We start from the raw sequence: 57,671 nt of genomic DNA, 5'->3' as shown, positions 1-57,671 counted from the left end.
TTAGGATTGAATTAGAACCTCCCACAGGATCCACTATCCCCCTTGTTAAATAGTTGATAAATCTTCTCAGTTCTTTTAGGTTCTTTACATTTTCCTCATATATTTCCACAGTGTCATGGTACATTTCAGGAAAATGCCTTTCATAATTGTCAGGGTATTTCATGGATGCTGCTCTTCTCCAAACAGAGCCCATTTCCTGATCAATTACATCCAAGCTTTCCAAAATCCTTACCAATGGGTGTATATATCCCAATGAGTTAAAAAACACTTTGGCATTTTGTTGCATTACTTTTTTAAGATTATCTATGTTCAATGCCTCAAGATAAATTTCACCGAGTGCCTCCTTTATACTTTGCGCATTTTCCAAAACTACACTAAACTCTACTTGATACATTTCATTAGCCAATGTTTTCCAATGAGATTCTTCTTTTTCATAGAAAGTCTTCATAATTCTACGGACTTTTCCGCCATTGATCAGATCTTCTGTTTCTTCAAGCTTGTGGAATTCACCATTGTATCTTCCATTCAACCACTCCAGCAATTGGAAATCTTCAAGATCATCACATTCAATTGCTACAGCCTGAATTAGATGAAGCTTTTCAATTTCCATATTATCAAAGCTCTGAATTACACATCCCTTTTGCATTTTTACATCTGATTCTAAATCCATTATGCAATACTTTATATCTTCCAAAAAATCCCCAGGAAGATAAAATCCATGAGATAGTTGTGCAAAAGGATACGTTATATAAACTTTTCTACCTTTGACCTGAACATCAATTTTGGAATGCTCAGGAATTTCCTTGTCTGGCTTAGATATTCTATCCAGGCCAATCTTCTCAATGTCTTCTATAGGAAAGGAGAAAGTAATTTTCTCTATTCCGATGTTCACTCCATCAGGTCTTGAGATCCAGAAACCTTCTGCGATCTTTTCCTTATCCATTTCTTCAATAAGTTCCATACCAGGAACCTCCTTGACTTTTAGTACCCAGTTCGAACAATGAATTTACAGGACTTACTCCTTTCAATTTCCAGTGCTCGAACGTGGGCCCGAATAGTTAGTAGAAAATTTTCCAGATTGATTCCGGGTTCCGACCAAGGTTCAAGATTGATTTTCACATTATGTCTTTCTAATTTAATTTTCACTTTTTAAAGCCCTGCTCAGAAGTCCGGTTTCCTTCCGTTTTAATTTTCCTTTAGTTAGTAGTTGTTTGGAAATTTTTTCAGAAGTTGCTTTGGATAAGTGTCCAAATCAAAACTCGCCTTTTTGAACCATTAGCTTTTTATAAGATTATGTTCCAGTCGCGTCCGAGATTTGCCTTATTATATAAAGCAATGGGTGTCTGTTTGTTCAGGGAGGGTTTCGAAAGCGAGGACCAAGCGTAAGTGACTGACCCTATATAATAAGAAAAAATTAGGACGCCAGTGCTCTGTTTAACTAATAGTTAAAAACCTATTATTCTTTCGAAGAATTTAGGTTCGACTACTCAAGCAGTCCGAAATTATCCCTTAAGTATCAAAAATAAAGTAAAAACAAAAAGCACTAATTCATTTTACGGTGCTCAAATTCCGGCTTCATAGGTTGGAAGGGTTTTGTGACATAACTAGGATACTCGATCTATACGAGCGATCCTATGAGTTAATAAGACATAAGAGCACTGAATTTAATGAAAAGGATGCTCTTGATGACTTTCACGACAACGCAAGATCCCTACTCTTTCTTGGGGATTGATACGGTGCATATGTTCACCTCTAACCTTAACACAACTCTGGACCCGGATAAAGTAAAATTCCGGAAATACAAAGATAAAAATGGGGATGAGATAATAGAATACCGGACAAAGTATATCAATGTCAGATTTAAAGAACGGACTGAGAGAAAGAAGGAGTATTGGTTCTACTTCTCTCTAGCTAAACTCTATAATGGGTGTAATTTATACCCTGATTCTCCACTTGGTCAGGAAGATCTTCAAGAATTCCTTACTCTGAAACTAGGAGACATAGGGATAACTATCAAAAACTGGAAGAAAATAAAAGTCTCTCGTCTAGACATATTCCAGAACGTAAAGCTTTCCAGTAAATATAGTGAATATGTTCACCTATTGGAATTATTGGAAGTTCCAAGAACTGAATTCAGAAAAGAGAGTAATACAATTTACTTTGAAAACAAATCCTGGGCCCTTTGTGCATACGACAAACGGGAAGAATTACAATTGCCGGAGGGGTCAGATGAGATACTTAGAATTGAATTAAGGCTTTTGAGATCTCATAAAATAAAGCACGTCCTCAAGACCAATGTCCTTCTATCAGTATTTGATAATATTGACTATGTGTTTAATACATTCACAGCTAAAGCATTTGGATTCCTTCGCCAAATCGAAAGCATGGCAGATATTATCCCTTTAGATTGTTCGAACATTCAAGAGGCACTTACCTTGTATTATTCTAATACTAAGAAGAACAGGATCATGGGTTTCACAGAAGAAACACTAAAAATCCTACACATTCCTTTTACCCCAACCACGAAAGTATCAACGAAAAAGAAACCCTTGGCCAACAGAAACAAGGAAGCAGTCCGGAAGGCAAAGCAACGTAGTGCTAAAGCTGTTAAGGTCTTAAAGCAGACGGGGATATTGGCTTCTGATTTTATTCACGGCTTTGGAGGGTTAGCACAGGAATTGATAGAAGCCTTTTTAGATAAGCAAGCAAAGAAATCAAATTTCGAAGTCATTTAAAACTAAGGAATTTGATCCATTAATTTTGAGGAAGGGTTAAAGCATGACTGTGACTAATCGTGCACCCTTCCCATGCTTTCAGAATCTTCTAAATGGTCTTTGCCAACTGCCAAAGATCGTTGTTGAAAGAGACCAACCTATCTATACTAGTAAGGCTCTTTATTTTTCTTTGACCGACAGAAGGAACAATATATCGACCGAGGCCTTTTACGAAAGTCTCTTGAACACGATTGAGGACCTTCCAGGAATCAAATCCTCTATCCTCTGGTCGGCGAACTCGCAGGACTGAAGTCTCAATACTTTCTTGGTCTACAATAAAGTCAGATCCGAAACGAAGATCTATAGCTTTCCTTACGAATAGCTTTACCTGATCAGGAGAAAGTTCTTTGGCTTTTAGAAACCGTATCTCTTCTACAAATCCTTCAAACCCGTTCAGAACTTGATTAATTTTATTCTGAATGGGCTCTCGATTCTTTTTATAGTGTCGAAAGATCGAATGTTCGCCATTTCCAAGGTTTCTTACCATTAACTGATTACAACAAACGACTCTCATAAATCCATAGAACAATTCTAGAGAGTTTGTTCGATCATAAGAATTGCGGATTACTACATTAAGATTCCCTTCGTCCTCAATCTTATAGTCGTTGTGTTTTAATATTACTAGGTGTTTTTGAAAACCTTTCCGATCTTCTACTCTAACATTCTTCTCTGAGGCAGTCTGAATCTCCCACCCTTTCTCCTGAAAGAGTGAGAGAACATCAGAAGTTTTAATATGTAAATATCTTTCGCTTGTTTGTCCATAATAGGAATCCGAAAAAACAGATGGAGTTCTTTCTTTTAACTCCTCGTGACTAATACTCATTTGAACTCCTAAGAACAGAACCAGGAGTTTCATTTTCTTCAAATGTAAAACGAGAAAGCGTTTTTTTCTGATTCTATATTTTTATTTTCTTGGTGAAGTCTGAGATTAGCTACGAACGATTATTTTATATATTCTTCGCGAAGATTCAATTGAAGTAGTTTATCATTAGTCTTTTGAATAATGTTTTCAATTTGTTCAGACATAGTGAAATCCAATGGTTGCATTTCCTTTAAGTAAATACGCAGAGTCTGGTATTTTTCTTTAATCTGACAAATGTAGGGAGGATCTTCTAAATCTGACACCAGTAAACTAATAGATTCTAAAGCCTCAAAAACAAAGATTAACCAGGACTTCGGGACTTCTAATCCATATTCCGATACTGAATTCCAATATTCTTTATTTTTTAGGTCTTCTACAATTATTGAATATCTGAAAAGCGTAGGAAATGCTTTGTAAAATAATTCCTTAATTTCTATATCTTTAAATGCCAATCCATCCAGAGAAGATAGATAACGTATTTCAGACCGGATCGAGTCCATTTTTCTTAAATTTAATTAAATAACAAATGACGCAACCAAAGAAATATATTATGAACTGCAAAAATACCGATTCCGTAAAATCCTACTCCACCTAAATACCCTGTAATTACTCGCCTTACATTATTGGAGGTCATATTAAGATATTCTTGTAAACTCCAGTCGGCAAGCATTGGAATCATAAGACTAAAAGGAATAATTAAGGTAATCGAAAAAGACCAATTCCAAGGTAAGAAAAAAAGGGAACTTATTTGTCCGAAATAGACTCCTGTGCATCTAGCGCAGACTGGAAATACATGTCCTTTATATGCGAAACTTCTTTCTTCCCATTGATGACAGAAAAATGGAATGTGAGATACATTTTCACGTATGGAATCCATTTTTCTCAATAGAACTCCCTCTATTCTATGCCAAGTAACCGAAGACTTCATTTTACTTTTTATAGATTCGAGTTTTACTTTTTCCCATACCACAGAGTCCGCAAAGCAATCCGAATGGACCTAAGCATAGAAAGCCAAAGCAGGATTTTATCCATCCGAATCCTTTTGTTTTTGTTTCTATGATAATTTCTTCTTTTTCTTTATCATTCTCACTTTTCATACTTGATATTTTCTTCCTCGTATTCTCTAACTGATTTACTACAGCTATAAAAATCTTTCAAACAATCACCCTCAGCACTTGTTCCTGAATATTTTCCACAAACATTCTTAAAAAGAAGATTGGCCGAATATTTGTCTTCTTCCATTAAGAAAGGGAAATATCTGTAACTCTCATGAATTGCAGATATGGTAAATCGGCCAGCACATCGATTGTATTCGGCTACTCCCTCTGCCTTTAGCTTCAATTTAGCCTTCTCTACAAAAGACTTATCCCATTCGTAAGGCTTCGGTTTCGGGTAAGTTACATTGTATTTTCTTACTTGGCTTGGTCCCTGGAAAGAATATTGGAATTGGTAATCCCCTTTCCAAAGCTGGAACCTTTCCTCTTCTGATAGGCGGACCTCCGCCTTACCATTCTTAAATGAAATAGCCTTCTCTATTTTCTTAGGATAGGTTTGAGTAAATTTAAGAATCCCCTCGGGAGTTTTAACATTTTCTGTGCTGTCTAATTTTCTCTCCTCAACCTTCCTTATCTCATTACTACTAAGGGAGGCATAAATTGGATAAGTTATCCAATCATAGAGAAACAAAGGAATTGAAATCAAATAACCTAATCCGTAGCTTAGATGGGTCCATCCGAACATACATCGCCAATAGGAATGTTTGTTTGAATTTGAAGCGACCATGCCATCTCCTGAACATACTGGCTGACTGAAATCCAATTTGTTCCCGACTTTAAATTCTTGCTCCTTTTTAATTTGGCTATAGTTCTTAGCCGTTTCATTTACGGTAAATTCAAGAACGTTATAAACTAAAGACTGCTCAATGACAATATCTGATTCGTATTCCGGACTGCGACCTATCTCTTTCTCGGATTCAAGTTTGTAGTCCTTTACGTAAGGCAAACAATTTGCAAAAACGAAAGCTATAGCAAGTATTATTAATTTTGAAGTTAAGATGAAATTCTTAATTTGCATGATAAAGATCTTTCAAAGTTAGACACTTCTCTTGCGAATCGGTAAAGGCAATCTTAGGCATGTCTGAATATGTAGGATTTCCTGAACAATCAAACAATAGAACTCCCGATTCAAGATTGTAGGTTATAAGCTTACATCCTTCCTTGTAGACAAATTTTTCCGGAGCCATAGAATCAAACGGAGGCTCACCAGTATAACCGCAATTTGCTTTAGAGTCTCTATATGCGAGCCAATACCATTTTCTTGCATTAAGAGAGATAAATTGCTCCAAGCGTTTGCATGAGTCTTCAGATGCAGTAAAAAAGTATTCTCTCCCAATACAAGCGAGGGTGTTAATCCCATCTTTATTTTCGATTTTTGTCAATTTAGTCTTTCGGCAACTTGCATCCGCTTTTTTGATTCCTTGTGGAGAAATATCCAACTTATTATTCTGCTTGGCCTCCAAAACATTCTTGCATTTCATTTCTTTCGTATCAATAAACCAAGAATTCTCCAGATCTATCGAGAATAAAGAATGCGAAGATAAAATCATCGCTATAAATATTATATTTTTCATATACTGTCTCCTAAACATTTTTTCTGTCAAAACTCTTCTTTTGAATTAAGGAAAGTTCTTTTTGATTTAGTTTCCATTTTTCAGAATCTTTTCGATAGATTTGATTAACAGGTTTAAGATTACATGCAAGAAGTGCTGCAAGCCCAGGAGATCGAAGCCCGCCCTCTTGCTTTAATGCAATCATCTACATCTATCTTATGTCAGAAGTCTTCAATAGTTGATTCTCGCAACACTGGAAGACTGAGTGTTTAACAAAATATTTCCAAATGCCCCACCTCCACTTTTCATAGGTCTTTTTTATAGAGCATGAACACTTACCAATTGATACCGCTGCCTTAGTATTCAATTCTAATAAGAGGAGCGGAGCCAGAGGGAATCCTTCAACGCAAACGACCTCAACATTAATTCCTGAAATTTTACCAACTTATACCATCGCGGTTAAAAGGGTCAATAAATATTAATACGAACTATTGTTCATGTATGATCGATCGTGGCTATTTGTTCGGAAATTGCTTATGCTTTTGAGATGGATTATGATCCAATTTTAAAAAGTATTATTCAAAAGATCCGAAACCTCAGAGAAGCCCGGGATATGAGCCAGGAAAGTGTAGCTGGCTTAGAAATTAGTCTACGTATTTATCAGAAGATTGAAGCGGGCAAGGGTATGCCTAGCTTAAAAACACTGCTAATTATTGCAGATTCATTAGGTATTCATCCTAAGGAACTTTTGGATATTCCTTTACTGAAAGATAGACCTCTTAAGAAAGAATTTCCCAAAAGAAAAAGACAGCGATCTATCTCTAAAGAACTTGCCGTCCCTATAAAGAAAAAGAGTAAAATGAGGTAATAATACTATTTATTGGATATATAACAAAGAAAGGAAGGACAATCAAAGATTTACGGAGCGAGAAGAGACTCACTCATGAGGATCTAGATTTTGGAGATGATGGAATTCCGTATAGAACAATTCAGAATATAGAAAATGGCAGGTCTAATCCAAGCTTGAGAACGATTTATCGACTAACCCGGATTCTTCAGGTAAAGGCAAAAGATATCTTTGATATTTAATTAATTCCAACAATAGTTCCTAAGCAGAATTATTGTTAGTGTCGACCAAATTACGGACATCAAAGAACAAATAGTCTTTGAGGTTATATCCTGTCATAAAAGCATCTAAATTTTCTAATAGTTTTCCCTGATTAATGTTCGTTAAATTTGGAACAGGAATTTTAGCGGTTAAGTCTCCTTCATTAGATTCTATAACAATAAAATCTTCCGGATCAGTAAAGCTAATCAAACTTCCTTTACTGCATTTTAAAATCTTATAAATCATATCCCGAATATTCTTTCCATATAAATCATCATGCCTATGAATGACTTTATTCCGAATATTTAGCAGGTTTAACAAACTTCGATTATTCCAACTTTTCTTCAAATATCCATTGGCCTGACAGTATTCAAATGCTATCTGATGCCAAACACAATCAGAACCGCTTAAATCCAGAGTCGGGTCCGGAGCCCCTGGCAAAGCGTCGTTATAAAACATTTCCCAAATAGCAGCCATTTTACTCCATTTAGCCTGCCGCAGGAGTTGATCGGAGAAATGAGAATTTCCATTTATTCCGATCTTATCCCAATTATAATTCGGAGACGTTTTAATTCTCGGGCCTTTTGCCTCAACAAAACAAATCTTACAACCTGAGTAAATTCTAAATACGATTATAAAATCAGCTCCGAACCGACTTTCTTCACTTTTATTAAATTTACGATTTATAAATCGATATGACCATTTTTTAAAAGTGTCTCTATTTAATTTACAAAAAACAGAAGTGTAATCATCTTCCGATGAAATCGTTCTCTTTGAATATTCATCTCTGCACTCAATATCATTTTCGTAAAATATATTGCTGATTACATTGATTATCTTTTCCATGAAGGAGCTTTTTCCTAAATTTACTTATTTTCTTTATGCATGATCTATTTAATCTGCAATTTTGAAAAACCCCAAGTAATCCAAAGAATAGCAAATGGACACTTTTCTTCTTCAAGGATCTTTTGCCACGGAGAGCTTTTACAATTTTCATTGACCTTATAATTTACTAATTTATCTTTTATCAATTCACAGCAGAATTCATATTGCAAACAAGATCGATCATTATTAGTAAATAGTCTATAGAATTGATCAATTATCGGAAAGTAAATAGCAGCTTTAGTCAACTCCTCATCCTCCCGTTGACCCTTTACTAATTCGCCAATGTTCGCAAAATTCATAACTAACGGAGTTCCGATTTCGGTAAGGGTATTCAAGAATTCTAATCTTCCTACTTCCGGGTCCTGAGTAAAATAAGCATTATAAGTCCACCCAGAGAATAATTTAGCTTTTAAAGCATCAATTTTTCCATTTATCCATCGAGCTGAATTTCCCAGCTCTCCGCCAGGCAATAAATCATTAATCTCGCCCTTTGCCCTTTCCACTTCTCGGGAAAATAATGACCGAATATTAAGATATACATTTTCAAAGGGATCATGAACTTTTACGAAATTCAGGAGCCACTCCCTAAAAGAAATCAAGTCCTTCGGGTCATAATTAAGCTTTTTCATTTCCATTAGTGAATCATAGAAAAATCTTCCCGGATTATAAGACAAAAGCGAAATTTCAGCAAGTTGCAAAAGAATTTCCTTCTTAGCAAATCCAGGAATAATATATTGCGCCACACGCAAACAAGCATTATAAGGAAAAGTTGAAAAATCAAAGTCACCATATATTTTCTGCTGAAGAATTGCACTAATACTTTCCATAATGGCCTTAGACCCAAATTTGTATCGAACTCCCTTCATTTGCTGAAATTTCAAATCTAAGATTATAATAACACCAAATTCTTCGTATTTCTTTCCTTTAAATATGTGAGAAGTCTTTTCGATTTGAATTTCTCTGATAGTCAACTTTTCCATATCGTCGATTTCCAAAACATCTCCAATATAAATCTCAAATAACGAATTATTAATCTTATAATTAATTAAAGAATTCAAATCTATTGGAATCTCAACTGCAGATTCGCTGCTTAAAATAGTTTCAGCTATTCCTTTTATAATATTTATGGTATTGGATAAATTTATCAGCCCTATAGTGCTCCCAATGTCCTGTAAAAAATGAATATACTCGTGAAACAATACCTTTTCGTCATTATGCGGAGTTTTACAATTTTGCAAAGGTTCAAGTATTTCACTTAGCATTGCCAATGAATTGATCCTCATATGAAAATATGAAGGAATATAGTATCCATATTCTGCATTATTATCTGGCATATAGCTCATATACTTAAGGTCTCCACATATTAATAATTTATAAACAGAAACAACATTTCTTTTTCTTTGTGTCTACGTTTTACTTCCTATAAAACATCCAAACAGTAAAAGCAATTCAATCTGTTTTAAAATCCTCTATAGTAGACTATTTGCGTCACTCCTACTTTGTTTGGATCAAAATGAAAGAAAGCCCGGGAAGCTTGACTTGCCACCGGAGTAACTCAAGAAGATAAGGGCAAGGACGACTTTTCCATTCACCTCAGAACAATTGAAAATGTTCGGACTAATCCAGATGCGAATATGCTTTTTTCAATTTCCAAAAGTTTAAAGGTAAAGCTGAAGACCTAATTGATTTTTAGGGACTTTCGTTAGTTGAAAGACTTAATGACAATAATTTAACATTTTCAGAACCCACACATTCAACGATTTTCTCTCTCGGCAAACTCAATATGTCCTCTGCCTTTTTACAGCCTGCAGAAAATAACGCCAAATATTGACCTCGCGTTAATGAAATCTTTAATTGCAATAGGAATAATGCCTCGCGTGGTAACCCAAACTCAAGTTGATCCAACAAGATATCTAATTCACTTAGAAAAACTTGATTATCAAGAAGAAGACAAGATAGAATTTTATGGGCCGAGCTTAAATGGAATCTGGTACCATCTGCAATACTAGCAATGTTACCGTAATTTATCGCGCCTTGAAATGGATTAACGGTATAATATTTTTCAATTGCTTCAACCCGTTCGCCATTTATCCAATCAAACAAAATGCTAGCTCGTTTACAGCGGGCCCAAAATTGAAACTGATCATCACAGTAACGCTGTAAACTCTGAGTTACATTTAGGCCGTATCTATTTGATGCATCGGAAACTCGCGAAGACTCTGTTTGGCCTCGCCTCATTAGTGGTGTATAAATTGAGTCCATTTCGTTCAATACCTGAAGAATGCCCAATAAATGAATGGGAGAAACTCTACTAATATCAATCCCTTTCAAAATTTCAACCAATCGCATACTTGAATCAAAGGACAATGAAGAAGAGCCGCACGCTCTACCTAGTAATGTCAAACGAATAAAATCGCCATCAAGTTCAGCTAATTCTATATGAAGTAGGCGCTCTACGAATGTATTTACTTCAGATTCAATATTTACGAACCATTTAGGATTTTCAAGGGAAGCAGAATATCCTCCGAAAGTGTTAATCAGTAAACCTGGAATTTCTTTTTGTGATATTTCCTTAACTTGACTAAGCAACCGAATAATCCATGTAGAAAGGTCTCGTTCCTGAAAAGAAGATCGAACCTCTTCAGGAGTTCCCAAAACATATTTTTGAAAGAGCTGTGCTCTCTCTAAAGAAGTCTCTGCCAAAATAATACATTTACCGGTTTCATTAAAGCCAACTCTTCCAGCACGGCCAGCCATGTTTTTATATTCTGCTACGGTAAACTCTCGTCCATCTTCTCCCAAAAATTTATTCTCCGCTAGGATTACTGTCGAAGCAGGAGTATTGATCCCCGCCGCAAGGGTAGTTGTAGCCGCAATTATATGAATTTCTTCATTCAAATTTCGAAATCCTTTTTCGACAGCTTCCCTTTCAGATCTAAGTAAGTTTGTATTGTGAAAAGCAACTCCTCCTCTTAAGCACGAGTGTAAATCCTGTGATGCGTTCGTTAAATCTTGTGTCGGTAATGAATCGAGAACTTGAGTTGCAGGTTTTAAACCAAGTTCGCTCGCTAAGTATTTGGCGCAACCTTGAGCAGTACCGCGTTGATTACGAAAAATTAACAGCTTTTCCCCATCAGATATTAACTTTTTAGATAATGGAACAATTACGTCTTGAGAACTTGGCCTATCACGACGTTGAACTATACTTCGAAAAGGAAGCAATTCTTCATTCTTAATTGTGCCATCTACGTCGATGAATTGAAATACTCCGCTTCGATCTAACACCCCTTCTATTAATGGCACTGGTCTCTTTTTTGAAATTAAAACAGGAAGGTTAAGCCAGCGGTCAAAATTATTTATATTTCCCATGACTGCAGATAGAACTAATATTTGCGGTTCAACGCCATTGATACGAGCGCGTAGCAAAAATGAAAATATCAATTCAACAATAATTCCTCGATTCGGATCCGTGATAAACTGCCCTTCATCCAAAACGATAAGGCCTAGTTGATTGAGAATACTTGGAGATCCCAAAATTAAATTTAGAAATGTCTCATACGTAAAAAAACCAAGATCATAACGTCCCTTAAGCACGGGAGCAACTCCGTCTGTTGAGTCTCCGCTACATCTAACAATTCGAAGTCCTGACGGTGCATAGTTAAAAGTAAAATCTTCATATTTCTCGTTCACCAAAGCACGGTATGGAAGGAGAAATGCCACCTTCTTTCCAAGCGTAACCGAAGGGATTGCTGCCAATTCTCCGATCAAGGTCTTCCCTGAACTGGTCGGCGCAACAACAAGTAACGATTTACCGTCGAGAACTCCGAATTCGTTTATAGATTGAATTTGTAAAGAGTTAAGTCCATGGGGAAATCGAATTTTCCACTGGTCAATAATAGAAGAAGGAAATCCATATTGCTGAAGCTCTTCTAATGTACCAGAAACTTTCTTTGTAGATTTAAATGGGAAAGCGGCTAAATAATTATCACCTCGTTTGAGAACAGGAAATGTAAGTCCACCAGCTACAGTTCCCAAAAACACAGGAGTTTGTTTGACATTGATTCTCTCGGCTTCGTGCCGAGTTAGTCGAATAATCTCCCCGACAACATCCGGAAAATTCACGATTTGTTTGTCGCTACTAGTTAGTGCAGTAATAATTGCATAGGTTAATAATCCGTGTCCAGTTCCAGGTTGTTCCCAGGCAGATTCATTCACAGCACAAGCCGACAAAAGTATTCGCCCTTCTCCATATATTTCATTTAGAACAAACCCATTTCGAGGCAAACCAGCAGTTTCAAGAACCCTCGCTGGGGCTTGTCCGCTAAAACAACAATCGAGAATAAAAAGTACAGTCTTTGCTTTGGTATTTCTAAACGCATCGGCTAAAGAATTCATTGAGATAGCCGTTCCTGTGAGATCCCTTATTTCAGTATCGAACAAGATAATATTTCCATCAGGGGACCCATGACCAGCAAATGAAATGATACTTACGTCATCCTCATTCGCTTCCGCTAATGTCCCAAATATAGCTTTGCGCACTTCAGAATTAGTTGCTTCTTGATCCACAAGCAAGTTCGAAGTTAAGCCTTCAAACGAATCAGCAAACAAAGCCCAGAGAGCTAAAGCATCTCTTTTTGCGCCATTAAGTTCAGAAATACCTTGATCACTATATTTATTAATCCCAATAAAAACTGCACGCAATGCCATTCTTGCTCCAAGCTCCCGTTGTTTTAGAATTTTTATGTTCGTAAACACGAAAGGCTATCAACCTTTTCCAATTCTTTCCAGATCAGATAGTTCATTTTTTACTTTCTTTTTATATGTGTCTAACGTTTTGCTTCCTTAAAAACCCAAAAAGTAATCCACATGCAAGTAGCCTTAAAATACCAAGAAATCGCAACTACCAAACAATCCTTCACTCCTACCCAACCTTGGATGGAAATAGGAATATTTAATACTCGGAATCCGAACCGAGGACCACCTTTCCTCCAATCCAGAACCGCTCCCCCTCGCTCTAAAATTAGAAAAACTTCAAGTATAGAATTCTTCCCAACAAGCCTACCAAAACACCACAACCCAGCACTCAACACAGACTACTTCACTGAGATAACCAAGAAGATACTCAATGACTTCTATCCGAAACACTGTCCAACACCTGAGTGTAATGAGAGAATCTTAGATAAAGAAATCAGCACAAGACCAGATCTAATTAGATGTCCTCAATGTAGATATTTAATATCAAGACTAAGTTACACTCCTCTACATCACTTTAAACTACCAATATGGATGTTTGGCTACATCCTTTATGAATCACTGCTTCAATATCCAAAGGTAGTAACTGCAACAGAACTAAGTAAGAAATTAAGAATAGGATATAATGCCGCTAGTCTGCTCAAGAGAAGATTCCAACTCTTCTGTTCCGATCAATTACCAAAGTATAAGAAGCTCACCTACGAAGCCTTAAATGATCAGTTCAAAGACTTCCTATTACCTCCAAATGAGAATAGAGACATCACTAAGATCATGGCAAAGAGGCCCTACGTATGCGTAGACACTGCTGTATTATACTCTGCGGGTGAAAGAGCAAGCCAAGGTAGGAAAAGATACAGCCACAGAGGACAAACTTCTTCTATCTATCTTTCAGAAAAGCTTGGTGGGAAACAAATCGGAACTCTGGTTCAGACTATAGCAATCAAACAAGGACCGGTATTCTTCTCTTCTGTCCCTAATCAAAAAGCTGAGACTCTTGGACCTTTAATCAAAGAATATTTGCCTATTACCACTCCACTTTTTACAGATCAAGGCTATCCTTGGCTTTGGGGAATTTACAGGAATCATAGAAGTGTAAATCACTCTGCAAGATCAAAAGATAATAGGTTCAGATTTGCTCGTAATCGTTGGAGTAAGAATGGAGTCCACAATCAAGTAGCAGAAGGAAATCATAGAGTTCTTAAGACGGCCTTTGCATCTTATGGATACATTACTCCAAAGTATTCACAGTTGTATCTGAATGAGTTTTCATTCATTAAAAATGCTAATGTATTCGGACTGGATGTATTAGTTGAGTCGGTTAGTGGTGATGATTCTTGTTTGAGTAGGGATGCTTTTCTCTCTGGTACGAGAGCGACGGAACAAGGAGCGGTTCGGAAGGAGAGGAAAGGATAACTATTCTGAAAGAATTTTTAATTTTTTGCTAAAGATATAGTCCTGTAGATAAACCATATCGTCAGGGTTGGAGTCAAAAAAATTCACACCAAGTTGATATCTATGTTCCGAGATTTCCAAAAATCGTACGACTTCTCCCCGAAGGACTAGATCCCTTTCGGCGATAGGAACGAACATTTTAATAATATTATGTTTTTTTAAGTAATTAAAAGTCCGAAGTTCTTCAATTTCGAAAAGAAGGCCATTCATACTTATGTCGAGGATCTTCGTGGCTGCCCTAGCCGTCTTGTAATTTTCCTGACGAATGTAAACCTTCGTCAACGCATAGGTCAAAATCTCGCCAAGTTCCTGAATGTACAAAGCCTGTTGAAGTACGATGGAGAACTTATCCATAGCGGTGGAAAAGACTCGGATATGACCGATGACATCATTAAAGAGTCTCACAGGCGTTACTACGTATGAAATCATAAAGTTACGAACTTCTTCCTTTTGCATGTCCCGAAAGAAAGCGTCCGCCTTTGCCTGCCCTTCGGATTGAATCATTTGAAGATATCCTGCTCGGAAATTTTCCAGGCCCTCTTCCTTCCCTTCTCCAATATAATTTATAATCAAGGAACAGTCCGGTATGTAAACTGTCGAATTGAATTCCTTAACGAACCTGCCCAAGAAACCTCCGTCGTTACCGGGACCGTAAAACTCGATCTCATAGTCGCGCGAAACTTCGAAGATATAATCGGTAGCCATCAGATTAATCAGCTTTAGACTGGGATGATCTTTTTTGATTTCTTTCATTAAATGAAAGAATCTTTGCTCCACGTAAAGATTCTTGCCGAGTTCCCGTTCGCCTCCCGTTAATGATCGGTAGAGGATTACGTAGTTCATAAATAAGTCGTCGACGGCGACCCGAAGATTCTGTCTGAAAGCCGCGGCCTGCAACTCGGAAGGAATTTTAATTCGAACGTGATCTTCCCAAAAATGTAGGATTACAACTTCGAATTGATAAAGAATATTCAAAATTTCGAAACTAATTTTAGCGCGCAAAATGCCTTTGGATTGTACGTAAGGAACGAGGAAAATTAAAGTGTCCTCTCCGATTTCTTCGACTACAGCGCTAAGTTTATCCCCTTCGTAGTCGAAAGGAAACTCGCGCTGATCGGCCTTCAAACTATAAAATAGATGCTTAACCAAATTGATGTCTGAACCGATGATCGTTTCTCCGAACATCGTTTCTAGGATTGTTATCAATTCTTGAAGACTATCCGATCTACCTACAGCCATAATGCGTCAAAATTAAAGAAGCTCTTCTAACATTTTCGACTTTTGAAGAAGTCGAATCCAGCCGATACCCTCAGTTTCTTTTCGCGAATCCCCTTTTTTAAGCAATCTGATGGGACATAGTGTGAAGAAGAAAGGAAGGAAATTATACGATGGGTTTTTCAAGGTCTTGCCGAAAAAAATAGCATGGAACAGAATAAGTCCGAACTCAACCCAGAACTCTTTGATATGATGCGCCAAGGCAAACTTTCCGCGATGAAAATTCTCGCATTGATTTCCCTAAAGGAATTGGTGGATAGATTCGCCTGTACCCCGTTCCTTGAACAAGATAAACTTGCAGAAATTAAAAATAGAATCGGTGTGGAACCGGATATTCTTACTTGGGGAGATTATTTCCAAACAGAAGTAGCGTCCCGGTTCTTTGATAAATCCGATGCCGATTTTTCCAAAATCGTTGATACGATTCGTTTTGATATGATCTCGGCACATTTAATTTTTTCCGGAAAGCCCGACTATTTTACCGATTCGGTCCGGGGCCAAGCTATCATGTCCCGTTCCATCGATTCTAGTTTCTGGACGCTTGAAGATGAGGAGAATGTTCATTTGGAAATTCTGTTGGATTATTTCGAGCAAATGGGACTAGGTAATAAACCTCTTGCAGTATCGGATAGAATTTGGTATGAAAGTTTCGAATTAAAGCAGGAAGCTGTTTAATGGCATTGGTAGAATCGGAAACGGTGGAATTATCCGCCGATTCTAGAATAGAAATTCTTTATCTCAATAATCCGGAAACGAAGAATTCGATGACCCGCGAAATGGGTCTTGAATTTAAAGCTCATATCGACAGATTGAAAAAAAGTCCGCCCCGGTCAGTAGTGATAACCGGGAAAAACGGAATTTTTTCGGCCGGTGGAAACTTCGAATTGCTAAAGTCGTTCGCGGAAAAGGATTTTGAAACGAATAAGAAAGAAATGTTCGAATTTTATAATCTTTTTCTATCCGTTCGCGATTTGGAAGTTCCGGTAATCTGTGCTGCTAATGGACATGCGGTGGGAGCAGGCCTTTCCATTACGTTTGCCTGTGATATCCGAATCTTTGCAACCGAAGGGAAATACCAATTTAATTTCGTGAAGTTGGGAATTCATCCGGGAATGGGTTCTAGTTATCTCGTAAGAGAATTATTCGGGACTTCCTTATCCAATCGACTTCTATTTCTAGCGGAAACTTTGAACGGCGAAGAATGTTTAAAATTGGGAATTTCGTACGATTCCGTTCCTAAGGACGAAGTGCTGAAACGCGCCACTGAGATCGCAATTTCATTAAGCGAAAGCGCCCCTCTAGCCTTATCCGAATTGAAGAAAAACACGTATAATCGGGAAGCCTTAAATGCAGCCTTGCGTTTGGAAGCGGAATCGCAGGCCAGTAATTTTCTCTCCAAGGATTTTAGAGAAACGATCAAATCTCTTGAAGAAAAAAGAAAACCGATTTTTAGAGGGTTCTAAATTTCCTTAGGCGATAAAAACGTCAGTTCCTTCGACGCGGCGACATTTCATAATAACCAAAAAATTAAATTCTCTTAATATTATTCGGAAATATCCAGTTTCCCATCTTTTACGGATTCTCGAATCGCTTTGAAAGTCTCCCTGTAGTCGCTCCAAGCATTCCAAACGACGAATCCGTCGCTCTTACTATCCACGCTAGCTTCGATCTGAGCTTTAACATAATCCTTTAACGTTTTTTTAGAATGAGCGATTTTCATCGTAAACCCTTGTATGTAACCGACGACCCTCGTTTCGGGCAAGGCTCGTTTTTTTGCATTCGTCAATCCGTCGTAAATGGTTTTATAAGGATTGGAAATTCGCTCAGGTTGTCCGTAAAAGTGAGAAGGATATAGCATAGGATACAATACGTCCACTAATTGGGAAAAGACTTCCACTTTCTGGCCGATTAAATCATCTTTATTGAATGGAATTCTGCCAAATATATCCGCGCCAAGATAAGGCAAATCGTCGCATTTGTTAGCCTCGCTGCGAATCTTTCCGATAATCGATCCGATATTTTGATATTTCTTTTTGATCGAAACCTTGATCTCCGGGTCGTCAGCATACCGGATATAATCCAATTGAATTTCCGGAAAGCCTGCCGCACAGGCTTTGCCGACATAAGATAAAATCGAATTTAATCTAGCTTGAGTCGGAAACTCAGTTTTTAATCCCCCGTCGAAGTTTACTAAGCGACCGATCGGGTAGAATCCAAGCTCTTTAATTCGTCGAATTTCTTCCGCAGGCGGAGTCGCGGATTGAAGGTCGATGACGAGGACATTCACGCCGGCTTCGGCGGCTTCCGATAAGACATTTTCCAATTTCTTTCGATTGGATTTATTCGATATGAGAGAATTATGAATATAAATCCCTCGATAAAACTTAGGTGGATGGATGCTGTTCTCACCGTTTCGTCTTAGGACTCTTGGCTTTCGCAGAACCTTAGGTTCCGAGGAAGTGAGACTAGCTTCAATCGTTGCATCCTTATCCATTATCTTCGAGGTGATCGGTTTTTCCTTTTCGATAGCCCGATTTTGAGATCGGATAGGTTCTGCGCTTTTTTCCCGAAGAACTCGGCCCGGTCCATTCTTGATCCTTGAATTTTCCGGAAACGGTAAAGTAAACTCAGCGCATAATGGACACGAGATTAAAATGAATAAAAGAAGAACAGAAAACGATTTGCGCAATGTGGAGCTCCAGTCTTATATTTAATATCGAACCGGATCAATTCAATCTTTCCCAGAACATTCCGATATCTAAAAAAAACCGGAGGAAACAAATGAATTTTGGATACGCATACGAAGATATTTTCCTCCAGCACGATACCGGAGAGTATCACCCCGAACGACCGGAAAGATTAGAAGCCATAATGAATCGATTGATTAAAACTTCTTACTTTAAAAACCTTACACATATTTCTCCCGAAAAACTACCGGAAGAACTGATTCTATCGGCTCATAATAGGACTTATCAAGAACGATTCGTAGCCATCGAAGGAAAGAGAGGGGGTTTTGATGGTGATACCCCCTTCTCTCCAAAAAGTTTTGAAGCCGCTCTCCTGGCTGCAGGTAGCGGAGTGTCACTGGCAAAACAAATTCTGTCGGAAGACTTGGATTCAGGAATCGCTTTAATTCGCCCGCCTGGCCATCATGCCGAAACAGGCCGAGCAATGGGTTTTTGCTTGCTCAATAATATTGCCATTACTGCACATTATCTTCTGAATCGGAATATTCGAAGAGTGTATATCTTGGATTGGGACGTGCATCACGGGAATGGAACCCAGGAAATTTTTTACGATTCCGATAAAGTCTTTTTTACCTCGCTCCACCAATACCCTTTCTATCCGGGTTCCGGATCCGCAAGAGAGATCGGTTCCGGGCAAGGGCTAGGTTTTACGCTTAATATTCCTCTACCCGGTAGCTCTTCGAATTCGGATTACCTACAGGCATTTCAGGAAAAGGTAATCCCCTCAATTCTTGAATTCGAGCCGGAATTCCTATTGATTTCGGCGGGCTTTGACGCTCATAAACAAGATCCTCTCGGAGGTATGTCACTTTCTACGAATGCATTTTCCGAATTTACTCGGTTGGCGAAGGAAGCTGCATCCCAATCCGGTTCAAAGATAATCTCTTTTCTAGAAGGCGGCTATGACCTCCAGGCGCTGGCAGAAAGCGTCGAAGCTCATATAGCCGTATTAGCAAGTTAAAAGGCATAAAAAAGTACCGCAGCTATGTCAAACCTCGCCGATACTAAAACTATGCAGGAGTTTTCCCCGCAATCCGACCTTGCCATCCGTTTTCGAAACTATGTAATTTTACTAGATCGGATCCTGAGAGAAGTGGAGGATGAACTGGAAGAAAACCGCGCAATCCGCCATGAATGGTCGGAATGGCATAGTAATTGGAAAAAAGTTTGGCTGAATCAAACGGAAGAATCCTCTCAGCTAAGAGAAAGAGTTTCCGTAAAGCTCCGGAATCGATTACCTTAAATTCAAGCGCACTCGTTCTTTTCAGCGATTTGGTGATTGGCCCCCCTATATGGATTGAGTCGGTCGAAAAAATCCCCGCCCCTCCTGGGCGGGGGCCGGATCGGTGGTACCCCTCGGAAGGCCGTATGCCACAAAATTCCTCTTCTAGCAACACTTTTCCAGTGATCAAACTTTGAGGGAGCTCCTACAGGTTTTTCTTCAAGACTTTCAGGGAACGGCCATGATCCGCATAGTTTGAAAAAGGGGTTGAAATTATGTCTCTAAACCGATTCACTCGGAAATACTGAGGAATAGAATGGGGAGAAAACTATCACCAAGAATCTTTCTGCTATTCCTATTAGCGGCCAGCTCAGTAGGCCCTCTCCAACCTGAGTCTTTACCCTTCTTTAGCTTGAAGGAAAAGGAAGCGCGAACCTTTTTTAAGCGCGGACTGGCATATTACAATAAGGGAGAGTTCGCGGCTGCTCGCGAAAACTTTCTGAAATCCCTTTCCCTGAAACCCGACTTTCCACACGCAAAATTCTTTCTATCGGAAACATATTACCTAAGCGGAGACTGGCAGGAAAGTTTAGCGGAATTAGAGCAATTAGAATCTTCGGGCAAGCTGAATCTAATTCGAAAAAGCAGATTAGATGCCCTCAGATTTCAATTAGGCGGAAGCAACCGAAAAGACACTTTAGAATATTATAAATCTGTAAATGGAGACGACCTCAGAAGGTTTCGATTCCGCAACCCGACGGACGTTGCGGTGGATGAGGAAGGATATTTATACGTTACGAGTTTCGAAACCGCAAATATAGTAAAATTCGACGCAAACGGAAACCCTGTCGATAATTTCAAAGGTTCCTTAGGCCGTAATCTTCAGGGGCCCACTGCCATCGCCGTACGGGGAAAATCGATATTCGTAGCTGACTATGCCGGCGATACGATATACGAATTCAACACGCATGGCGACTACGTTAACCGATTCGGCAATACCGGAAAACAACCTGGCTATTTCCATGGACCTTCTGGAATTTTTCTTACAAGAGAGGGGTATCTATTCGTTTCGGATATGGGAAACGATCGAATTCAAAAAGTTGCAAAGGATGGAAGCTTTCTTCAAGAAATCGGAAAGGGTATTTTAAGACAACCCGCCGGTCTCAAGATCAATTCAAAAGGCGAGATCTTTGTAGCCGATAAAGGTAACCGAAGGATCGTCGTTTTCGATAAGGAGGGAAATTATCTAAAGGAGATAACTCATCCGGCTCTAAAAAAACCCCGCAATTTAACGATCCGCGAAAATAAAATTTACGTAGCGGACGAAGCTGCGGGTCTATTTATCTATGATTCGATTTCAAAAAATTGGTCCAATTTCGAAAGTTTTCGGGATTCGAAAAATAACGTTAGAAATTTCGACCAAGCTTTTGGAATCGGTTTCGATTATACCGGAACGATGTTTGTGACCGATTTCAATAGACATAGATTGGATATTTTCTCCCCGAAGGGCCAACTCGCTTCCAACTTAGATCTGTTAGTCGAACGAGTGATCAGTTCCAACTATCCCGATATTTCTTTAGTCGTGCAAGCTCGAGACCGCCACGGCGCTGCGGTAAAAGCCATACCGCGCAATTCGTTCCGGGTTTACGAAATGGATAACCTTTCGCCGCTAATCGGACTTACGAATATGCAAAAATACAATAATCGAGTAACAGTCTCGATAGTGGCGGAAAATTCCAAACAAATCGCCGAGTCGTACCCGCTGATTGAAAAAGCGCTAAAACCATTTCTATCCGAAATCCGATCCGAAGATAAGATTCAGCTTTTGAGATCAGGAAAAGATACTCAGGTCGCTTATTCTTTCGGAAAAAGCATGTACGATATTTTTCGCGCAATCAGAGCCTTTATACCGGAGGAAGAATCACAAATCGGCAAATCGTTGCAAAGAGGAATTACCGATCTGCTGGACAGCGTAGGTCCTCGCGCGGTCTTAGCGGTCGTTTCCGGCAAGGACCTGAAAGCGGGGTTTACCCAATTTTCCCCTACAAAAATTATCCGTTTTGCAGTAGCTCATGATATTCCTATCTTCTTTCTTTGTTTGGGAGAAGAAGGAGAATCGGTCCAAATATACAAGGAAATTGCTGAAAAGTCCGGAGGAAAATTCTTGATGATCCCCGGAGGAGGCGCCGAAAAAAGTTTGCGGAATTGGGTGGAATCCAAAAAAGATCGACGATATTTGCTTTCATTCAAAAGCCGGATCGACTCGTCCGGCGGAGAGGTATATATCCCCGTCGTCGTCGAAGCAGTATTCAGAAACTCGAACGGAAAAGCGGAAACCGGATTCTTTAGTCCATGAGAACTTTAATAAAATATAAATTTCTTTTTCCTAATTTACTCGTCATCTTAACGATTCTACTATTACCGTCGGCTTCGCACATCTTTGCCAAAGAAACGATAGAATGGATTAAGCAAGGTGAATCCTCCTTAAAAAATCGAAACTATGCGGATGCATATGACGCGTTTAGGGAAGCAGTACAAAAAAATCCTCAATCGGTCAGATCTCACCTCGGTCTTTCCGAGGCAGCATTACGACTTCATAAAGAAAAGGAAGCGTTGCGCTCCTTAAATAAAGTCTTAGAATTAGAACCGAAAAACAAAATGGCCGTCAAAACTAAGGCGGTGACACTGTCAAAACTCGGACAATATGAGGAAGCTTCGGCGGTGATTCGGCCGTTTCTGGACGAGGATCGATACGATATAGATTTATTTCCGGTACTGGTGGAAGTTCAATTAGCGCAAGGTAATATTGAAAAAGCGACCTTCGAATTGAATTCCGCATTATCCAGGATGCCGAAAAATCGGGAAATCAGAATGTTGGAGGCTAGAGTTGCGGCGCTTGGAGGTAATTTTTCGAAAGCCCAGGCATTGCGAAATCAATTAGAATCGGAAACTTCCGACGATCCGAGCGTATTTTTGGAGTCCGGAAAGTTTTTACTTCTTTGGTCGGAAAAACTCTCGGGAAATCGAAGGGATTCCAAAATTCAGGAATCCGCTGAAAAACTGGAACGGGCAATTGCACTTTACCCGGATGAAGAAGAAGCGCTTAGATTGCTTGCTAAAACGAGAATCTATGCGGGACGGTATGCGGATGCAGAAGAATTTCTGAATCGATTGCTGGTTCTCTTTCCCTCCTCAACCGAGTATTTATATTTAAGATCGTTTGCACGTCTTAAAAAGGATCCTAGTTCGAAAGAAGGTCGTGCCGACCTTGAACGCCTACTTACTCTTGACGATTTGGACCCTTTCATACGAGAGCGGGCTGAAACATTATGTTTGGAAAATCTTCCGGAAGGAAACAATACTCGTAGAACTTTAGGTGAATATAGATTGCAGCGTTTTCGTGCAAATCGAAATAGCTTCTTATATGATCTAGCTTGGGTCCATCTGATGCGGGCGCGAGAATTGCTACCGAACCGACCGGAAATTCTCGTACTTGTCCTGGAAGAATATAAAAGAAGAGGTTTATTCCCTCAGTATTTTAACCTTCTCTTAACACTAAGGGAAAAGTTCCCCGACAATAAGAAATACGGTTACGCAATCGAGAATAATCTGGAGAATTTTAAGAAATCATTAAGCTATCGGGAAGGCTTAATCAACATAGGAGAATTCGGTATCGAAGAAGACTATGGTAGAACCCCTCCGGAGCTTTTAATCTTCGATCTTGAGACGGAGGATTTTTTATCCAAACACCCGGATGCACCTGTAATCGCCGGAAAAGCAATTCGAACTTTCCTTTCCAAAGATCCTCGAATCAGAGCCGTAGATCTGGACTCGCGTCGAAAGAAGGAAGGACTCGACCAAGAACCGTACTCCGGGGCAATCATAAAAACCGAAAAAAACTTTTCCCAAATTAAAAACGTAAAGGGAGAATCGCTTCGATTCGTAGCTAGCGGAAAACTCTCCTTTAAAAACGGCGCTCTAAGAATGGAATGGAACTTAAGAGACCATAAAGAGGAAAAAAATCTAGGAACGTTTCGAATCTATGCAAAAGGTCGGGACGCTCTCTCCGAAGCAACCCTACGAAGCCGAGACAAACTTCTATCCTTAATACCTGCCATGGGTCGAGTACACCGAGTTAAAGAAGATTCGATCATTATCAACGCCGGACTAGTGGACGGAATCGCCAAAGGCACGGTTTTATATTTATATAACTCTTCCGCTAAGGTCGGGGAAGCCGTCGTACAGGAAGCGGATCTTTATACCTCTAAAGCGATTCCAAAGAATACCGACGAGGTCTTGCGAACCCTTGCCGTCGGAAACAGAGCGTATTGGCATCGAGTGAAAGAAGTCGGTAGTGAATGAACCTACTATTCCTAAATCCATCTAATCCGCAAATATCTAACTAAGCGAGAGGAACTCCCCTCTCGCATTGAAATACATTTTCGGTGGCTCCCGAATCTTGACGGAAAGCTACTGGTAGGAGCTCCAACAAGCTTTCACGAATATTAAATCCTTGCGGCGCTTGTAATTCTGTGAAATAAGGCAATTCCACCGCTTCGCTCCGGCCCCCGCCCAGGAAGGGTGGGGAATTTTTACAGCATTCCTAAGACTTCGGATCGGATTAACAATTCATCTCTCGGTAGATTTCTGCTTGCCTCTTAATAACGAGTTATCATTATTGGTAACTGATGGGGACGGGGATCAAATTCAAAAAACAAAGGATGGTCCGAGCAATAGCGATTTTATCATTCGGATTTTTTCTGCCTGGAACCTATTATACATCTTCTCACAATCATCTCTTTCCAAAAGATCAAAAAAACTCTCATTTCATACTGGGCCAGCTGGCTTCCTCCGATTCCGGAAATTCCGCTGAATTCTGCGCTCTATGTATGCATATACGTGCAGGAGGCCAAACTTCCCCTCCAAACAACGACTTCTCCCAGAAGATTCCAGCAATTTCTTCAGAAATAAACGGCTCAATTTTATCCATTTATATACCCCTTTTTCAGTATCTATCCACTCCCGGTAGATCCCCTCCTTTTCTTTCTTAAAATAACGAGCGTCTTTCGCATCTAGGATTCCATGGGTTTCGTAGATTAGTTATTTATAAACTTCCAATATAGGAAAGAAATGAAATCTGAAAAATTACATAGCGGTAAACTTATTTTTCTTGCGCTTTTTTTAAGTCCTTGGACGGGACTTTTGGCTCTTGATGTAAACTTAAAAGGAACAGTCAAAGATCCGACAGGAAAACCGATCCAAGGCGCAAGGGTAGTACTAAGTGAAAATAATGTTTCAATAAAAACTGGAGCAGACGGTAACTTTGAATTCCAGCACTTGACCCAAGGATCGTATTCCGTAACTGCAATCGCACCCTACTATCAACCGAATACGATTCGAGTAGATGTGGGGGGAACGGACCAGACGATCGAATTTACTTTAAAGCCGACTTTCTTAGAAAGTCAAGCGATCAACGTAACGACTAAATCGACCGCTTCCGATTTCCTTTCGACTCCCCAGCCGACTACCGTGGTGGAAGGAAGACAACTTCAAAGATTAAGAGGGCAAAACGTAATGTCGACGTTGGATAATACTCCCGGAGTTGCCAATCTATCTACCGGAGCGGGGGCTGCAAAACCGGTCATCCGCGGATTAACCGGGCAACGGGTCTTGGTGATGACCGACGGAGTCAGACAGGAAGAGCAGCAGTTCGGAGACGATCATACTGTAGAAGTCGACTCGTTCAGTATCGACAGGCTCGAAGTTGTGCGAGGCCCCGCGTCGGTCCTCTATGGTTCGGATGCGTTAGGCGGTGTTGTGAATATTATCCGTTCCAAGGCGCCGACCGCAAAGGACAACGCACCAATACTCGCGGGTAATATATCCTCCAACAGTTTTACGAATAACCGCCAAGACGCAGGTTCAATCTCCTTATATGGCTACGACAAGAATTTGAACGTAGGTTATCGGGTGCATACGGATGAAAGAAAAGCATCAGGTATCCGGACTCCAAACGGAAAATTACCGAATACTGGGATGAACGAAAAAAATATCAGCGCCTCCATCGGGACAGACGGCTCCTGGGGAAATGCATACATTGACAGTTTTCAACGGACTCAAGAACAGGATCTATATGATAACCCGGTGGACAATCCGCAAGGAAAAGGATTACAGAAACTATCGCATCAAAAGACTCACATTCATTCTTTCTTTATACTTCCTTTGATAAACATAGAACTCGACGCGGGCTATCAACGAAATAATCGAAGAGAAATCCCGGATAAGAACCGATACGCCCCGATTTACAGCGACCTTACCGGCAGTTCTCTTACTCAGTTTCAAAAAGCGTTCGAAATATACCAGGTAAATGCGAATAACTTCAAACAGGGCTTAAATCTCTTTTTGGATACGACTACCTTTGACGCGAAGGTTCATCATAAGGAATGGAAAGGATTAAAAGGCACGATCGGCTTCCAAGGAATGAATCAGAAGAACGCTACGATCGGAACGAATCCTTTGGTTCCGGGGGATCAACTAAATAACGTCGGATTTTTCTTTCTTGAACAATGGAGAGTCGGTGATTTTACCTTTTCTATCGGAGGACGTCACGATAAACGATCAATCAGCGTGAATACGAATCCCGCATTGAATGTCGTTCAACAAACACGAAACTTTGATGCAAACACCGGTACCTTAGGCGCTCTCTGGAAGTTTGCCAAGGATTTTTCGTTGGCATTAAATGCGGGCAGAGGATTTAGAGCTCCTACGGAATTTGAACTATTCGCCGATGGAGTTCACGAAGGGACAGGCAAGTTCGAGTTAGGTAAAAACACTCTTCGGCCGGAAACATCTCTGAATTATGATACTACTCTTAGATATGCGACGGATCGCCTACAATTAGAACTCAGCGCTTTCCAAAACAATATTAATAATTACATCTATTCCGTAAGTACCGGCGCCTTTGACCCAATCTCCGGATTCGGAATCTACAATTATCGACAAGATAAGGCTCAGTTGACGGGGGGAGAATTCAGTTTTCAATACCAGACGACTTCTTGGCTCGTTTTAAGCGGTGGGATCGATTTACTTCAAGGAAACGTAACTAAGAAACCCGACCCTTCCATACTATTGAATCTAGGCGGTATCGACTTCCGATCGATCCTGTTCGACCTGGAAAATAAAAATTTACCGAACATGACTCCCAACCGGGCGAGATTCGGCACCAAGTTTACGACTAATAAAATGTTCGGTTTAGAGAATCCTTATTTTTCGGTAAACGGTAACTTCGTTCAACCCCAGTATCGGGTCGGCGTACTCCAAACCCCGTCCCACGGTTATAATCTTTATGATCTGGGCTTCGGAGCCGCAATACCCGGATTATCCAACGGAACGGATTCGGCGACATTCGACGTCGGAGTCCAGAATTTATTCAATACTAAGTATGTGAATCCGCTCAGCAGATACGCTACTTACGCGTTAAATCCCGGAATTAATATCACTTTCAAAGTCGATATACCGTTTACATTAATATCAGATTCAAAATGAGGGAAACATCATGACGAAATACTTAATAATCAACCTCGTCCTACTATTCTCGATCGGTTTAGGTAACTGCACTTATAATCCTCAATCTAAAAGAGAACACGAACGATACAATAAGCTAGAACTGCTCTCAGAGCTTGTTCAAAGCAAAATAACGGCGGACTGCGTTTATTGCACCAACACTCAGGCATTTCAAGGGAACTGTACTTGTTACCAGAATATTCCGCTTGGAACTTGTATGGGCATACCGTCAGGAACCGGAAAATCAAATTCATATAATATAACTTGTTCGACCTTAACTACGAACGGGATTTGGGCGAATGTGTCCCCGAATGCTTTTACGTGTACCTATCAAACCTGTCCGCCCGCCGCTTATCAGGCGGCGTTTACCGCACAAGGACAGTAAAATTAAAAATACAGAATATTCGACGCTTACATTCAAAAATCCCCAGTTCGAATGTAAGCTTAGTATGGTCACAAAAGAAACCGTTTTCGATACGAAGTATTTATAGTAAAAAATAAGGTAAGTTCGAGAACGAGGGAAGAGCATTCGGAGAATCGAAAAGGCCGAACGGAATGCCTATATTGGCAACATTAGGAGGGTCAATTTGCAAAGCCGGAGCTAAAAAGTCAATGAGTCGAAGTTCGATAGGTCTTAAAATTTTGATCAGGACGGGATCGACGAATCCGTAAATTCCTCCTGTATCTTCCAGACCTGTCCTCCGGAAGCTTATAGGTCGCCTTTTGCTTCGGATGGACGTTAAAATATAAACCGGCTTATCTTCTTCATTCGAAGTAGAACGGACAACGTCAATAAATGGGAAGTCCCGTATTATAATCGATGGAAGTTCTTTTGTATGAAGAGGAAAGCAAATCCGAGGAAATCAAATAATCCGCGGAGATCCGATTGTTTGCAACAGGGATATTATATAAGACTGCAATCCGAAGGAGCGCCTTTACGTCCGGGTCATGGGGCTGAGCTGTGAGTGGATCCCAGAAAAAAATCATAACGTCAATCTCACCGTCGACGATTTTCGCCCCGATTTGTTGATCACCGCCGAGCGGGCCCGAAAGAAATCTATGAACGGGAAGATCCGTCTTTTCGTGAACTACTTTACCGGTAGTCCCTGTACCGTATAAATGATGCCGCCGTAGCTCTTCTTTATGAAGAAGAACCCATTCGACAAGGTCCTGCTTTTTATTATCATGCGCTATTAAAACGATTCTTTTTGTCTCAGGAACATTGGCAGTTTGCATCGGGATCTACCTCTTCATTTCACGGTCTCTAGCGCCAGCCAATCCTGGAATCATTTTTTTAAGCCGTAACTCCAGTCTTTCGTGTTCGTACAAGTCATATTTGAACGCAGGAATGATTCCTAGGCGATCGTTAGGTCGATCGCAGGCAAATTAGGATAGTACCTTATCTCCGATCCGACAAAAAACCAGCTCCCGGACTAACCAAGAATCCGATAACTGAAAGAATTACGTCGGATCACAAAAACATGAATGCATAGCCGCCTCACCCGCAAGCGATAAGGGTCGCAAAACGTTCATCGATAATATAATTCAAAATATTATTTCTATCTAATATCAGATTCAAATTCATCTCATCGCTTACGATATTCGGCCGAGGTGGAAGAGCAAAAACACTCTGCTAATTATTAGAGAATCCCCTTCTTCCAAGGCTAAGAAATTCTTCGATACGGACCTATTAGACTAAGGTCAAGGGAGAACGGAGACTTCAGCAGCACAGAATTATGCTTTCCTTATGTTGCTTTTGAACCGAAGTCTAACGGAAAAAAAATCGCAAAATACTTGTTACCGTTTCTTAGTTTTTAGAATTGGAAGTAGCCATGAGTGAAATACTGCAACTGGCAAACGGATCCAAAGCAAGAGCAATAAGGCAATTTAAACATTTCGTTTCCTACCTAATCATGCGGTCGGTCCTTTTCCCATTTTCATTCCTACCTTATAGGGTATGTATATTTTTCGGTTCGGGATTAATGTTACTGCTTTATCCTATAGCCCAAAAACATCGCAAAATAGCTTACCAAAATATATCTTACGCATTTCCGGAATTGACGCATAAAGAGAAATTATTATTGGTACGAAAGCATTTCAGATTTCTCGGTGTGATTCTTGGTTGTTTTTTCTACGAGCAAAGAAATCCAAAAGCTTGGTATGAAAACTACATATCTTACGATAAGGAATCCGAAAAAACCGAGAAAGAAATACAAGCTTCCGGCAGTGGTGTAGTGATCGTTTCAGGTCATATAGGAAATTGGGAGAGCATGGCGGTCTATATGCCTCTCCGTCTTCCGAAGGTAGGCACTTTATACAAGCCAGCCAAAAACCCGTACGTTAGTAATTGGGTGGATAAGAGAAGGCAAAATTACGGTAGGGTTGTCACGATTCCGATCGATCGGCCGACGGAAGTACTTCGTAAGTTGAAGGATGGATATTGGCTTGCTTTCTTTGCCGACCAAAACGCGGGAGATAACGGGATTTTCATTCCGTTTTTAAATAGACCGGCTTCGACACATCAGGGTCCGGCAGTGATGTCCTATATAGCAAAAGTCCCACTGGTCTTTTATACCACGGAGTATATAGGTAAGGGAAAATTCGAAATCACTTGTGAGGATTTAGGAATTCCTGTAAAGCTGCCAGAAGAAACGAAAGAGGATATGATCAGGAGAACTACCGAAATCTGGACGAAAGTATTGGAAACTAAAATCAGGAAATCACCCGAACAGTACTTTTGGGTCCACCGCAGATGGAAGACTCAACCGAAAAGTTTATCATCTTAAAATGCGGGGAAACATAGTTTCGAGCTTATGTTTATCCGCTATGCGCCGATCTTATTTATGAATGCGCCATTTTCGTTCGCTAAGCTTGCCCAATAAAAAGCAAAGTCTCATTCTCTTTATTATAATCCCCTTGTTTTGCATATTAGGGGAATCGGATCCGCATGACCGCTTTCCGGAAAAAAGGCTGGAAATGCTAATTCCGGAATCCGCGAACGAAGGACCTTGGAGCGAAAATCCTTTAGAGTTTCATGATTTGGACTTTCTCGGTAATTTTTCCGAAGATAATTCAAAATCCTTAATAAAGAAAGCCGGTGAAGAATTAGGAAAAGCTCTAGATGCATTTAGAAAAACAAGCTTTGCGATCGATCGAAGAAGAAAAGACGAAGAAGCAAAATCATTGGATTCCGAACGATATGATTGGCAAAGAAAAACTAGACTCGAAAATTTCGATAGGGTTTTGAATCGGGATCTCGCTCGGGCAAGATTGGAGACGATCAGCCTACTCGCAATGGCATCTCAAAATCTTGATAAAGTTAAAAACCCGAACATTAAGCAAACGAGTTCCTTTTTAGAAATTCAGGCCGGAGTCTATCGCGAATTAATCAAACATCAATATGCGATGAAAAATTTCGTTCAATCGGCCGGTTTTCTGGAGAAGTATATCGACTTAGATCCGAAATTCAACGGAGAACCGGAACCTCACCAACTCCTCGCGCATTGCTATGAAAGACTTTATCTGGCTGCAAAAAAAAGTAAGGATGAGGATAGCGCTCAATCTTATCTATCTTTAAGAAGAAAACACGGAATTCTTTACGCCGAACTCAAGTACGGTCAAAATTCCTACGAATTTAAAAAAGTAATGGAGCTACTCGCTCGAGATTAGAACCCGTATAGCATTCCGTCGAGTATCAGGTATGCTCTGGAAGACCCAATTCCTTACGAAGTCTTTTATTCTCCTCGACTAACTCTCGTATCTCCTGTTCGGTATAGGCAAATAATTTCGTTTGGGCTTCCAGAATCCGATTCATTTCTATCTCTTCGATACTGGAATATTCGAGAGCGCGCTCAGTCGCTTTTCTCAACTCCAATGCATGCTTCAATTCCAGCGTTTTTAGATTGTCGATAATTTCCGAAACTTTTAGACGTTCGTGCAGCGTAAGCAGTTCCTGATTTTTAAGCTCGTTGACTCTCTCGATCGCCTTATTAATGTCTTCGTTGTTCTTTTTTATCTTGGCTTCAAACTCTAAGATGGCGTGTAAAGCAGCGTTCGCTTTATGCGCATCTTGATATTCTTTATTAGCCAGTTCGAAAACGCCTTCAAAGAAACCTACATTAGCCAAGCAGCTATTACCGATTTCGTTAGCGATCAATTTAAAAAATTCAGTTTGAATGACTCTATCTAAAATGATGCGTAGAGTCCTAGGTTGGACGGGATTTTCCAGGACCTCCGACTTACCCTTAGGAGACAGTTTCGGAAAAATCTCCTCGGCATCGGGTGAAACGATAATGATTAAAGCGACGAACGGATGTAGTTCGAAACGTTTCAAGAAATCGTCCTTAATCTCATTCCATTCTTTGATCTGGGTATTTACATAAAAGACATTGATATCCTGTGGATCTAATTCGATCGTTTTATAATCCTTGAGAACCACTTTGCGCAATTCTATATTGATACGGGGATGCTTCCAGATATGGACGGGGAATTCCGCTCCGGAGGTGATATGCCATATATTTGCGGTTTTCAAAGCCGACTGCCCCCTATGCATGCGTCTTAAAGGTGACGGAACCCAAATTTTTCGGATTCTGCCGGGCTCAAGGCTAACCCCTTCCTTCCCGGTTTCTCCATAAAGATAATTTCTTGAGTACCACTGTCAATTTCGTTTTTAGGGGTTCCAAATACCGGAAACTCCGAGCCAGGAAATCGGAGACGGGCGAAAGTCTCTCCCCGATTCTTGCAAAAAACTTCATAACAGGTAAAGGCAATCGCATATCCGTTCTCTTTAGCATGATATTTAAGCTAATGATCGTAACGACGATGTTGCCTGCCCAGGGACCGAGCCAAACCGGAAACTTACTATTATCGGAGACATTGCTGCCAACGGTGAATAAACCCCAGTAAATTATGATTAAAACCACAGCCATCGTGAAACTCATCCCTTTTCCGGAACGTTTCACGACTAAACCGAGCGGAAGAGAGATAATTGAAAAAATTAAACAAGAAATCGGCATCGCAATCCGCCGATGGATCTCCACATTAAATTTCGCCAGCACTTTTTTAGATTGTTTAAGTAATGCATCCAGCTGTGTCAGAATCGAAAATTTCTGGGTTTTTTCGGAAGCGGAAATGGTCGGATCCTGCGCGGTTTGAATGACATCGATCTGCAACTGAGTCACCATCGCTTTCAAACCGCCGATTCCCTTTATCGACAACCCCATTTCGTGCAGTATTTCTAATCCGGGAATGTTTTCCAACCCTTCGCTTTCGATGCTATTTCGAATGGAGATCAACACAGGCATGGTAAATGTTTCGGGACTCACGTTCAGCTCTAATGTTTTCTTTTCTTCCTTTTTGGGAATATTATAATCCATTTCCCCGTTGCGTAGGTCATAGACGGAGAATCCTTTCTTATCCTGATTCCATTCCAAGATCCAACCGCCCTTCAATCGGATCGATTTTTCGAATTCTCCGTTCGGTCCCATTTTTTCAACGAGGGTTCCTTTTTTGGCGGCGATAATTTGAGAAAGGCGGGAACCACCCATCGGAATCGCCGTCGTGCCTATGTAAAAGTACTCGTCACCTTCAAGAGAAATCGTCCATTCTCGAATTTGAACTCCGCTCAATTCTCCGGTTTCGGGATTAACTCCCTCGGTATACATGGTCCGCCCCTTTTCTTCAAAGAGACCTTGCGTCTTATCCCCGCTGAATTGGCCTGGAGTCATTGCAAGAAGAGGATTATAAGCCATAACCCATTTATTGAATTCCTCCATTTTCCTGGTATTTTCCGGAGAAAGATAAAAATTCAGATATCCCACAACCAGCGCCATGACCGTTCCGAAAATGAGAAATACGACGTAGATTCGAGAGAAGCTGATGCCCGCAGAACGAATCGCAGTGATTTCGGAATCTCCGGATAATCTTCCCGCAGCCATGACCCCGCTCATCAGACAGGCCATCGGAATGGTCATCGGCATGATGTTTCCCAAGAGGTAACCGAAATAATCCAATAAACGAAGAGGGTCCACGCCTTTCCCGACGAAAAGACCGATCATCTTTTGAAGAGCGAGAGCCATATAGACTGTAGTGAAAAATAGAAGGGAAACGAAAAACGGAGGAACGATCTCCGATAAGATATAACGATCTAAAATGGGAAACCATCTCCAAAATTTTTCCCGGTCCGTATGAACATAAAATCCAGGAGGAAGATCGGCGACGCTATGAACTCTAACTGATCGTAGATCCGTACCTTTTCCGACTTTGCCTTTTGCCTCTACGCCAAAGACTTCCGTACTTCCCTTTCGAGTTGAGCGCGACTTGCTATTTGTAGAGGATTGGGCCGAAGCACCTTTCCCCTTTGGTGAAGGGGAAGTTTTTTTCAAGCAAGGATCCTTCCCTTTAGGGTGGCACTCGTAGCAGAAACGATCGTAACCGAAACGGACCGACCTATCATCGATATGGAATCCTCGCCTTCGGGAATCGGGAAGACGGTCATGCGACCGCAAGGAGTTCTACCACTGACTTCGTTAGCGGATTTCTTCGATATTCCTTCGATTAGAATAGAATATGTTTTTCCGATCCGCGCCTGATTCTGTTCCAAAGATATCGCAGTCTGTAAATCGACCAGCTTCGTAAGACGTTCCCCTTTTACTTCTTCGGATACATCGTCCGGATATCGTTTCTGGGCGATCGTCCCCTCTCTCTCCGAATATTTGAACATAAACGCCATGTCGAAGCCGACTTTCCTGACCACATCGAGAGTTTCTTCGTACTGCTCGTGGGTTTCTCCCGGGAATCCGACTATGATATCCGTAGTCAATCCAACGTGAGGTACATAACCTCTAATTCGATCAACGACTTCCAGAAATTCTTCCCGAGAATAAACTCTCTTCATATTCGTTAAGACTTCGGTATTTCCGGATTGAAGAGGTAAATGTATGTTCGGACAAAATCTGGGATTCTCCGCCATCAACTCGAGTAAATGCAAGGGGAAATCTTTCGGGTGAGGCGACGTGAAACGAATTCTCTCGATTTCCGTTTCGTTTAACAATAAACGTACTAAACCGGCAAAGTCGACGTCTTCGAATTTATATGAGTTTACATTTTGACCCAGGAGCGTTAGTTGTTTCACGCCCTGGGCTACCAAATCTCTGGTCTCCCTTACGATCGATTGCGGGTCCCTACTTCTTTCCCGACCTCTCGTATAAGGAACGACGCAAAAAGTACAAAAGTTATTGCAGCCGCGCATAATCGTAACGAAAGCTTGGACTCCGTTAACTACCCTTGGCTCGATTTCGTCGTAGGTTTCGATTTTGGAAAGCCGAGTTAGAGAAACGGATTGTTCCCCCGTTCGAATCCTGGAAATTAAATCCGGCAAGGTGCGATAATTATCAGGCCCGACCACTAGGTCCAAAGGAAGTTCCTGGTGGAATAAATCCTCCCCGAGATTTTGAGCCATACAGCCCAGAACTCCGATGACGAGAGAAGGATTTCTTTTTTTTAAATAACCTAGACTTTGTAAACGACCGTAGATTTTAGCATGCGCATTCTCACGGATCGCACAAGTATTCAAAAAGATGACGTCGGATTCCTCAGGATCGGAAACCGTTTCATATTGAGCGCCTTGCATTAAACTAGCTACGATTCCGGAATCGTATTCGTTCATTTGGCAGCCGTAGGTCTCTATATAAACCTTACCGGCTTTGACCGCAGCTTCTATTACGCTCATAAGACGAGTTTTTGAGGTAGAAATCGTGTGTAAAGGGGATTTCATGACTCTTTTCCCGATTGAAAAATCGTTTCCTAATCTTATCGAATCGGGCAGAATCGGAAGAAACGGAAAAACCAAGGATCGATTACCGCAGGTATAGTTATGAACCGAAAGGCAGATTATTACGGATTATTGGGACTGCCTCGAGACGCCGAAAAAAACGATATCGAAGAAGCGTTCGATAACTATATTTCTTCCTTAGACATGAACATGTGGTATCCCTGGAGAACGGAAGCCTTAAGAGAAGGCGCGGAAGCATACTATTTTCTTTCCGATCCTGTTCGAAGAAAACGTTATGACGGTTCTTTAGATTATGAATTAGTATTATTGGACCCGAACGGAGTTCCAAAGGAATTCGAACAATACTTCGAAATCCAGAAAATTACGACACCGAAAGAATACCAAAGATTATACCGACAGTTCCTACTCCTTAAATACGAACGGGAAGACAAGCTTTGGTCTCTTCGGAATACCACGCTTTTCTTCCTAGGTTGTTTTAGCTTTCTGATGATCGTATCGCTGATACTCGTTATTTTTCAAAAAAACAGTTGGCTCTCATCCAATTCCGACCTTTTCTATCGTAAGTGGGGTCTCCTTCTTTCTTCCGGTTTAATGGCAGGGGGTTACCTTTTCTTCCGGGTTCTTTACTTGAATCGGGTGTTATCGAAAAGAGAAAGAAAGAGAGAACAGGAGATCGATGAAGAGAGCCGCCAAGCTTGACCCGAAAGCACTCACAAGGGAAGAAGTCGAATATTATTATTCCCTACTGCAAGAAGAAGTAACCGAATACAATTGCGGTTCCTTATGTGCCCCCACCAACGGGGGGATTCCCATTTGCTGCCAAGCGGATAACGCACTCCCAGCCTTATATAAATCCGAGTATGAAATGCTTTCCGAAAGAACGGACCTTTGGAAGGAATACGTTCCCGGTACAAAGGAGGAAAAAAAAGAATTCGCCGAATACGACCAAAGAAAAATTACGTTTTGCGAATGCAAAGGCGTTGCACATTGTGAAAGGGAAAATCGCTCCATTAGTTGCCGTACATTTCCCTTAGAACCTTATTTGGATACAAGAGGAGTGATCGTCGGATTAGTTTTCATGAAAGAATTCACTTCTAAATGCCCGCTAACGTCTCATGAAAAGGATATTCGCCAGGAATTTATAGACAACCATTTCCTTTTTTGGGAAAAACTTCTCTTTAGGTTGGAATCCGAATACGAAGTCTATTGGGATTCGAGCAAAGCGTACAGGCGCTGGCGTAAAAGAACAGGCAATGATTTTCCGATCTTATACCCGAGTCATTTAAAAGGTAAAGAATATCTAAAGCAATACATCTAAATAGCGCAATATCTTATCTACAAATTTGAAGATGATGGGCATTATCGCCGCTAACCCTAATAGGCTTGTAAAAATCCATCTTGTCTGATTAACAATGGCAGAATGGATGTCGACTTTCAAACCTGCAATATCGGTTCGAATTTCTGTCCGAAAGGTTTCGAATTTTATATCCATCCGTGCGAATCTCTCATTCATATCCGACCGAAGAGTTTCGATTTTCAGATCAGTCTGCGCCAATCTCTCATTCATATCAGCTCGTAGTGTTTCAATCTTTAAATCAGTCTGGCCGGATCTCTCGATCATATCCGATCGCAGTATTTCGATCTTCACATCAGTCCATGCAAATCTCTCATTCATATCCGATCGCAGTATTTCAATTTTCAGATCAGTCTGCGCAAATCTTTCATTCATATCCGATCGCAGTATTTCGATCTTCACGTCAGTCCGTGCAAATCTCTCATTCATATCAGCTCTCTGAATTTCAATCTTTACATCAGTTGATGCGAACTTCTCCATCACTTGAGCGTGAAGAATCTTAATTTTTGATTCAATATTTGCAAAGCCCTCCTGAACGTTTTCTCGAAAGTCCAAGAATTGTCGGCCTACATCTAAGTATGATTGCTGCATTTCGAACCGTAATTTCCCCGACTCTTCCGCAATTGATTTAATGAAATCATTCGAAACCTGGCTTTCTAAAAATTTTGCTTCAGCTTCAAATGCATGGTTCAATAGATCGGTGAACTGATTCAATTCGTCCGGCCCCAAGCAGTCTTTCAATCGGTTCGGAATGTCTTGCGCAGAAATCATTTTACTTCTCCTGAATGAAGTTTGCAAGTTTTTTACTTTTTCTTCAAATTCAGGTAACGAAAGAAGTGAAATGATCGTTCTTTTTTAGGAACTATTCACATATTAAGGAATCATGATTCTCCAATATCGGAATCACAATTCCGTACTAAAGTTTCTCGAGTTTTGCGGCCTCATACGCAATGATGGCCGCTTTTCGAGTGGCTCCCCATCTATATCGATTCAAAACCCCCGTTTTACGAATAACCCGATGACAAGGGATCAAATAGGCTAGTGGATTTTTAGCAACTGCAGAGGCGACCGCTCGAACCGACTGCTTCGAACCTGTCCGTTCCGCAAGGTCCTCATACGAAATCAGAGAACCTTCCGGAATCGACATTAATGCTTCCCATACCTTTACTTGGAAATTCGTTCCGAAGAGATGAATTTTTATTCTATTTCGAGAAGGTTCAAACAATTCGTCGAGCTCCTGCGTCGCAGTCGCGTCTTCGATGAGCTCCGCGTTTTCCCATTTTTTACGAAAAGTCTGGTCGATTTCGGAGATCGTTAGATCGTCCACAAAGTGTAATTCACATATTCCCTTATCGGTTTTTGCCGCGAACATTTTTCCAAACGGACTCGGGTGAAATCCATAACGAATCTTTAAATCCTTTCCGTTCGTCTTCCATTGTCCCGGCGTTACGGCCTCTGTAGTCACGAATAAATCATGTAGCCTTCCGGTCCCGTTCATCCCGAGAGAAAGCGCCGCATCTAGAGAATTCGAACTTTTTTGCAATATCTCTTTGGCGTATTCCCGTCTTAGAAATTGTAGATACCGTTTCGGCGGTAAACCTGCCCATTCCGAAAAAATTCGAGTAAAATGATATTCCGATAATCCGGCGACCGAGGCCAATTCGATAACATCAGGTTGTTCCGGAAAAACCGAATCGATATATTCGATCACTCGCGCGACCATTTCGTAATACTCCGCCGACTTCTTTGCGTTCATTTTTTGTCCAACCAATCGCAAATGTCGCTCACGATTTGACCGATGGAACTTTCCGTAATCATCCAGTGAGATGTGTTCTCGTAAACCTTATAACCGGCACCGTATCGATCGGCAAAGTTTTTTAAAGATTCTACGTTTACGATTCTATCTCTAGCTGCCGCAGCCACGAAAACGGGGCATTCAATCTCGGACTTGGACTTATATGCTATCCGAGAAATTCTTCCGGGAAGAACACATTCCCGCACTACATAAGGATTCTCATTCAAAAAGAAAGGATATAAATCCTCCTTTTCTTGACTAGGCAAACATTGGTAGATCCAGGTCGAGAATCCGATTAGACTCGGCCGGGATGATTTCGTAAAAAATTTGGAAATAAACGTTAAATAGATTCCGAATGCGATCGCATATAATCCAGGTCGATTGTATCTTATCGGAACGACAGAGCTGAGTAGAACCAAGGCCTTAGGTTTTACCCTAGCGGCAATGATTTGAGCCAATAACCCTCCGAACGAATGACCGATCAAAATCGTGTTCTTCCAATCATTACTATGTTTTTGCAATATTTCCAGATATCGATTCGAATCGGAGATGATATTTCCGTCCTCTCCTATCTCCGTATTTCGTAATTCAGGGATCGAGTAAGAATATCCTCTTTCCTGAAACTTCTTTGCCATCGGAACGTATAAGCTGCTCCGGCACCATAAACCCTGTGCAATAACCACTTTTCTTTCCATAAATGGAGAGTACACCGCCAAGAGAGGGTTCTCAACCCGGTTCCTGCTATTTTGAAGGGGATATTTTTATGTTGACCGGTCTATTTATTTATGGATTCAATGGCTTTATGGGTGAAAAAGGGGAAAAATCCAGGGACAGAATGATCCGAGCAATGGCCGAAGCCTTGGAAATACGAGGTTATTCCGGAACCGGTTTGAATGATATCGTCGAGGCCTCGGGAGCTCCGAAAGGATCCATTTATTTTCATTTTCCGGGGGGCAAAGAGGAATTAGCGACCGAAGCCTTGTCAAGCTCGGGCGAGGAAATGGGGGATTTTTTCCAGCGTGTATTGAAAAATTCCAGAAATGCCGCAAACGGTATCGAGAATATATTGCAATCTCTTGAAACGAAACTGATCGCCTCTAATTTCTCCAAAGGTTGTCCTATTTCCACGACTGCAAACGAAACCGCTTCGGAAAACGGAGCGGTAAACGAAGTCTGTCAAAATATATTCAAAAATTGGAATGCTAAATTGGAACTTTTCCTGAGAAATTCCGGATACGGAAAAGCTCGCGCAAGGGAACTTTCCTTAGTCTTACTTTCGCTAATGGAAGGAGCGATACTACTATCCAGAACGAGTAGAGACGTTCGCCCGCTTCGTTCCGCGGCAAAAGCCGCAAAACAATTACTGAATGCAGAGGAATAAATTATGAAACCGCTGAAAATAATACTAATCGTTCTAATGGTCCTTATCTCGACTCAAATCTACCTTCTCGGATTTCCGAGATTGGCAGTTCCGTCCGATCCCGAAGTCTCCCACGTCGCAACCGATCCTCGGATTTTCAAAGAGAACTATAGACCCGAGATTCGTTTTTCGTTCATTAAAACCGGAGAAGGAACCACCCTTGAAGCTTTTATAGTGGAAGGCGGTTCAATATTCAAAAAACGTAAAATAATTCATACTGCCGTATTGATAGAGCATCCGAATGGAACCCTTCTTTTCGATTCCGGATTGGGGACTCATGTCGCCGAAGAATTTCAACAACACGCTTTTTATAAAAGACCGTTGCTCGCTTATAAAAACGATCGTCCTGCGATAAATCAATTGAAAGAGGCCGGCTTTGATTCTCGTAAAATCCGATCCATATTTCTTTCCCATTTACATTGGGATCACGCAAGCGGAATCAAGGATTTTCCTTGGGCGAAAATTTACGCTACTTCGGCGGAAAAAGACTTCGCTTCGTCGTACGACGGACAAAAGAAGGGGTACATAGCTTCCCAATTTTCCGGCAAAGCAGTGGATTGGGCGGAAATATTCTTTACTGACGGACCCTACGAGAACTACGAAAGCAGTAAGGATTGGTTCGGAGACGGAAGCCTGGTTTTTGTACCTATCCAAGGACACACACCCGGTTCCGTCGGAGCCTTCTTAAATCTCTCCGGAAATCGCAGATATCTTTTTACCGGAGATACCACCTGGTCCCAAGAAGGATTCGTTTTCCCAGCACACAAGCCTAGGGCGTCGCGATGGATAGCCGATAACGATCCGAATCTTTTAGGAGAAGAATTGGAGAAGATTCATCAACTACTTTCGCGTTATCCGAAATTACAGATCGTACCCGCTCACGACGCAACTGTCCAGGAGAAGTTTGGATTCTTCCCAAATTGGAATCGATAAACATTCGATCATCGGAACTCGAAGAAGCGATTCAATCAATCATATTGGAAAATAAAACGGAAAAGTAAAAGTTCATATCCTAGAATTTGAACTTCCAGTTTATTTTCGCCCGGTGAAACGCAACTTTTTTGAAATGTTGCGACGATTCTTCTCGTTTCTTCCTCATAATAAGGTCGGGCTTTTTTACGGGGTTTTATTAGCGTAGCATAGCTTTCACCAGGGTTTTTAGGATATCTCTCCAACCTATAAAACCAACTCTCAGGAAAAACTAAGTACGTGTAAGGGAATTCCAACTTGTCGATCGCATCACAGGTTCCAAGTCTAACGCCCGTCTCTCCTAATTCGGTGACTTCTCGCCCGCCGAATTTAGGACGAATCGTAATCAAAAAAGCCCGCTTTCCAAGCCGTTCTAATTCCGAAAAGCCTTCTTGAATATGATCTCTATCGAAGTCCGGTCGCGAAAAATTATTCGGATCCGAAAGAACTCTTTTTAATTTGTCTGCCCATACTTCGGAGGCGGTAACCAAATAAGATCCGTTCCAGTCTTTTCCATCAGGGACGCCTTTCCTAAATTCGTTTTCAATCGGTAGATCTTCAAAGGATGTACGAAGATTAGCTCTGCAAGTAACGCATACTATGCATAGAATTGTAATTAAGATTGCATTCGCAGACATACGGTGTCGGTAAAGAATCGAGAATGTATCGCGCATAACTTTTAAAACGGATTGATCGATGAGGTCGCAAATTCTATCGAGCTGTTTTAATGAGCAAAAGTTCCCGAGTCGCTCGTTCCAGTTCCTGTTTAACCTCGGGAGTTTTTTCGAAAACATAGGCATCGAACAGTCCGGGCAGACATTCCGGATCACCAATAATTCGAATCGTATCTACTGCTTGCAAGCGTAACGCGAGTTTCTCTTTCTTATTGGAAGCGAATGTTATCAGGGCGGGAACCGTCGTCTTTTCTTTCAAATCACCGACTGCTCTTAGAATGGAAAGTTTTACGTCGATGTTCTTCTCTTTATCCAGAATTCTTTTTAAATCGGTCGAACCGGGATTAAACCCGAGTTTGCCAACGGCTTCAGCCGCCTTGGATCGCAAAAAAGGTTCTTTATCATTTTCTAAAACGGTAATCAGCCCCTGTCCTCCTCCGTGGTTCCCCAATTCAAGCAATAGATCGATCAATCTAATTTTTAGGCTATTTACGGTCTCTCTAGATAATTGTTCCGAAACGGCCTTTGCTCCCGACTTGTCGATGAAGGGGAACAAAGCCTCGACGCATACGGCACGAAGATCGTGATTTTGTTCGGTGATCCCTTTATAAAATAAGGAAATATACTGCCTATTTTTTCTGTCTTTCAGGATCTCCAACGCTTGCAGACGAACATCCTCATCTTCGTCGCTTGCCGCCATCTTCGGAATTAAACCGCGGGTATCTTGGAGATTGTTCTTTTGCAATATGGAAATAAATTTTCTTCTCAAAGCCGGACTTTCATCGGAGGAGAATTTGTTTATTAAATTTTGGACCCTTTCGTCCTTAATCCAAACGGAAGATTCCAAAAAGTACTCCCTATAAATCGGATTTGGAGAATTAGCTAAATCCAAGACATTCGGCATTGCGCGATCGTCTTTCATATTCTGAACACATCGATATGCAATCTGTCTGAGCTCGTAGTCCGTATGAGTGAGGCCGGTAATCACGGCATAGATCAGTCTTTTTTCCTTCTTTTTTTCGGCTAGTTCTAGGATTCTCTTTTGTAATTCGACGTTCTTCGTTATTTTAAATAATACCTCCGATTCGGCGCTCCAATTCGGTGCAAGCGAATCCAATTCGTCGATTTCGGAGAATAATCCAAGTATCGCAAACTGAGTATCTTCTCTAGAATTCGGGTTGGAAAGAATTCGAGGCAGTTCTCGAATCAGATCCAATCTTGCGCGGCTGCGGATCTCTTGGATGGATCTAACCTGCTTTCTTCCGCCGGATAACACATCTTCTTTGAACAGATCTTTTACCTCCTCCGAATGTATGAAGGAAGTAACGACGAAGAAGCAAAAAAAGAGAAGGAAAAGAATCCGTCTCAGAAAACTCCCTCCCGTTGAGAAGAGCCTTCTAACGCGGCGGAAGCGGCACGTTTATTATCGTATGCTTCGGTGTTGGAAGGATCCAAATCGATGGAGTTTTGAAACGATCGAACGGCCTTTTTATATTCTCCATTCTTATAATAAGCCACGCCTAGATAATTGTAAGCTGTCGATGCAGTTTTCGGCTTCACTTCGGAACGAACGATAGCGGTTAATTCCTCGATCGCCTTTTCGCGATCCAAAATCGAATTTGAATCTAAGAGTATCTTCGTTAGAACTAAACGCCCTTCGTAATCGTCCGGATCCATGTGTGCGGATCGATAAGCTTCGTCCTTTGCCCGATTTCGTAAATCCGGATCCTTTGACTTGTTGTAGAGTAAGGCCAGCTTCTTATGAGCTTGCTGCAATTCGGCGCTATTCTTGGATTGATTCAATATTTGTAATAGAATTTTTTCCGCACTAGAAGTTTGATTCGAACCGGCATAAGCTTCCGCTAATTTAAGGGCCACTTTATAGTAGTCCTCTTTCTGCTTAAACAAAGCGGAATATTCTTCGATCGCTTCCCGATAGAATTTATTTTCTAAATAATAATCCCCTAAGGCTTCCTTAGGCTTGATATCGGTAGGATCCAAATAGGCCGATTTACGGAAATTTTCGATCGCTTGTACTCCGTTACCGGTATGTTTGTATACCAAACCTAGATTATAATAGGCCTTCGCGTTTTTAGGGTTGATGTCCAACACTCGATTCAAATACGTTACGGCTTCTCCATACCGTTCCATCTGATCCAAAACTACGCCTAAATTAATTAGAGCCGTTTCGGTAAAGCTGTCTCCTGGTGTCGAGTCTACGATTCTTCGGTACGTTTCTTCGGCGGCAAGCAAATCGCCTCTATTATAATACGTTTCCGCCAATTGAAAAAGTAAATCTAAGTTATTCGGATTGTATTTTAGACCTTTGTGAAGAGCGTCTATTGATTGCTCTCCTTGATTTAATTGTTCGAATGACTCGGCGATGGATCTGAAAATCTCCGGATCCGAGGCGCCGGCCAGCTTGGCCATCTCTAGATATTTTAACGCTTCTTCCATCTTTCCGTTCTTTTTTAGTACCACGGAAAGATTATACAATGCTTTTGCGTCGTTAGGAGAAAGAGTCGCGGCTTCCCTAAAATAATGTTCAGCAGAGCCGTAGTCCCCGCGATTATAAGCGATGTTTCCCAGGTAGGCACTAGAAAGAGCAGATAACTTTCCTCCTCTAGATTTGAGAATAACCAGTTTGAATTGCTCTTCGGCCTGAGGAAGTTCTCCTTTTTTAAAATAGCTTACGGCTAAATTATAGGTTAGATATGGATCATCGGGAGCGGCGGATAATCCTCTCTTATAAGCGTCAATGGCCGCGTCCGGATCGTTGATTTCATTGAATAAATTCCCGGCCAAAAGAGCGATCCGTGGATCGTCGGGGGCAAGTTCCTTGGCTTTCATCGCGGTGGATCTTGCATCCGCAAATTGACCGTTATGCTTATAGGCTATGGTAAGATTATAATACGCATGGACGTTTTTCGGGTCAAAGAGTACCGCTTTTTGTAAGCGTTCGATCGCGAGGGGAAATCTCCCTGCCTCGTCGTGAATAACTCCAAGAACCGTAAGCGCGACCGACTTCTCCTGCTCGGTTGAAGGTCCGTTTAAAAATTCAGTACAATAATCGAAAGCCTGTCGAGTGAATCTCTCTTTATAAAGATTGATGCATTTGGTTAACTGAGGATTAGCGCTGCCTTCCGGAAGATACGGTCTTTCCAAAAGTCTACTGATATCTCCTTTCGGTGCCAGTAAATCTTTGCTTCCGGAAAAACTTCCACCCGCCAAGTCTCCTTGACGATGAGTGTAATAATACCAACCAGCAGCCAAGAATGCGAGAAGCACTAAGAGTACCATCGCACCCCAGAAAAAGGCTAATTTATTATAAGAACGACGGGGCCGAAATTCATCCGGCTCCTCACCGTAATAAGCTGAGGTTTTAGGCTCTTCCGTCTCCAGGAAGATCCGGTTTTTTCGGATCGGGTTTTCCATGTCGGTTGGTCTCGTATTGAAGGATGGAGTTCAGGATTCCATTAATGAACGGAACCGAATTTTCGCTCTCAAACTCTTTGGTCAGTTCAACCGCTTCGTCAATTACGACTGTAGGCGGGATTTCCATTGAGTTAAGCAGCCCGTAGATGGATAAGCGCAATATACACTTATTCACCGGGGAAATTCTTTCAAAATCCCAATTCCTCGAGTACTTCTTGATTAGAGTATCGATGGCCTCGCCGTTTTTCACAACCCCATTTATAATCGAAACGGCAAAATCCCTCTCATCCTTTTCGATTTTTTTGTCGTACCATTTGAATTTCAGAACTTCGGATAAGGGCGGTTTTACTAATTCCAGCTGATAAAGCGCCATTACAGCGATCTCTCTGGACTTCCTGCGGGAAGTGGACATGGATTAGAGTAGTGCCAACAGATTAACCATTTCAACGGCAGTCAGAGCGGCTTCATAACCTTTATTACCCGCTTTTGTCCCGGCCCTCTCAATGGCTTGCTCGATAGTATCCGTAGTCAGAATTCCGAAAGCCACCGGGAGAGAGTATTGAACTCCGATTGAACCGACCTTGGCGGATTCTCCCGCAACGTAATCGAAATGCGCGGTCGCACCGCGAATCACGGCGCCTAAACAGATAATGGAGTCGTATTTCTTGGAAGAGGCAGCTTTAGAAACGACAAGAGGAAACTCGTATGCGCCCGGAATCCGGACGATAGTAATGTCTTTGTCTTCGACGCCGGTTGCAAGTAAAGCTTCCGTCGCTCCTTTCAAAAGACTTTCCACAATAAATTCGTTAAAACGGGACACGATGATACAGTGCTTTTGACCTGTACCGTTAAGTTTTGCTTTGAGTTCCTTAGGCATCGGTTTCCTAGTTGATTCTATTATCGAAAAAACACATGTTACCCTCTGTGGCAACCGGAAAAGAGACTCGATTCTTCAAATTCTTCCCTTTATCAAAGATCGGATTCGGCATTTTCCTTTGTTATTTCTCCTCCTGCGCTTCCGTTCAATCTATCTGGAAACCCAATGATTCCTTTATTAAGAGCTTGGAATTACCGGGCTGGGTATTGGAGTCTTCCATCAAGCTTAGGGTCTTCAACGATACGCCGAACACCGCAAACCCGGAAGACGCGCTGCCGGAAGACGACATCGCATTTTATTCCAATAATGCCCGGGTATTAATGGCAGCTTCACCTGCAGCAATGAAGGACATCTATAAGATGGCAGGTTGTTTAGACGGAACCGAGTTGGTTACGATCCGTGGAAACAAAATCACCGAAAATCAGGAAGATATATGGTATGGAATTTGTCGAAGCGGCGCCCAGGATACCGTAGTATTCAAAGTATTCGATATGGGGAACGACCATCTCTATCGTCTGTACGAGGATGAACTCCTACCCAACTGGGAGGAGGCTAGAAAAATCGTTCAGACAAATCCGGAAAAGGCCATGCGACTGGCCAATAAATTGATCGAACACGAACCCTCGCATCCGGGAGCTCGAAGACTGCTAGGAAGTCTATATTTAAAAGCGGGTTACTGTCCGGGAGCGATCCGAAATTATCGAATCTACCTAAGAATTATGCCCAAGACTCCGGAAAAAGAAAAGATCGATTCTCTCGTGAGTAAATCTTGTAAGGAAAGCTTAATCCCTAAGAAAAAAGAACAGAAGGAATTTTCGGAGGATCTACCGAACTTAGGCGAGTAAAATCTTAGTTCAAGAGAACTTCCCCGTCCTCCTCGGTAATTTCTCCTCGGCGTTCAACCGGAAAATACTTTCAAATTCTGTTGGAGCTCACACAATTTTTCTAAATAAAATAGCGTTGAAGAACTATCAATTTTGTGAAATACGGCATTCCGTGGCACCGGGGTACCACCGCACCAGCCCCCGCCCAGGAAGGGTGGGGATTTCGCAAAACTTTGACAAGATTCGCGCAAAAGTGCGGAGAGATCGATTTTAGATTATGGAATATCGAGAGGGGACCCGTTTAGTAAGCTCGAGTTTTGCTTCTATTCCTTGATTCTCAAAACCAAGGTGATTTTTCCGTCGGGCTTCTCCACTACTTCAAAACCTTCTTCCTTTAAGGTCTTTTTAATTCTATAAAATCCTAAATTTACAACCTTTGGTAGGTTCTTCTTAGAAGATCGAGTAGGGAATTCGTTCGGCAGAGCATCCATCCATATTAGTTTCGGTTCCGGGGGGCATCGTCTTGACCTTGACAGGGAGAATTCCTTGCAGGAAATGAGAAAGGAAATGCAACGGATTTTCCTAAGTGTTCTTGTTCTTTTACTTTTAGGAACGGGGACCGCCGGTCTTTTTTTTCCGGAATGGTTTGAGTCTCCCGTACTCCTTTGGATTCACTCCAAATTTTCCTTCGTCGTCTTTGTGATTGTGATTTTACTAGCTTCCGCCGCGATTTTGCGCATTACGATTCGGGCCCGAAGAGCCATGCGAAATCAAGCAAATGCGGTGGAATCTCATCTACGTAATATTCTGGAGGAACTTGTCCAGGATTCTCAGGCATTGGGAGATTTTTTAAGAACTGATCTCCCGCAAATAGAGGATCGACTAAAATCTTCGAGAGAAAAACTCCCAAAGGAAGTTTTCTCATCCTTCTCTTCGGTCTGGACTCGAATCCGAACGGACGCCGAAGCTGCCTTTCGGGAATTGGAATACCTTCCTATGGAGCCCGAGCTGGCGTTAGAGAAGGAAAAGAAACATTCAATATTAGAATATAAGGATCTTTTAAACCGACACACTAAGTCGAAAGCTGTGTTAGAGCGGGTAAGATCGGACCTTTCCTTATTAAAGGAAAAACTAAGGGAGAAAGGATGTTGAATCGTAAATACGCTTTTATACTCGCAATTCTATTCTATCATTGCGCATCGGAACAATCCATAGACTCTCAACCATCAATGCCCTCTGCGACGGAATCGGTCCTGCCGATGAAAACATTTCTTCCCGCTACGGAACATTTCGGAAACTTAGTATCGAATCGTTGGAATAGTCGTGCAAAAGGAATATTACTTCACCATACGAGAGGACTTAACTCGGAGGAGTATATCCGCAAGAGTGTTACGGGAGGTTGGCTTGTTCATTATCTGGTAGATAAAAACGGAAAAATCTACGGGGTGGAAGAAGCCGGAAAAATCCAGCTGAAAGCCTCGCCGAAAATGGACGAGAACGCGATTCATATTGCCTGGGAAGGCAACCGCGAAGACATACTCAAACGTTCCACGCAAAAAAAGGCGTTATTCAATTTGGTCCAAAGACTTGCGAGAGAATACAAAATCTCATTCACAAATTATGATATAGATTCCAGAAACGGAATTTTCACTCATACTCAGGCTAAAAAACGATTCGGTCGATTTCTGGACGGAGGCGATTGCGGAAATGAAAACGTAATCAAGGCACTTTTGGAAGAATCGGGAGGAAAATATTACTCGGAGCCGGAATGGAAAGACCGATTCGGTCCCGATTGGGTATTGAGAAAAGAAAGGCCTTTTTCGGGACCTACCGGGGAACAATTAGAACCGACATACGATAGAGGGAGAGGAGTTACTCTCACTCCGAAAGCGGAATTAGAATCCATAGAAAAAACTAAAGACGGTCTCCTCCCGGAAGAACGTCGGCTACGATATAATTATAGAGGTGCAATCACTGCGGATTGTGTGGTTTTGCATTTTACCGCGATTCCTGACTATAATCTTACCTTAAAAGTATTAGAAAAACGGAATTTATCAGCGACTTTCCTTGCTGATAAAGACGGAAAAGTCTATCAGCTTTTGGATCACCACTTGCATATGGCCGCTGCCGCGACTGGAACGAATAGAAATTGCTTCCAAGTCGAGATCGTAGGCAAAGACACCGAAATGCTCTTAGCGAATCCGCTTCAATCGGGGGCGGTCGCCAAACTCGTCAAAGAGCTTTCGCAAAAATATAATTTCCCTTTGGACAACAAGGCAATCGAGCTGCTAAAGGGAGTGTATTCTCATACTCAGGCAAAGAAGAAATGGGGAGGTTCGATTTTCCTGGACGCGCAAGATTTTGATCCAGGCGAACCGTATATGAAAAAGATTCTAGACCTGGTCGGAGGCAAATTTTATTCGGAGAAAGATTGGCAGGACAGAAACAGCGATAATTGGATCTTGCTTTTTACGGAATTCCAACCCTAAAGTTCGACAGGCTTCGCGACCCGAGATTTGGGTGACACTTTATTTTTCTCGAATCGTGTGCGACGAAGTTGGCTCGGCGTTTTGCCCGTCATCTTCCGAAACGCATCATTAAACGAAGACTTCGAATTGAATCCGACAAAATAACATATAGAGAGAATGTCCTTTTCGGGATTTTCCGAAAGTAAGGCAACGGCTTCATCGATTCGAAACCGGTTAATATAATTGTAGAAGCCTACTTGTAAATGTTCATTCAAAAATTCCGTAAGCTGATAAGGCTTGATTTCCAGGTCGTCGGCAAGGCTATGCAGGGTTAGATCCGGGTCCCTGTACAATTTCCCTTCTCGCATCAACTCATCCATTCGCAACTCTAATAGGGCTAAATCCAATCCGACTAACAGGGATTTTTCGTATTTTTTTCGGCGAACTTCGCGCGTCAAAGGCGCAAAAAAATTAGGATATCTAGCGGGGGCGAGAAAGAGCAAGATAACGGTTAGTGTAACGAGCATTCCCCCGATTTCAAAGAGACCATTCAAACCTGCCATAAATCCGAAAATGAGAGAGTACATCGCGCAAACCGTAACGGTGGCTAAAGTCAAAATAAAACGGATTTGAGGGCGGATTTCCTTTACGGAAAATACGGTTAATAACATACGATAACGGACTAAGAAATATCCCGTAGTTAGCAGGGTAGTTATCAGGAACGAAAAGGCCAAGTAATGTCGAAATCGAATCGTCCTAAAATCCTTTAAATCTTCGATTATCACCGGAATCGGTCTAGCAAAGAAAAAAACCTCCAGGATCAGAAAAATCCCCGGAACGATGAAATGCAATCGGACGTCGCGATCGAGCGCTTGATTAGGGTAAAGGAGGGAATGCGTGTATAAAAGAGTCAGGGGACCGATTGTTGAAAAAGAGGTAAGCAATAGAAAAATAGAATGTGGATAGGTCTGGTCCACTTCTCTCACGACATTGCCCGAAGAAAATAGAATAATACCTAAAGCTGCAAATAAAACCGTCGCCAGCCTATCCTCTCGCCCCTTTTGTCGCGTTAGAATGCGCTGGAAAGCGAGTAGAAATGAAAGTCCGGATCCAAAATAGATGATCGCAACCCCCAACCCATAATTTAACATGATCGGTAGTTTAAAAAAAAAGAACGATCTGTCAAGTTTTCTGACTTTCAAACCGCTTAGATCCACGCGGTTATTTCTTATTATTTCATTATAAAAATGAAAAGAATTAGTTGGAACCAAAAGTAATTCTTATTAATCACTTATAATTCACTTATTTCTAAAACATCTTTTTTATTACAACAGTTCGAATAGTATAATCCGTACGTTCGAGTTCTATCCGTCGGACGACTCTTTTCGAATACCGAAGTATCCTTTCTTTCAGTAACGAATCGACGGACGAGTCAACCGTCGAAGTGGAGCTTTAGATGGAAACGCGAAGTGTGAAAAAAGCAAAGGGATTCTTCAAGATGGCATTGATCGCCCTAACTGCCTTAGCTGCCGGATGCCCCGTGGGAATTTTTACCGAATTCCCCAATCAAGAAGAAGTTTGCAGTTTCGATCCGTTGCGCGAAGGAATTAGAGTAGTATCAGCCGCTTCCTTTCCACAACCGAAATTGCAATCTTTATTAATCAACGGAAATCTTGCCTGGCAAAATCTACCCAATAGCCCGATTCCGGTTCCTCCTCCTACGCTCAGTCCCGGTCAAACTATCACTTTGAAAGGTACCGGATTCGGCGCTGGACCCGATATCGATTATTCTAAAATCATGATAGGGAATACAAGAGTCTTGGAAACAGATCTGACAATGTACGAACAACGCTTGGATGTCGCCAAACAGGTAAATTTCGAGGTAGACGCTATCGAAGATACCTGGGGTAAGTATATCGTCAGTTGGACGGATACTGAAATTCAATTTGTCGTTCCCGAACACACTACGAGCGGACCCTTAATCGTACAGGTTCAGAAGAGAATCGGATATAACGAATCCCTTTTAAGACCTGGACAATCCCACAATGTAATCAATGCGCAAACGAGAAGAATCACCGACGAAAGCTTTAAACAAACCTGCGACGTTGTTTCAATCCTGAGCGACGCTCAAGCCACCGATCCATTGACAGTAAGCATCAATAACCCGGGTTTCGGAGTATTATTCTCGTTAGGTGAAAAGATTTTTTGGTCTTATGATTTTAATATCGGTATCGCTCATATCATTCGGAATCTGGATTGGAGTAAAATTTTCGGATACCAAGCCACCGATCCTGTTACGGGTTATATCGCCGATCCCGCATTATTATTCGGGGCAAACAAAGCCAATGCCGGCGAAGTTCCTTCCGCAGCAACCGATAACGTTTATTTCGACCCGTACCCTCAACCCACTCCTATACCCGGATTTTTGGGATCGGATCCGCTATTGAAAGGAAATACCAGAAGCAGCGGTTGGGCCGGCTATCGTTATGCGGAAGCCTCCAATCCTTATACCGGGAAAGGCGAATGGATAGGATTCAACTGCGCTTCATGCCACGGTTATAGAGTCAGTTTCGAAGCTACCCCGGGAAACATAGTTACAAAAGTGATACCGGGACTTCCGAATCCTAAATGGTCCCTGAAATGGTCTCTATTAGGAAATTTTAAAGGAGTTATCGCAAGCGAACCCGGTCCTGTTTTCGACTCCGGTACTAAGGATGTGGATAAGACGATTCTCATTTACTCACTACCTCAAGGCGCCGGAGAACATGCCTTGATTCGGATAAAAGGAGAAGGCAGCGAAACGGATAATGATTATCAATTCTCTCCGATCGCAATTCCTAACGTAACCAATTATATGGGGATTAGACGATCACTCTCGCATACGGAATCGTACGTCGGATTCGAAGGTTCTTATATACATTCGGAGGAACCTGACGGATCCACCGGCTCAATGCGTGCTCATGAACTTCAAGCACTAACTGCATACATGACTAAACTCGATCAGTATGATCGTCCGTTGCGGCAAGTCGGATTATATCGTTGGTTAAAATATAAAGGAAAACTAAACGGCCAAGTCGGAGGAGATCCCGGAGAAGGAAGCTTTGCACAAACCGGATGGGAATCGTATTCGGGCGTTACTTCGGCAGTCAATCGAGGTAAGACGATTTTTCAACGGGATTGCGGAAGTTGCCATACCGATAAAGTGGGCCTGAACTCCAACGAAAAGATGTTTCGTTTAAACGAAGTCGGTAGATTTTTCACTCCTACCATTTATCAACGAAAACAACAATCGATCCGAGCAACTTTCTTACGGGATATGTACTGGGTTCAACACAGAGGCTTACTGACCGACGGTCATGTTCGAAACTTGGAGGATCTAGTCAATCCTGACCGATGCACGGAGGGATCACAGCTATACAATTCCTACTATACGGTCCATAATGCTTCGATACCCGCTTTAGGCGGACCCGACTTCCCGGATCCGTACCCTGCCCATAATAGAAAAGGAGATGTGTTTAGAGTTCCGAAATCGCCCACCGATACGGATACCGGCGTTAAGAGAAATCGATTTATCGAAAGGCATAAATACTTTGTATCGATTCCGGGAGATAATAATTGGTATTACTGGGATTATCAAAAGATGAGACGTGAATATGGTCCCGACGAATTAGGAACGATAGCGCCGATAGGAATGCCGGCTGCCCCTCATCCTTGGTGCACTAAGAATACTAACGATGTGGATGATTTGGTAGAGTATATCCTCACACTCTAAGGTCCGTTGACCGTCCGGTAAGAATATCCGTCGCGAACAAACGGATATTCTGGAAAGGGTTCCGCACTGAACGTTATTCTCCGTTCAGTCCTTTCCGCAGCTACGCTCTACCGGACTTTTATTTTCTACTCGAGCATACTGCGTAACATCCAAGCCGTTTTTTCGTGAATTTGCAAACGTTGAGTCAATAAATCCGTTGTCACCTCGTCCCCACCGGATTCCGCCGCCGGAAGAATTCCCCTTGCAGTTCGAATAACTGCTTCATGCCCTTCTACCAAATTTTTAAGCATCTCTTCCGCCTTTGGAACCCCATCCTCCTCCTTCAAAGAAGTTAGGTTTGCAAAGGCCTTATAGGTTCCCGGAGCAGGATATCCGAGAGATCGGATTCTTTCGGCGACTAGATCCAGAGCATTCCAAAGCTCCGTATATTGGGTCATGAACATTAGATGCAGGGTGTTAAATAATGGCCCCGTAACATTCCAATGATAATTATGAGTCTTGAGATATAGGAAGTATGTATCCGCCAAAAGACTTTGTAGGCCTTTATTGATCGCGTCCCTATCTTTATCCTGAATTCCAATATTTGGTTTCATAAGCACCTTCTGTGTAGAATTATTCTAAATTTAGAATAATTCTACAAAATTAGACTTTCTTTTTCAAGCTAAAGTCCTGAAAAAGAGTTCAATTTCTAAAAGAAAGCAAACTCAAAATGGAAAGACCATCCATTTATGGCTTTTTCGCAATTGATTTTCTCTAAGGAAAGTAGAGTACCCGAGTATTCGTAGTATCACCTACCCAAAGCTGGCCACAAGAACTTAGGGCAAGAACCGCTGCGGCACCAACACTATCGGCAGTCGGCCCTGTTTTTCCGATATTTGTGTAATCTGATTGCCCTAAAACCTTGTCCGCTCCCCCGCCATTGGCAACTCCGTTAGCATAATGAAGCACTCGTAAATTTCCAGTATCGCCTACCCAGATACCACCGTTAGAGTCGACTGCAATACCCTGGGGTTGGTAAAGGGAAATTTGCGTACGAGTAAATTGACCCGCACTAGACGTATAATTGATCTGACCGAGAACTCGATCTGCATTCCCCCCGCTCGCTGTTCCATTGGGGAAGTGAAGAGCTCGATTATTTGCATATTCGACAATCCAGATTCCTCCATTCAAATCCACTGCCAATCCGCGAGGGTCATTCAAGGCGTTCTGAGCAGTTACTCCACCGGTTCCCGACGTGTAATTCGACTGACCTAAAACTAAATCCGCATTTCCTCCACTCGCTATTCCGCTGGGGAAGTGAAGAGCTCGATTATTTCCTCCGTCGGAAATCCAAATCCCGCCCGCAGAATCGATCGCTACAGCATGGGGAGAGCTCAATCTACTTTGAGTAGTAGCGTTTGTCCCGCTCGTATAGTTAGCTTGACCGATAACTAAATCCGCGTTCCCACCTGTTGCGACCCCGCTCGGGAAATGAAGCACTCTATGATTTCCAGAATCTACTACCCAAAGCCCACCATTGGAATCGACTGCTAATCCTTGCGGAGTCGTCAATGTGCTTTGAGTTGTCCCGGGCCCGCTTGAGGTAAAGTTAGACTGGCCCAGCACAACATCCGCGTTACCTCCGGTTGCTACCCCATTCGGGAAGTGTAGTACGCGATTATTCGTAGCATCAGAAATCCATTGACCGCCTTTAGAATCTACGGCGATTCCCGATGGTTGTTTAAATTGATTTTGGGCGGTTCCTGAAGCGGACATTGTGAAGCCCGACTGACCCAAGACTAAGGTTGCCGATTCTCCAAGAGTTAGAACAGGAGTAGTTGTACAATTTGATTGGGTTGCTGAAGCTGCCAAGAGCGCGACAAGCAAATTATCTTTGTTATCGTGCCTGGGTTTGCAGGAAAGTGCGATTATTAATGCTACTAAAATTAATGCAAGCGGTTTGAATTGATTCATGTTCACGAATATCCTTCTCTATACTTCAAAACAAGTTGATGATTCGCTTATGAAACTAAAAAACTTCGATATGAAACGACATCGACTAGATTGAATGTTGCAAAATCTATACCGGCAAGACGTTCGAATACAGAAACATTTTTGCCTTACTCAATATACCAAAGAAGAATATGTCAACCGGAATTAGGAAGACTTGAATAAAATATCAATTTCATCAAGAAAACAATTCACTTCATTCGAAGAAAGGAACGAGTATTCCAACGTATAGCCGACACGCCAAACTGCAGTTCGCCGCTTAACCTATGAGTTCATTTTTGATTTCTTCATTTTGGCTCTTGTTGTGCTCGATTCAGCCAGAAATTAATTTATAAAGTGATTGTACGCAAAAGAGGCAAAATTCTAATTTCCTAAATAAACTGTCAGAACTTTCGAACATATCGTTACTTGCAATTGTTGTGTGGTATTGGAACCCCGCCCTTCCTGGGCGGGGGCCGGAGCGAAGCGGCGGTACCGCCTGCATTTCACAAAATTGATTTTATTACAATCCATTTTCCCTTTGAAAGTCTGTAGGAACTCCCACTGGCTTTTTTTTTTTCAGATTGCAATCGTAAAGCTTCCCAAGGGGGGACCGTGTGTTTCGCGTAATACGATTCTTAGGGGTAGTAAAGAACTCGGTGATCACTATAATCGGTCACCCAGAGTTGGCCGCAGGGAGAAACTGTAAGAGCATTCGGCCCACCCATCAAGGCCGCCGAGACGGTGTTACCGGCGTTGTTGGACGTATAGTTCGGTTCACCTAATACATTGTCTCCGTTCTTTCCGTTCGCAAACGGAGGAGAGAAGTGAATGGCTCTTCTATTCCCATAGTCGGCAACCCAAAGTCCACCGTTAGCATCCATAGATAATCCTGTTGGCGCCCATAGTCCGCTTTGAGAAGTCGAAGGTGTGGAACTTCCAAACGTCGATTGCCCTAAAACGGTATCCGCATTCATGTCATTTGCAAATGGAGATGCAAAATGCAGGGTTCGGTGATAGCTAGTATCCGAAACCCAAATCCCTCCGCCCGAATCCACCGTTACTGAATTGGGATTCGCTAGAGTAGATACCGTCGCACTGGTGGTTCCTCCTGACGTAAAGCTCGTTTGACCGAGCACTAAATCGGCAGCCTTTCCATTGGTTAATGGCGTGGAGAAATGTAGTATTCGATTATTCCCGCTGTCGGCAACCCATAACCCGCCTGACGCCTCGACCGCAACTCCTCTTGGACTATATAATAGTGTAGTACTGACTCCGGAAACTCCGCTTGTTCCAATCACTATATCGGCGCTTCCGCCGGTGGCAACTCCGCTTGGAAAATGTAGAATGCGATGATTCAAGTAGTCGGCCACCCATATACCGCCTGCAGAATCGACAGCTACAGCTTGAGGATTATTGAATTGATTCAAGCCGGTTCCAAAAGTACCGCCTAAAACTATGTCAGGTGACCCTCCGGACGCGACCGGCGACGGATAATGTACGACCCTTTGATTTAGCGTATCTGAAACCCAGACACCGCCTTTAGAGTCATGAGTCATTCCTTCCGGATAATGCAATTGAGAGACGCCGGCGCCGAATCCGCTGCTGACAAAGTCGGTCTGACCGAGAACGACAGTCGCATTTTCCCCGGTGGAAAGACTTGGAATCGCACATCCGGCTCCGGAGTTTGTCGAAATATTTCCAAGTATAAGCGACAATAAAAATCCGCTTCCATGGCTCATATCCACGCTTAACGGTTTTGCCTGGTTACAATCAAAGAATACAAAAAAGGCTATCAGGAGTAAGAATGACGCCCGGAAATTTGCCGACCGGGACTGAGGATCAGTTAAGCAATTTCGTTGTTCGTCTAACATTTCCGTTTACCCGACTATATCCTCTACCGAAGTCAACAGTCAAGAAAGAAGAAATTGAATCGGAATTTGCGAAATTCTTTAAAAATAACAAAAGGTCAATTTCTTAGAAATAAAGCGAGAAAAGCGCACAGGATCCAGAAGTGAAACCTATCCTGCTAAAACGACCGGAAAACTTTAGAATTTCACGAAATTTTACGCGATCTTCGGAAGAGTAAAGTAAAACGTAGCGCCTTGATTTACGACACCTTCGGCTTGAACCTTTCCGCCGTGACGTCGAATAATACGCTCTACAATGGCTAAGCCTACTCCAGTGCCTTCGAAATCCTGATTCGAATGCAAGCGCTGGAAAACTTTGAACAGTCTATCGGAGTATTTATCATTGAATCCGGCGCCGTTATCCTTTACAAAATAAGTATCTTCTCGCAATCCTCGCCGACAACCGACTCGAATTTTAGGTTTTTCTTTTTTAGAGGCGTATTTAAAAGCGTTTGAGATAAGATTTACCCAGACTTGACGGATCATAGATAAGTCTCCAAAAGCGGCGGGTAATTCTTCGATATTTAAATCATATTCAGTATTTGGATAAACATTTTTTACGGTTGCAATAACTTCCTTTACCAAATCTAGCATATTAATATTTCGAAATTTAGCCTCTAATTTCGTAACTTTATGGAAGGAGAGCAAGTCGTCTACAAGGTTGGCCATATGCGCCGCAGTGGATATTATCACATTTACCATCCGCAAACCTTCCGCATCCAACACGCTTGAATAATCTTCTAAAACAAATCGAGCGACACCTTCTATCCCTCGAATGGGCGCTCGCAAATCGTGTGAAATTGAAAAGCTAAACGCTTCCAGTTCTTTATTCAGATTCTCTAAATCATCGACAGATTTTTTTAGCTTAATAAAATTCCTCGCCCTTGCTAGCAACTCTTCGGGAGCAAAGGGTTTAAGTAAATAGTCCTGACCACCGTCCTGCAATAAACGAATTCGTAGAGTGTCCTCCGTCTTCGCGCTTACGAGAAGAATCGGAGTTTTCATCAAATCGGGCACGGTGCGCAATTCGCGAACCATATCCTCTCCGCTCATAATGGGCATCATTACGTCGGTAATTATGAGATCAGGAACAAGTTGGATTGCTTTTTCCAACCCGTCTTTCCCGTTCACTGCCAAGCTTACGTTGAATTCCGCTTTCAAAGTT

At 41.7% G+C, this 57,671-nt stretch carries 52 protein-coding genes (2 of these 52 cut by a window edge); 22 read left to right on the top strand and 30 right to left on the bottom strand.

Features of this window, described 5'->3' with window-relative positions; all coding sequences use genetic code 11:
- A protein-coding gene (locus tag LEP1GSC050_RS15775; protein WP_010568711.1) for a hypothetical protein crosses the window boundary here: on the bottom strand, positions 1 to 961 show its 5' portion. It extends 65 nt beyond the left edge of the window; the window shows 961 of its 1,026 coding nt (coding positions 1–961); its start codon is at positions 959 to 961; its stop codon lies off the left edge, out of view.
- Positions 962 to 1,742: 781 nt separating this feature from the next.
- Here LEP1GSC050_RS15775 and LEP1GSC050_RS15770 point away from each other — a divergent pair.
- Positions 1,743 to 2,735 carry a phage/plasmid replication domain-containing protein gene (locus tag LEP1GSC050_RS15770; RefSeq protein WP_156895972.1) on the top strand — a complete coding sequence of 331 codons (993 nt, stop codon included), beginning with the start codon at positions 1,743 to 1,745 and terminating at the stop codon, positions 2,733 to 2,735.
- A gap of 88 nt (positions 2,736 to 2,823) precedes the next feature.
- On the opposite strand, the gene LEP1GSC050_RS15765 is transcribed toward LEP1GSC050_RS15770, so the two are convergent.
- The 6 genes from LEP1GSC050_RS15765 to LEP1GSC050_RS15745 all read right to left on the bottom strand — a co-directional run bounded on the left by LEP1GSC050_RS15765 (position 2,824) and on the right by LEP1GSC050_RS15745 (position 6,265).
- Complete coding sequence (locus LEP1GSC050_RS15765; RefSeq protein ID WP_020987272.1) at positions 2,824 to 3,597, bottom strand: DUF932 domain-containing protein; 774 nt, start codon at positions 3,595 to 3,597, stop codon at positions 2,824 to 2,826.
- 119 nt (positions 3,598 to 3,716) lie between these two features.
- Positions 3,717 to 4,088, bottom strand: coding sequence for a hypothetical protein (locus tag LEP1GSC050_RS15760; protein WP_156895971.1), 372 nt, complete (start codon positions 4,086 to 4,088; stop codon positions 3,717 to 3,719).
- A 59-nt stretch (positions 4,089 to 4,147) separates the two neighbouring features.
- A complete protein-coding gene (locus LEP1GSC050_RS15755) occupies positions 4,148 to 4,564 on the bottom strand; it encodes a DUF2085 domain-containing protein (RefSeq protein WP_010568707.1) in 417 nt (138 codons plus the stop codon).
- 1 nt (position 4,565) lies between these two features.
- Complete coding sequence (locus LEP1GSC050_RS21010; RefSeq protein WP_010568706.1) at positions 4,566 to 4,733, bottom strand: hypothetical protein; 168 nt, start codon at positions 4,731 to 4,733, stop codon at positions 4,566 to 4,568.
- Positions 4,723 to 5,709, bottom strand: coding sequence for a hypothetical protein (locus LEP1GSC050_RS15750; RefSeq protein WP_010568705.1), 987 nt, complete (start codon positions 5,707 to 5,709; stop codon positions 4,723 to 4,725). Before LEP1GSC050_RS15750 ends, LEP1GSC050_RS21010 begins: the two co-directional genes overlap by 11 nt.
- A complete protein-coding gene (locus LEP1GSC050_RS15745) occupies positions 5,699 to 6,265 on the bottom strand; it encodes a hypothetical protein (RefSeq protein ID WP_010568704.1) in 567 nt (188 codons plus the stop codon). Before LEP1GSC050_RS15745 ends, LEP1GSC050_RS15750 begins: the two co-directional genes overlap by 11 nt.
- A 526-nt stretch (positions 6,266 to 6,791) precedes the next feature.
- Between LEP1GSC050_RS15745 and LEP1GSC050_RS15740 the strand changes: the two genes are divergently transcribed.
- Positions 6,792 to 7,112 carry a helix-turn-helix domain-containing protein gene (locus tag LEP1GSC050_RS15740; protein ID WP_010568703.1) on the top strand — a complete coding sequence of 107 codons (321 nt, stop codon included), beginning with the start codon at positions 6,792 to 6,794 and terminating at the stop codon, positions 7,110 to 7,112.
- Positions 7,112 to 7,333 carry a helix-turn-helix transcriptional regulator gene (locus LEP1GSC050_RS20695; protein WP_332248741.1) on the top strand — a complete coding sequence of 74 codons (222 nt, stop codon included), beginning with the start codon at positions 7,112 to 7,114 and terminating at the stop codon, positions 7,331 to 7,333. Before LEP1GSC050_RS15740 ends, LEP1GSC050_RS20695 begins: the two co-directional genes overlap by 1 nt.
- A 19-nt stretch (positions 7,334 to 7,352) precedes the next feature.
- Here LEP1GSC050_RS20695 and LEP1GSC050_RS15735 read toward each other — a convergent pair whose 3' ends face one another.
- From LEP1GSC050_RS15735 to LEP1GSC050_RS15725, 3 genes are all read right to left on the bottom strand, one after another.
- Positions 7,353 to 8,198: a hypothetical protein gene (locus tag LEP1GSC050_RS15735; RefSeq protein WP_010568702.1), complete on the bottom strand. Its 846-nt coding sequence runs from the start codon at positions 8,196 to 8,198 to the stop codon at positions 7,353 to 7,355.
- Between the two features lie 44 nt (positions 8,199 to 8,242).
- Positions 8,243 to 9,580, bottom strand: coding sequence for a hypothetical protein (locus LEP1GSC050_RS15730; RefSeq protein ID WP_020987389.1), 1,338 nt, complete (start codon positions 9,578 to 9,580; stop codon positions 8,243 to 8,245).
- A 346-nt stretch (positions 9,581 to 9,926) separates the two neighbouring features.
- Positions 9,927 to 12,944, bottom strand: coding sequence for a DEAD/DEAH box helicase (locus LEP1GSC050_RS15725; protein ID WP_020987519.1), 3,018 nt, complete (start codon positions 12,942 to 12,944; stop codon positions 9,927 to 9,929).
- Positions 12,945 to 13,103: 159 nt separating this feature from the next.
- On the opposite strand from LEP1GSC050_RS15725, the gene LEP1GSC050_RS15720 reads away from it, so the two are divergent.
- Positions 13,104 to 14,402 (top strand): transposase, encoded by a 1,299-nt coding sequence (locus LEP1GSC050_RS15720; RefSeq protein ID WP_020987380.1) that lies wholly within the window; start codon positions 13,104 to 13,106, stop codon positions 14,400 to 14,402.
- Here the strand turns inward: LEP1GSC050_RS15720 and LEP1GSC050_RS15715 are convergent, their stop codons facing one another.
- Complete coding sequence (locus LEP1GSC050_RS15715) at positions 14,403 to 15,680, bottom strand: PilZ domain-containing protein (RefSeq protein ID WP_010568697.1); 1,278 nt, start codon at positions 15,678 to 15,680, stop codon at positions 14,403 to 14,405.
- A 183-nt stretch (positions 15,681 to 15,863) separates the two neighbouring features.
- On the opposite strand from LEP1GSC050_RS15715, the gene LEP1GSC050_RS15710 reads away from it, so the two are divergent.
- The gene (locus tag LEP1GSC050_RS15710; protein ID WP_020987719.1) at positions 15,864 to 16,391 is read left to right on the top strand and encodes a hypothetical protein; all 528 of its coding nucleotides are present in this window, start codon (positions 15,864 to 15,866) and stop codon (positions 16,389 to 16,391) included.
- Complete coding sequence (locus LEP1GSC050_RS15705) at positions 16,391 to 17,179, top strand: enoyl-CoA hydratase/isomerase family protein (protein WP_010568694.1); 789 nt, start codon at positions 16,391 to 16,393, stop codon at positions 17,177 to 17,179. The genes LEP1GSC050_RS15710 and LEP1GSC050_RS15705 overlap by 1 nt, the downstream gene beginning before the upstream one ends.
- An 80-nt stretch (positions 17,180 to 17,259) precedes the next feature.
- On the opposite strand, the gene LEP1GSC050_RS15700 is transcribed toward LEP1GSC050_RS15705, so the two are convergent.
- Positions 17,260 to 18,405, bottom strand: coding sequence for a putative glycoside hydrolase (locus LEP1GSC050_RS15700; protein ID WP_010568693.1), 1,146 nt, complete (start codon positions 18,403 to 18,405; stop codon positions 17,260 to 17,262).
- A 92-nt stretch (positions 18,406 to 18,497) separates the two neighbouring features.
- Here LEP1GSC050_RS15700 and LEP1GSC050_RS15695 point away from each other — a divergent pair, with 92 nt between their 5' ends.
- The 6 genes from LEP1GSC050_RS15695 to LEP1GSC050_RS20685 all read left to right on the top strand — a co-directional run bounded on the left by LEP1GSC050_RS15695 (position 18,498) and on the right by LEP1GSC050_RS20685 (position 27,633).
- Entirely contained in the window at positions 18,498 to 19,424 is a 927-nt protein-coding gene (locus tag LEP1GSC050_RS15695) for a histone deacetylase family protein (protein WP_040911777.1), read from the top strand.
- A gap of 24 nt (positions 19,425 to 19,448) precedes the next feature.
- A complete protein-coding gene (locus LEP1GSC050_RS20690) occupies positions 19,449 to 19,706 on the top strand; it encodes a hypothetical protein (protein WP_408605396.1) in 258 nt (85 codons plus the stop codon).
- Positions 19,707 to 20,001: 295 nt separating this feature from the next.
- Positions 20,002 to 22,041 carry a tetratricopeptide repeat protein gene (locus LEP1GSC050_RS15685; protein ID WP_010568690.1) on the top strand — a complete coding sequence of 680 codons (2,040 nt, stop codon included), beginning with the start codon at positions 20,002 to 20,004 and terminating at the stop codon, positions 22,039 to 22,041.
- Entirely contained in the window at positions 22,038 to 24,047 is a 2,010-nt protein-coding gene (locus LEP1GSC050_RS15680) for a tetratricopeptide repeat protein (protein WP_010568689.1), read from the top strand. Before LEP1GSC050_RS15685 ends, LEP1GSC050_RS15680 begins: the two co-directional genes overlap by 4 nt.
- Before the next feature lie 768 nt (positions 24,048 to 24,815).
- Positions 24,816 to 27,230 carry a TonB-dependent receptor gene (locus LEP1GSC050_RS15670; RefSeq protein ID WP_010568687.1) on the top strand — a complete coding sequence of 805 codons (2,415 nt, stop codon included), beginning with the start codon at positions 24,816 to 24,818 and terminating at the stop codon, positions 27,228 to 27,230.
- Between the two features lie 10 nt (positions 27,231 to 27,240).
- The gene (locus tag LEP1GSC050_RS20685) at positions 27,241 to 27,633 is read left to right on the top strand and encodes a hypothetical protein (RefSeq protein WP_010568686.1); all 393 of its coding nucleotides are present in this window, start codon (positions 27,241 to 27,243) and stop codon (positions 27,631 to 27,633) included.
- A 404-nt stretch (positions 27,634 to 28,037) separates the two neighbouring features.
- Here LEP1GSC050_RS20685 and LEP1GSC050_RS15665 read toward each other — a convergent pair whose 3' ends face one another.
- Complete coding sequence (locus LEP1GSC050_RS15665) at positions 28,038 to 28,484, bottom strand: methylglyoxal synthase (RefSeq protein ID WP_010568685.1); 447 nt, start codon at positions 28,482 to 28,484, stop codon at positions 28,038 to 28,040.
- 596 nt (positions 28,485 to 29,080) lie between these two features.
- On the opposite strand from LEP1GSC050_RS15665, the gene LEP1GSC050_RS15660 reads away from it, so the two are divergent.
- Both LEP1GSC050_RS15660 and LEP1GSC050_RS15655 read left to right on the top strand, forming a co-directional pair.
- Positions 29,081 to 30,034 carry a lysophospholipid acyltransferase family protein gene (locus LEP1GSC050_RS15660; RefSeq protein WP_010568684.1) on the top strand — a complete coding sequence of 318 codons (954 nt, stop codon included), beginning with the start codon at positions 29,081 to 29,083 and terminating at the stop codon, positions 30,032 to 30,034.
- Between the two features lie 61 nt (positions 30,035 to 30,095).
- Positions 30,096 to 30,917 (top strand): FcpA-related putative periplasmic flagellar protein, encoded by an 822-nt coding sequence (locus LEP1GSC050_RS15655; RefSeq protein WP_010568683.1) that lies wholly within the window; start codon positions 30,096 to 30,098, stop codon positions 30,915 to 30,917.
- Between the two features lie 25 nt (positions 30,918 to 30,942).
- On the opposite strand, the gene LEP1GSC050_RS15650 is transcribed toward LEP1GSC050_RS15655, so the two are convergent.
- Genes LEP1GSC050_RS15650 through miaB form a run of 3 tightly spaced genes read right to left on the bottom strand, consistent with a single transcriptional unit; the run spans position 30,943 to position 34,977 of the window.
- Entirely contained in the window at positions 30,943 to 31,800 is an 858-nt protein-coding gene (locus LEP1GSC050_RS15650) for a hypothetical protein (RefSeq protein ID WP_040911406.1), read from the bottom strand.
- A 52-nt stretch (positions 31,801 to 31,852) separates the two neighbouring features.
- Positions 31,853 to 33,631 carry an LptF/LptG family permease gene (locus LEP1GSC050_RS15645; protein ID WP_010568681.1) on the bottom strand — a complete coding sequence of 593 codons (1,779 nt, stop codon included), beginning with the start codon at positions 33,629 to 33,631 and terminating at the stop codon, positions 31,853 to 31,855.
- Positions 33,628 to 34,977 carry a tRNA (N6-isopentenyl adenosine(37)-C2)-methylthiotransferase MiaB gene (gene miaB / locus LEP1GSC050_RS15640; RefSeq protein ID WP_040911771.1) on the bottom strand — a complete coding sequence of 450 codons (1,350 nt, stop codon included), beginning with the start codon at positions 34,975 to 34,977 and terminating at the stop codon, positions 33,628 to 33,630. Before miaB ends, LEP1GSC050_RS15645 begins: the two co-directional genes overlap by 4 nt.
- A gap of 144 nt (positions 34,978 to 35,121) precedes the next feature.
- On the opposite strand from miaB, the gene LEP1GSC050_RS15635 reads away from it, so the two are divergent.
- Together LEP1GSC050_RS15635 and LEP1GSC050_RS15630 are read left to right on the top strand one after the other, a co-directional pair.
- On the top strand, positions 35,122 to 35,739 hold the full coding sequence (locus LEP1GSC050_RS15635; protein WP_010568680.1) for a DnaJ domain-containing protein: 618 nt from the start codon (positions 35,122 to 35,124) through the stop codon (positions 35,737 to 35,739).
- Entirely contained in the window at positions 35,717 to 36,358 is a 642-nt protein-coding gene (locus tag LEP1GSC050_RS15630) for a hypothetical protein (protein WP_010568679.1), read from the top strand. The genes LEP1GSC050_RS15635 and LEP1GSC050_RS15630 overlap by 23 nt, the downstream gene beginning before the upstream one ends.
- Here the strand turns inward: LEP1GSC050_RS15630 and LEP1GSC050_RS15625 are convergent.
- From LEP1GSC050_RS15625 to LEP1GSC050_RS15615, 3 genes are all read right to left on the bottom strand, one after another.
- Entirely contained in the window at positions 36,341 to 37,165 is an 825-nt protein-coding gene (locus tag LEP1GSC050_RS15625; RefSeq protein ID WP_010568678.1) for an LA_3696 family protein, read from the bottom strand. The genes LEP1GSC050_RS15630 and LEP1GSC050_RS15625 overlap by 18 nt on opposite strands.
- Positions 37,166 to 37,310: 145 nt before the next feature.
- Complete coding sequence (locus LEP1GSC050_RS15620) at positions 37,311 to 38,150, bottom strand: bifunctional helix-turn-helix domain-containing protein/methylated-DNA--[protein]-cysteine S-methyltransferase (protein WP_010568677.1); 840 nt, start codon at positions 38,148 to 38,150, stop codon at positions 37,311 to 37,313.
- Positions 38,147 to 38,884, bottom strand: a complete 738-nt coding sequence (locus LEP1GSC050_RS15615) for an alpha/beta hydrolase (RefSeq protein ID WP_020987310.1) — start codon at positions 38,882 to 38,884, stop codon at positions 38,147 to 38,149. The genes LEP1GSC050_RS15620 and LEP1GSC050_RS15615 overlap by 4 nt, the downstream gene beginning before the upstream one ends.
- A gap of 68 nt (positions 38,885 to 38,952) precedes the next feature.
- Between LEP1GSC050_RS15615 and LEP1GSC050_RS15610 the strand changes: the two genes are divergently transcribed.
- Positions 38,953 to 39,570 carry a TetR/AcrR family transcriptional regulator gene (locus LEP1GSC050_RS15610; protein WP_010568675.1) on the top strand — a complete coding sequence of 206 codons (618 nt, stop codon included), beginning with the start codon at positions 38,953 to 38,955 and terminating at the stop codon, positions 39,568 to 39,570.
- Between the two features lie 3 nt (positions 39,571 to 39,573).
- Complete coding sequence (locus LEP1GSC050_RS15605; protein WP_010568674.1) at positions 39,574 to 40,542, top strand: MBL fold metallo-hydrolase; 969 nt, start codon at positions 39,574 to 39,576, stop codon at positions 40,540 to 40,542.
- 35 nt (positions 40,543 to 40,577) lie between these two features.
- Here LEP1GSC050_RS15605 and LEP1GSC050_RS15600 read toward each other — a convergent pair whose 3' ends face one another.
- The 5 genes from LEP1GSC050_RS15600 to ribH form a co-directional block, all read right to left on the bottom strand.
- Positions 40,578 to 41,216 carry a hypothetical protein gene (locus LEP1GSC050_RS15600; protein ID WP_020987252.1) on the bottom strand — a complete coding sequence of 213 codons (639 nt, stop codon included), beginning with the start codon at positions 41,214 to 41,216 and terminating at the stop codon, positions 40,578 to 40,580.
- A gap of 73 nt (positions 41,217 to 41,289) precedes the next feature.
- Positions 41,290 to 42,528: a HEAT repeat domain-containing protein gene (locus LEP1GSC050_RS15595; RefSeq protein WP_010568672.1), complete on the bottom strand. Its 1,239-nt coding sequence runs from the start codon at positions 42,526 to 42,528 to the stop codon at positions 41,290 to 41,292.
- A gap of 89 nt (positions 42,529 to 42,617) precedes the next feature.
- Positions 42,618 to 44,687 (bottom strand): tetratricopeptide repeat protein, encoded by a 2,070-nt coding sequence (locus LEP1GSC050_RS15590; RefSeq protein ID WP_010568671.1) that lies wholly within the window; start codon positions 44,685 to 44,687, stop codon positions 42,618 to 42,620.
- On the bottom strand, positions 44,635 to 45,099 hold the full coding sequence (gene nusB / locus LEP1GSC050_RS15585; protein WP_020987251.1) for a transcription antitermination factor NusB: 465 nt from the start codon (positions 45,097 to 45,099) through the stop codon (positions 44,635 to 44,637). The genes LEP1GSC050_RS15590 and nusB overlap by 53 nt, the downstream gene beginning before the upstream one ends.
- Positions 45,100 to 45,102: 3 nt before the next feature.
- On the bottom strand, positions 45,103 to 45,564 hold the full coding sequence (gene ribH / locus LEP1GSC050_RS15580; RefSeq protein ID WP_010568669.1) for a 6,7-dimethyl-8-ribityllumazine synthase: 462 nt from the start codon (positions 45,562 to 45,564) through the stop codon (positions 45,103 to 45,105).
- 35 nt (positions 45,565 to 45,599) lie between these two features.
- Between ribH and LEP1GSC050_RS15575 the strand changes: the two genes are divergently transcribed.
- A complete protein-coding gene (locus LEP1GSC050_RS15575; protein WP_010568668.1) occupies positions 45,600 to 46,409 on the top strand; it encodes a tetratricopeptide repeat protein in 810 nt (269 codons plus the stop codon).
- Between the two features lie 302 nt (positions 46,410 to 46,711).
- On the opposite strand, the gene LEP1GSC050_RS21005 is transcribed toward LEP1GSC050_RS15575, so the two are convergent.
- Positions 46,712 to 46,879, bottom strand: a complete 168-nt coding sequence (locus tag LEP1GSC050_RS21005) for a hypothetical protein (RefSeq protein ID WP_010568667.1) — start codon at positions 46,877 to 46,879, stop codon at positions 46,712 to 46,714.
- A 76-nt stretch (positions 46,880 to 46,955) separates the two neighbouring features.
- Between LEP1GSC050_RS21005 and LEP1GSC050_RS15570 the strand changes: the two genes are divergently transcribed.
- The gene (locus LEP1GSC050_RS15570) at positions 46,956 to 47,540 is read left to right on the top strand and encodes a hypothetical protein (protein WP_020987186.1); all 585 of its coding nucleotides are present in this window, start codon (positions 46,956 to 46,958) and stop codon (positions 47,538 to 47,540) included.
- A complete protein-coding gene (locus LEP1GSC050_RS15565) occupies positions 47,534 to 48,877 on the top strand; it encodes a peptidoglycan recognition protein family protein (RefSeq protein ID WP_010568665.1) in 1,344 nt (447 codons plus the stop codon). The genes LEP1GSC050_RS15570 and LEP1GSC050_RS15565 overlap by 7 nt, the downstream gene beginning before the upstream one ends.
- Here LEP1GSC050_RS15565 and LEP1GSC050_RS15560 read toward each other — a convergent pair.
- Positions 48,874 to 50,007, bottom strand: coding sequence for an AraC family transcriptional regulator (locus LEP1GSC050_RS15560; RefSeq protein WP_010568664.1), 1,134 nt, complete (start codon positions 50,005 to 50,007; stop codon positions 48,874 to 48,876). The two genes, LEP1GSC050_RS15565 and LEP1GSC050_RS15560, sit on opposite strands and share 4 nt — an antisense overlap.
- A 305-nt stretch (positions 50,008 to 50,312) precedes the next feature.
- Here LEP1GSC050_RS15560 and LEP1GSC050_RS15555 point away from each other — a divergent pair, with 305 nt between their 5' ends.
- Positions 50,313 to 52,628: a hypothetical protein gene (locus LEP1GSC050_RS15555; protein WP_010568663.1), complete on the top strand. Its 2,316-nt coding sequence runs from the start codon at positions 50,313 to 50,315 to the stop codon at positions 52,626 to 52,628.
- A 125-nt stretch (positions 52,629 to 52,753) separates the two neighbouring features.
- On the opposite strand, the gene LEP1GSC050_RS15550 is transcribed toward LEP1GSC050_RS15555, so the two are convergent.
- The 4 genes from LEP1GSC050_RS15550 to lvrA all read right to left on the bottom strand — a co-directional run.
- Positions 52,754 to 53,221, bottom strand: coding sequence for a Dps family protein (locus LEP1GSC050_RS15550; protein WP_010568662.1), 468 nt, complete (start codon positions 53,219 to 53,221; stop codon positions 52,754 to 52,756).
- Between the two features lie 160 nt (positions 53,222 to 53,381).
- A complete protein-coding gene (locus LEP1GSC050_RS15545) occupies positions 53,382 to 54,581 on the bottom strand; it encodes an NHL repeat-containing protein (RefSeq protein WP_010568661.1) in 1,200 nt (399 codons plus the stop codon).
- 653 nt (positions 54,582 to 55,234) lie between these two features.
- Positions 55,235 to 56,470 carry an NHL repeat-containing protein gene (locus LEP1GSC050_RS15540; protein ID WP_040911394.1) on the bottom strand — a complete coding sequence of 412 codons (1,236 nt, stop codon included), beginning with the start codon at positions 56,468 to 56,470 and terminating at the stop codon, positions 55,235 to 55,237.
- Between the two features lie 192 nt (positions 56,471 to 56,662).
- Positions 56,663 to 57,671, bottom strand: the end of a protein-coding gene (gene lvrA, locus LEP1GSC050_RS15535) for a hybrid histidine kinase/response regulator LvrA (protein ID WP_010568659.1). Its footprint extends 1,457 nt past the window's final position; 1,009 of the gene's 2,466 nt are visible here — the last part of the coding sequence; its start codon lies off the right edge, out of view — the gene reads right to left on this strand; its stop codon occupies positions 56,663 to 56,665.

Source organism: Leptospira broomii serovar Hurstbridge str. 5399 (assembly GCF_000243715.2).
GTDB classification, from domain to species: domain Bacteria; phylum Spirochaetota; class Leptospiria; order Leptospirales; family Leptospiraceae; genus Leptospira_B; species Leptospira_B broomii.
This window is presented reverse-complemented; position numbering and strand designations above follow the sequence as displayed.

Coding starts and splice junctions, on each gene's coding strand:
- LEP1GSC050_RS15655 (WP_010568683.1), top strand. CDS start 30,096: ATGCGCCATTTTCGTTCGCTAAGCTTGCCCAATAAAAAGCAAAGTCTC.
- LEP1GSC050_RS15610 (WP_010568675.1), top strand. CDS start 38,953: ATGTTGACCGGTCTATTTATTTATGGATTCAATGGCTTTATGGGTGAA.
- LEP1GSC050_RS15765 (WP_020987272.1), bottom strand. CDS start 3,597: ATGAGTATTAGTCACGAGGAGTTAAAAGAAAGAACTCCATCTGTTTTT.
- LEP1GSC050_RS15540 (WP_040911394.1), bottom strand. CDS start 56,470: ATGTTAGACGAACAACGAAATTGCTTAACTGATCCTCAGTCCCGGTCG.
- LEP1GSC050_RS15625 (WP_010568678.1), bottom strand. CDS start 37,165: ATGATTTCTGCGCAAGACATTCCGAACCGATTGAAAGACTGCTTGGGG.
- LEP1GSC050_RS21010 (WP_010568706.1), bottom strand. CDS start 4,733: ATGAAAAGTGAGAATGATAAAGAAAAAGAAGAAATTATCATAGAAACA.
- LEP1GSC050_RS15750 (WP_010568705.1), bottom strand. CDS start 5,709: ATGCAAATTAAGAATTTCATCTTAACTTCAAAATTAATAATACTTGCT.
- LEP1GSC050_RS15565 (WP_010568665.1), top strand. CDS start 47,534: ATGTTGAATCGTAAATACGCTTTTATACTCGCAATTCTATTCTATCAT.
- LEP1GSC050_RS15680 (WP_010568689.1), top strand. CDS start 22,038: ATGAGAACTTTAATAAAATATAAATTTCTTTTTCCTAATTTACTCGTC.
- LEP1GSC050_RS20690 (WP_408605396.1), top strand. CDS start 19,449: ATGTCAAACCTCGCCGATACTAAAACTATGCAGGAGTTTTCCCCGCAA.
- LEP1GSC050_RS15575 (WP_010568668.1), top strand. CDS start 45,600: ATGTTACCCTCTGTGGCAACCGGAAAAGAGACTCGATTCTTCAAATTC.
- LEP1GSC050_RS15695 (WP_040911777.1), top strand. CDS start 18,498: ATGAATTTTGGATACGCATACGAAGATATTTTCCTCCAGCACGATACC.
- LEP1GSC050_RS15660 (WP_010568684.1), top strand. CDS start 29,081: ATGAGTGAAATACTGCAACTGGCAAACGGATCCAAAGCAAGAGCAATA.
- LEP1GSC050_RS15545 (WP_010568661.1), bottom strand. CDS start 54,581: ATGAATCAATTCAAACCGCTTGCATTAATTTTAGTAGCATTAATAATC.
- LEP1GSC050_RS15685 (WP_010568690.1), top strand. CDS start 20,002: ATGGGGAGAAAACTATCACCAAGAATCTTTCTGCTATTCCTATTAGCG.
- miaB (WP_040911771.1), bottom strand. CDS start 34,977: ATGAGCGTAATAGAAGCTGCGGTCAAAGCCGGTAAGGTTTATATAGAG.
- LEP1GSC050_RS15710 (WP_020987719.1), top strand. CDS start 15,864: ATGGAACAGAATAAGTCCGAACTCAACCCAGAACTCTTTGATATGATG.
- ribH (WP_010568669.1), bottom strand. CDS start 45,564: ATGCCTAAGGAACTCAAAGCAAAACTTAACGGTACAGGTCAAAAGCAC.
- LEP1GSC050_RS15735 (WP_010568702.1), bottom strand. CDS start 8,198: ATGGAAAAGATAATCAATGTAATCAGCAATATATTTTACGAAAATGAT.
- LEP1GSC050_RS15615 (WP_020987310.1), bottom strand. CDS start 38,884: ATGGAAAGAAAAGTGGTTATTGCACAGGGTTTATGGTGCCGGAGCAGC.
- LEP1GSC050_RS15550 (WP_010568662.1), bottom strand. CDS start 53,221: ATGAAACCAAATATTGGAATTCAGGATAAAGATAGGGACGCGATCAAT.
- LEP1GSC050_RS15635 (WP_010568680.1), top strand. CDS start 35,122: ATGAACCGAAAGGCAGATTATTACGGATTATTGGGACTGCCTCGAGAC.
- LEP1GSC050_RS15665 (WP_010568685.1), bottom strand. CDS start 28,484: ATGCAAACTGCCAATGTTCCTGAGACAAAAAGAATCGTTTTAATAGCG.
- LEP1GSC050_RS15730 (WP_020987389.1), bottom strand. CDS start 9,580: ATGAGCTATATGCCAGATAATAATGCAGAATATGGATACTATATTCCT.
- nusB (WP_020987251.1), bottom strand. CDS start 45,099: ATGTCCACTTCCCGCAGGAAGTCCAGAGAGATCGCTGTAATGGCGCTT.
- LEP1GSC050_RS15725 (WP_020987519.1), bottom strand. CDS start 12,944: ATGGCATTGCGTGCAGTTTTTATTGGGATTAATAAATATAGTGATCAA.
- LEP1GSC050_RS15600 (WP_020987252.1), bottom strand. CDS start 41,216: ATGTCTGCGAATGCAATCTTAATTACAATTCTATGCATAGTATGCGTT.
- LEP1GSC050_RS15590 (WP_010568671.1), bottom strand. CDS start 44,687: ATGGAAAACCCGATCCGAAAAAACCGGATCTTCCTGGAGACGGAAGAG.
- LEP1GSC050_RS15650 (WP_040911406.1), bottom strand. CDS start 31,800: ATGCATAGGGGGCAGTCGGCTTTGAAAACCGCAAATATATGGCATATC.
- LEP1GSC050_RS15630 (WP_010568679.1), top strand. CDS start 35,717: ATGAAGAGAGCCGCCAAGCTTGACCCGAAAGCACTCACAAGGGAAGAA.
- LEP1GSC050_RS15620 (WP_010568677.1), bottom strand. CDS start 38,150: ATGAACGCAAAGAAGTCGGCGGAGTATTACGAAATGGTCGCGCGAGTG.
- LEP1GSC050_RS15755 (WP_010568707.1), bottom strand. CDS start 4,564: ATGAAGTCTTCGGTTACTTGGCATAGAATAGAGGGAGTTCTATTGAGA.
- LEP1GSC050_RS15705 (WP_010568694.1), top strand. CDS start 16,391: ATGGCATTGGTAGAATCGGAAACGGTGGAATTATCCGCCGATTCTAGA.
- LEP1GSC050_RS15720 (WP_020987380.1), top strand. CDS start 13,104: ATGCAAGTAGCCTTAAAATACCAAGAAATCGCAACTACCAAACAATCC.
- LEP1GSC050_RS15605 (WP_010568674.1), top strand. CDS start 39,574: ATGAAACCGCTGAAAATAATACTAATCGTTCTAATGGTCCTTATCTCG.
- LEP1GSC050_RS15770 (WP_156895972.1), top strand. CDS start 1,743: ATGTTCACCTCTAACCTTAACACAACTCTGGACCCGGATAAAGTAAAA.
- LEP1GSC050_RS15740 (WP_010568703.1), top strand. CDS start 6,792: ATGGATTATGATCCAATTTTAAAAAGTATTATTCAAAAGATCCGAAAC.
- LEP1GSC050_RS15715 (WP_010568697.1), bottom strand. CDS start 15,680: ATGGCTGTAGGTAGATCGGATAGTCTTCAAGAATTGATAACAATCCTA.
- LEP1GSC050_RS20685 (WP_010568686.1), top strand. CDS start 27,241: ATGACGAAATACTTAATAATCAACCTCGTCCTACTATTCTCGATCGGT.
- LEP1GSC050_RS21005 (WP_010568667.1), bottom strand. CDS start 46,879: ATGGATGCTCTGCCGAACGAATTCCCTACTCGATCTTCTAAGAAGAAC.
- LEP1GSC050_RS15745 (WP_010568704.1), bottom strand. CDS start 6,265: ATGAAAAATATAATATTTATAGCGATGATTTTATCTTCGCATTCTTTA.
- LEP1GSC050_RS15560 (WP_010568664.1), bottom strand. CDS start 50,007: ATGTTAAATTATGGGTTGGGGGTTGCGATCATCTATTTTGGATCCGGA.
- LEP1GSC050_RS15555 (WP_010568663.1), top strand. CDS start 50,313: ATGGAAACGCGAAGTGTGAAAAAAGCAAAGGGATTCTTCAAGATGGCA.
- LEP1GSC050_RS15670 (WP_010568687.1), top strand. CDS start 24,816: ATGAAATCTGAAAAATTACATAGCGGTAAACTTATTTTTCTTGCGCTT.
- LEP1GSC050_RS15570 (WP_020987186.1), top strand. CDS start 46,956: ATGCAACGGATTTTCCTAAGTGTTCTTGTTCTTTTACTTTTAGGAACG.